Raw genomic sequence first — 56,570 nt, 5'->3', positions numbered from 1 at the left:
TGAAGGACAGTTGATTTTGTTCACTGTGACGTCCAGATACGCTTCATCAATTGAAACTGGTTCGATGATGTCGGTGTATCGGTGAAAAATTTCTCTGACTTGCTGGGACACTTCACGATACTTTTGATGATTCCCCGGTTTAAAAATCGCTTGCGGACAAAGCTCGTAGGCTTTTTGTGCGCTCATTGCCGAATGGATGCCATATTGTCGCGCCAGATAATTCGCTGTCGTGACCACTCCTCGGCCGCCGGTATCACTTGGGTGACGGGCAATGACAAGGGGATGCTTGGCCAGCTCAGGATCATCCCGTTCTTCCACCGAAGCAAAAAAAGCATCCATATCAATATGAATAATTTTGCGGCTCGTATCATTTTTTAAGGGAAATTGCAGTTCCGACATCGTTGCTCACCTCGCTTCTTATTATAAACGAACAGAAGTTCCCTATCAAGCAAGGAATCAAGACAAAGACGCAAAAAGGACCAATTTTCATTGGCCCTTCCCTATACGTTCGCTACTTTTGCTGCACGGTTCATGACCCAAGAAGTTCTGCTATAAGGCAGCTTCTCCTCGTTCATTGGTGCGAATCCGAATCGCTTCTTCCAAAGGGTAGACGAATATTTTGCCATCACCGACTTCATCTGTCCGACAGATCGATACAATCAGCTCAATCACGGCATCGACTTTTTCATCTGCCAAAACAAAGCGGACATTTACTTTCGGTAAAAGAGTCGTGATCACTTCTTGGCCACGAATAAACTCTTTTAACCCTTTTTGATTGCCACACCCGAGAACTTGACTGACCGTCATCCCACTGATCAGATCCGATTGATCCAAAGCGGCTTTTAGCTCCTCTAATTTTTCTTGGCGAATAGTCGCTTCAACTTTTTTCATGACTGCTCCTCCACTCTTAAGAATCTAACCCCATAAAGGTAGGATAGGCCGTTTCATCATGTTCGATCCGATCCATCCCCACCGCTTCTTCTTGCTGAGATACGCGAATCGGCATCACCCATTTGATCAAGGTAATTATGACAAAGGATAGGATACCAGCGAACAAAATCGTAAATACGATACTTTCGGCTTGTGCGATAAAAAGATCAACACCGCCATAAAGCAATCCTGAATGTCCGCCAACAGCGGGATCGGCAAAGATCCCGGTCATCAAACCACCGAAGATTCCGCCTACCCCGTGACAACCAAAGGCATCCAATGCATCATCTAACCCTAATCGATGTTTGATGACGGAAATAAAGAAGTAACAAAACGGACTGACTAAAGCGCCAATGATAAAGGAAGACCAAAGGGAGACAAACCCCGCCCCTGGTGTGATGGCAACTAAGCCCACCACTGCACCTGTACAAGCACCGACGATTGTCGGTTTTCCCACGACGATTTTTTCGATCAGCATCCAAGAAAGCATCGCACTGGCTGCTGCTGTATTCGTGGTCATTAGGGCGTGGATCGCTAGACCATCAGCTGCTAACGCAGAGCCAGCATTAAAGCCAAACCAGCCAAACCATAAAAGACCGGCACCTAGTACAACAAAGGGAATATTATGAGGACGATATTCGGTTTGATGAAATTCTCGTCGCTTACCGACAACGATCGCTAAGACTAGCCCACTGATTCCCGAACTGATGTGAACGACATTGCCTCCTGCAAAGTCGATCGAGCCGATCGCATCTAAGAAGCCACCGCCCCACACCATATGCGCCATTGGAAAATACACAAAAACCAGCCAGAAGCCAATAAATAGAAAAATAGCAGAGAACCGCATTCTTCCAACGACTGATCCAGTGATAATCGCCGTTGTGATCAAAGCAAACATCATTTGAAAGGCAGCAAACAACCCTTCTGGAATTCCCTCTCCTTCTGACATCGAAACATGATTGAAAAAGACTTTGTCTAAATTGCCAATAAATGATCCTGTCCCGCTAAAGGATAATGTATACCCTAGAGCGACCCAGAGGACGGACGCCAAGCCCATCGTACAAATCACCATCATCATGGTATTGAGGATGTTTTTGCGTCGTTCCAATCCTCCATAAAAAAATGCCAATGCTGGAGTCATTAGAAAAACCATACCGCTACAAATTAAAATAAATGCAATATTCCCTGTATCCATTTTACACGCCTCCCTTTCTATATGTTAGCTATCCTAACATCATATTTTCGAATAATCTAGATTTTTCTGAGAAAAACATGAATTTTCTGAAAATAGCTGACTTTATATGTTAGGTAATATCACATAAGTAAGCGTGTGAACAAAAAAAATACCGAGAGAAGTCTCGGTATGATTACTCTTCTATTTGGTGATACGCTTGATAGACAAGCTGTTTCTTTACTTGATTACGTTTAGCCACTTCTTTGATTGCTTCTTTTGAGGACATTTCGGCCTCTTCCATCAAGGCAGCTACTTGTTCTGCGTAACTTCCTTCATAAACAATTTCATGTATTTCAGAAGAGCCTTCCACCAACAGACAGCATTCTCCTTTGATTGGCTGCTGCTCTAAATAGTCGATCAATTCAGAAAAGGTCCCTCGCAAGTATTCTTCATGGATTTTTGTCAATTCTCGGCAAATGACTGCCTGACGTTCACCAAATACCTCTAGCATTGTTTCAATCGTCGCTGCGATTCGATAGGGTGACTCATAAAAAATCATCGTTGCTTTCTGGGTCGCTAATTCACTCAAGGCTTGTTTTTGTTCTTTTTTCTTACGAGGTAAAAAGCCATAAAAAAGATTTGGTTGCGGCGATAAGCCTGAAGCAATCAACGCTGTCAAACCTGCCGTAGGTCCCGGAAGCGCAATCACCGCGATTCCTTCAGCTAGACAGGCCTTGACTAATTCATGCCCCGGATCACTGATGGAGGGCATACCAGCATCGCTGCATTGGGCAATGGTCTTGCCCATCTGCAGCTGTTCTACCAAATGCGGAACTCGCTCTTTATAATTGTGTTCATGTAAGCTTTTTTGCGGTGTCGAGATCTCAAAATGATTCAACAATTTCTGGGTATTGCGAGTATCTTCACTTGCGATCAGGTCCGCTTCTTTTAAAATTTTGACACAACGGACCGTCATATCTTCCAAGTTCCCGATCGGTGTCGGAACAAGATACAGTTTTCCAGTGTCTTGTTTATAACTTTGTTGCTTTTGCATGTACTGCTCCTTTCGAAAAAAAGACCAGTGGAAACTGATCTTTTTTCTAACGAACCTATTAGACTGTCAGTCAGTTATTTGCCGCTTTCACGATAGATCACTTCTAGACAAAATGCACAAGGTTCATCATGTTCTCTGCGAGAACCGTATAAGTCATAACAAACATGAAATCCTTCTTCGTAAATCTTTTCTAAATTCATTCGTGATTTAGAAAGTTCTTGTTTGACCGATTCAGCGGGTGCATCTGCCACTTGGTTCAACTCACGAATGTGTTCACGTAAGCGTTGATTTTCCAATTCTAATGTCGTATTTTTTTCGACGATTTCTTGCAAAGACTGCTTCATTTCCGCTAGATTATTTAAGGAATTTTGCAACTCCGATTCTAACTGATTCAATCCGTCATATATTGATCGTTTGTCCATGCTCATTATGGTCACCTACTTATTTTGTCACTAGTTCTTCATAATCATATTCGATTGGTGTTTGCCGATCATGCAAACGGACTTTGATCACTCGGCTCAACAGATCCAGCCCAACCACACGTCCTTTGCCATCTGGCGTTTCAACTTCCTTGCCGCGATCCGGCAATTCTTTTTTCGCCCGCTCATATTCTTCACTTTCATACTTAAGACAGCACATCAAACGACCGCATAATCCTGAGATTTTCGCAGGATTCAAGGAAAGTCCTTGATCTTTAGCCATCTTGATGGATACAGGGATAAAATCCCCTAAAAACGTCGCACAGCATAGTTTGCGACCACAGGGCCCAACTCCGCCTAGCGCCTTCGCTTCATCCCTGACACCGATTTGGCGCAGTTCAATCCGGGTATGAAATTCACTTGCCAAGTCTTTGACTAATTCGCGAAAGTCAACACGGCTTTCTGCAGTAAACGAAAAAATCAGTTTTGTCCGCTCAAAGGTATAGGCTACTCGAATCAATTTCATTGGCAACTGATGTGCGCGGATTTTTTCTTTTCCAATTTTTAACGCTTCATCTGCCGCCTTTTGATTGGCTGCTGCCTGTTCCAAATCTTTCTTCGTCGCCCGACGTAAGATAGGTTTGACTACCTGAGGCAAATCGCTCTCATTCATTTCTCTGCTTTTGGTGACGACTGTGGCAAGACATTTAGCATCTTGTGATTCCACGATGACTTGGTCATTTATAGTATAGGTCTGTTTTTTCGGTGTGTAAAAATAAATCTGGCCTACGTCATGATAACGCACTCCGACAACTTCGATCATCTCTGGTCTCCTTTTCCGGCTGCTGCGTTTTATCCATAGATGATTTTCACGGAAAATTGTTCTGCCACACCTTGGAAAGACACATTGGCTTGCAACTTTTTTTGTGCTTGCAATGCGGCTTCAATGGCACGATTGATCTCTTTTCCCCATAAACCTTGCCCCAACAATCGATCCCGCTCCTCTTGAAAGTAAAATAACAAGAGCAAAAAGATTTCTGATTGCTGATTTTTTTCTTTTGCTAGACCCAATAATTTTTTCTGAACAAAAATAAATGCTTGCGGGTCTTTCTTCAAAAGGTAATTCACCCAACGCTTAACAGCATCCTTAGTTTCATTAAACCATTCATCTTGCGAGATTTCAACTGCTTTATGATAACTATTGGTCAAGTGGCTTAGAAGTCGGCTTGTCTCTTTAGAAAGTCCCTCTTCTTGTAACTTTTCTTGCAGTTTTTCTTTTGACAAAGGAGAGAAATGAATGATCTGACAGCGAGACTGGATGGTTGGCAAAATACGACCAAGGCTCTCCGTTTCTAAGATCGCCAGAAAGTTTCCCACTGGTTCTTCTAAAAACTTTAGTAAACTGTTGGCAGCGCTGTTGTTCATTTTGTCAGCTTGAGACAAAATAAAGATTTTCAAACGGCTTTCAAAGCCGCTTTTTGAGAACTCCTCTTGCAGCTGTCGAATCTGGTCGACTTTGATCATCTGCCCATCAGGTTCAATTTGGATAACGTCAGGATGCTCTCCTTGGGCGATCCGTAGACAATTGCTGCATGCACCACATGGCGCTTCTTCTTGTACATTGGCACAAAAAAGGCGTTTTGCGAGCCATAGACTTAGTTCATGCTTGCCAGTCCCCTTGTCCCCTTCAAAAAGATAAGCATGAGCAATGCGCCCATGCTTGATACTTTTTTTTAGTTGGGCAAAAACAAGAGGCTGGTATTCTTGTAGAAATAACTCCTCCATGAAATGCTCCTTTTTTAATATTGATGGAATCCGTCAACTGGCAGCACGAATACGGTGGCGCCACCGACTTCGACTTCGACCGGATAAGGAACTTGACCATCTAAGGATATATCTAGTGACATCGGTGTCGAGACATATTGCTTTCTTGATTGACAGGTTTTTTTAATCAATTCTAACGCATCTTGCACACGGTCATCTTCAATACCAATGATAAACGTACTATTACCAGCCTTTAAAAAACCACCCGTTGATGACAATTTTGTAGCACGGATATTGGCATCAATAAACTCATTTGCCAAACGATTACTGTCTTTGTCTTGTACGATTGCCATAATTAATTTCATGGGACCATCTCCTTTGTGTTATCCAACCTACCCTAGATTGATTTGAAGTAAGCAGGATACGATTCAACGATTGCTGAATAGCTGGATTCAACAACTTCTTGTAACCCCATTCTAGCATCAATCTTATGAATGCGTACAGGATTTTCTTCCGCTAGCTTTAGATACGCATGACGAACCCGTTGATGAAACTCCAATCCTTCCGAATCTAGTCGGTCATATTGATGTGCACGATTTTCTTGGATGCGACGCAAGCCAGTATCAGAGTCAACATCTAGATACAAGGTAAAATCAGGGGTCGTTCCTTCCGTCGCAAACTCGTTGATCCGTGCGATCTCAGGAATCCCGATGCGACGTCCAGCTCCTTGATAGGCAAGCGAACTGTCAACAAAGCGGTCACAGATCACGATGTGTCCGGCGTTCAATGCCGGCAGGACAACCTCAATCAAGTGTTGGCGGCGTGCCGCTGCATAAAGTAAAGCTTCGGTCCGCTCATCCATTTCTTCATTTCGCGGATCTAAAATAATTTTACGAATTTTTTCAGCGATTTTAACTCCGCCAGGTTCTCTTGTTTTAACGATTTTTCTTGTTGCTTCAAGCTGTAACCGAGGATACAATTCTTCGATCACACTGGTTTTTCCAGCACCATCCGGTCCTTCGATGGTTATAAACAATCCATTCACCCTAATTGCCTCCAATATCTTTATAATTCTCGGCGACCTTCTACTGCTTTTAGCAAGGTCACTTCATCCGCGTATTCAATATCGCTGCCCACAGATAAGCCATGAGCCAAACGCGTGACTTTAATACCGGCAGGCTTGATCAAACGCGACATATACATCGCCGTCGCTTCGCCTTCCGTGGTCGCATTGGTCGCAATGATCACTTCTTTGACCTGATCATCATGCAGCCGCTGTATCAGGGATGCAATGTTGATATCTTCTGGACCTGTCCCTTCCATCGGGGATAACACGCCATGCAGCACATGATAAAGTCCATGATACTCGCGGACTTTTTCTAATGCCATGACATCTTTAGGCTCTTCAACTACTAAAATCGTTTCTTTGTCTCTTGTGGGATCACTGCAGATTTCACAAGGATCTTCTTCCGTTATATTTCCGCAAATACTGCAAAAGTGCAAATCTCGTTTAACACTAAGCAACGATTTAGCAAACTCATTGACGACTTCTTCTTTCATATCAATCGTATAAAATGCCAAACGTGTTGCGGTTTTTTGTCCAATTCCCGGCAGTTTCATGTAACTGTCGATCAATCGGGCGATCGGTTCAGGATATTGCACCGTCATTTCTCCTTTTATAGACCCGGAATGTTTCTTGTATATTTGCCCATTGTTTGTTCCGATTCTTTTTCAATTTTCTTTAATCCGTCATTGATGGCTAAAATGATCATATCTTGCAGCATTTCCACATCGTCAGCATCAACGATTGCTTCATTGATAGCAATGTCTTGTAACGTCTTATCGCCAGTAAAGGTCGCTTTGACATAGCCATTTGTCGATTCGCCGATAAATTCTTTGCTGTTTAGTGCTTCTTGTTCTTTCATCATTTCTTTTTGCATTTTTTGCATTTGTTTCATCATGCCTTGCATATTTCCCATGCCTCGCATCATTATTCATCACTCCATATTCATTAATTTTCTTCAATGCTGGTTAATTCACCAAATAACTCTTGCGCTTTTGTTACTAAGTCGTCATTTTCTGGTTCGACAGGAGCGGCTTCGGTCTCTTCTTGCTCTACTTCAATTTCTGACTCTTCCGTTGCTTGACCGCCAGCCAAAAACTCTTGTCGTAGCGTCGGCCAACTTTCTTTTGTAATAAAGACAGCCTGTGGGGCGTAGTCTTTGATCATACGGGACAATTGATTATGGATCATCAATTGAAACTCTTGGTCGTTACTTGCTCGCTGACATAAGATCTCATAGTCAAAAGCGATCACGACGCCCGATTCGCTGGCAGCTTTTGCTTCACTGGAGTGCAGCATAGCTCTTTGCGTCACGGAAAGAGACATCAAAAGATCGTCCCAAACATTACGAACATTTGCCAAGTCTTTCTTCGTTGCACTTTTCAGCACTTGGAACACGCGTTCCTTTGGTAAACGGAACGTAGTGGTCGCCTTGGTTTTCTTCACTGGCGCGGTGGTTTCAGCAACGGCACCCGTCGGTCGATTCTCTTGCAGTCGTTGCACCTCTGCCTGAAGTTTTTGCAGTGCTTGACGTAACTGCGCCACTTCTTGACTATTGTCAGCTGAATTGCTGGCAACAGCAGCACTTTCTGGATCATTGGCTAATTTGACCACAGCCACTTCCAAATAGATCGTAGGATTGTTCGTAAATCGTACTTCATTTTGCGTATCGTTTAAGACCGTGATCCAGTGATAGATTTTTGCTGGCGGGGTAATCTTTGCCAGTGTTTGAAACGCTTCAGTCAACTGCAGAGACTTTTCAGATAGCAGCTGCGGCGCTTGTTGATACATCAGCAAGTCTCGACAATAAACCAACAAGTTTTCCAATAAACGGCGGGCTTCTTTACCAGAGGCTAATAACTCCCGCAAGGTCGCTAACGCATCGGCAACTTCTTTTTCCCCACAAGCCTGCATCAGACGGTCCATCATTTCATAGGACAAGCTGCCCGTCACTTCTAAAGCATCTTGGGTCGTTACGGTTCCATCACTAAAAGCGATCGCCTGGTCGGTGATACTCAAGGCATCCCGCATACCGCCTTCTGCGGCTCGCGCAATGATCTGTAAAGCTTCTGCTTCGTAATTGATCTCGCTAGTAGTAAGGACCGTTTCCAAATGACCCACGATGTCTTGCGTATTGATCCGTTTGAAATCAAATCGTTGGGTTCGGGAAATAATCGTTGCTGGAATCTTATGGGGCTCTGTTGTTGCCAAAATAAAGACAACATTTTTCCGTGGTTCTTCCAATGTTTTTAGTAATGCATTAAATGCGCCTGTTGACAGCATGTGCACTTCATCAATGATATAAACTTTGTATTCTGCTTGGGTCGGTGCATAGTTCGCACGATCACGAATAAAGCGAATTTCTTCTACACCGTTGTTACTTGCCGCATCGATTTCGATCACGTCTTCTTGCGTTCCTGCTGTGATTGAGCGACACATGTCACACTCATTGCAAGGCTCGCCATTGACTTGGTTCGGACAATTGATGGCTTTGGCAAAAATTTTCGCTGCACTTGTTTTCCCGGTTCCTCGAGGGCCCGTAAACAAGTAAGCATGCGAGATTTGATTTTGATCGATTGCATTTTTTAAGGTTTGGGTAATTGCTTTTTGTCCGACAACATCATCAAAACGCTGAGAACGCCAAACACGATATAATGCTTGATAGGCCATAGTTTTCCACACTCATTTCAAAATTCGCTACCTTCTATTATACGTAATATCAGCTAAAAAAACCACCGTTTGCGTGGTGGAATCTTAAAAGAAAAGGAAATTTAATTCGAAGAGCCATTCCGCGCGCTTTCACTCACTATATCCTTTTATTCTTCCCTATTTTCAAGAAAAAAGACCATTCCTCTTCTCCAACTTTAGACTGATAACGTAAATCTCACCTCCTATGGTATAATGAATCTACGTTCATCTATTGTGATGAAAACAATTTAAAGGAGGACTGAAAATGGGTATTATCAAAGCGGCAACAAGCGCAATTGGCGGCGGATTAGCAGATCAATGGCTAGAGGTGATCGAGCCTGACAATATGAGCGATTCGACAGTAATGACAAAAGGTGTCAAAGTGCGGCGTAATGACAAACGCGGTTCTAACAGAAAAGGCACGGAAGATGTCATCACTGATGGGTCAGTGATCCATGTCTATCCGAATATGATGATGTTATTGGTTGATGGCGGGCGAATCATCGATTATACCGCTGAAGAAGGCTACTATACCGTCAAAAATGAATTAGCGCCTTCGATGTTGAACGGTTCATTGAAAGATGCGATTTCTGAAACCTTCGACCGCTTTAAGTTTGGCGGCGTTACACCACAAAAACAACAAGTTTTTTATATCAATCTTCAAGAAATCAAAGGAATTCGCTTCGGTACTTCATCGCCTTTGAACTATTTTGACAACTTTTATAACGCAGAACTATTCTTACGGGCGCACGGAAACTATTCCTTACGAATTACCGATCCAATTTTGTTCTATACGAATGCGATCCCAAAAAACAAAAGTCAAGTCGATATCAACGACATCAATGAGCAGTACTTAGCTGAATTTTTGACCGCCCTACAAACAGCGATCAACAAAATGTCCGCTGATGGCGAACGAATTTCTTACGTTCCATCTAAGAGCATGGAATTAAGCAAATATATGGGAACGGTTCTTGATGACAGCTGGCGAGAACTCCGCGGCATGGAAATCGTTTCTGTTGCCGTCGCAAGCATCTCTTATACGGATGATTCCGTAAAACTGATCAACATGCGGAACCAAGGGGCAATGTTAGGCGACCCTTCGATTCGTGAAGGCTATGTTCAAGGTTCGGTTGCTCGTGGTATGGAATCTGCCGGTAGCAATGCCGCTGGGGCTACGACTGGGTTTGTTGGCATGGGCATGGGGATGAACGCTGGCGGCGGTTATTTGAACCAAGCGTCTCAAAACAACCAGCAGCAGATGCAGCAGCAACAGGCTTCCGCACAAAACAGCGCAGATCATTGGGACTGTCCACAATGCGGCACCTCTAATACTGGTAAATTCTGCAGCAATTGCGGGACGCCAAAACCAACGAGCGATGGACCAAGCCTGAAAATGAAATGCAGCGATTGTGGTGAAGTGATCGATTTAGCCAACGGCATTCCAAAATTCTGTCCGAATTGCGGCAAACCTTTCAAAGGTGTCCCAGTAGACTAATTGAGGAGGATTGCTGATGGATGTTATCACACATAAGTGCCCCAATTGTGGTGGCGCTTTAACCTTTGATCCTGGCGATCAAAAATTTCATTGTCCATTTTGTCTGAGTATTTTTACTGAAGACGAAGTCACTGCCTTTGAAGAAAAGCAAAAAGAAGCGCAGATGGCCGATACTCCTGTCTCAGATCCTTCTGCAGCGACCGAGACCGAACCGTCCCTTCAAGAAGAAGTTAGAGAGCAAGCCGATGCACAAGCGGGGCAGATGGACCTTTTCACCTGCCCCAGCTGCGGTGCTGAAATCGTGACGGATGCGACTACAGCCGCAACCTATTGCTACTTTTGCCATAATCCGGTCGTTTTGTCGGGACGGCTTTCAGGAGAATTTTTACCTAACAAAGTCCTCCCTTTTGCCATCGAAAAGGAAGAAGCAACTGCGAAATTCTTAGAATGGGCGCAAAAGAAAAAATTTGTGCCACGGGATTTCTTCGATCAAGCACAAGTAGAGAAATTGACTGGTGTGTACTTCCCTTATTGGGTCGTCGATGCTGAGATGAATGGCTTGCTTTCAGGTATGGGTACCTCTTTGCGTATTTGGCGCGTTGGTGATATTGAATATACTGAGCACAAACAATACGATGTCTTGCGACGAGGAAAAATCAAGGTGAATGAATTGCTCAAGCATGCGCTGTCAAAAAACGTTCAGCAAAAAATGGTGACTGGCGTTCAGCCGTTTCCCCTTGAAAAAGCTGTTAATTTTCGCAGTCAGTATTTAGCCGGCTTCCAAGCAGAAAAAAGAGACATTGAATACATTGATCTTTCTGACGAAGTCAAAAACGAATTATCGGGTTATGCTGAAAATCTGCTAGCAGGTACCGTCAATGGCTATACTAGTTTTAAACGCAACAATCGTTCCATCAATCTAACAAAAGAAGAAAACAACTACGTTTTGCTTCCTGTATGGCTAGTGACCTATCGAGCCGATGATGAAAACAAGAGTGCCTTTTATTATGCGATGAATGGGCAAACCGGAAAAGTCAGCGGTGTTTTACCGATTAGTTACAAGCGCTTGGGAATCGTCAGTGGCGCAATTTTCGCGGCAACGACCATCCTCGCATTGATTGGAGCGTATTTCTTATGAAAAAACTATCTTATTTGTTGTTACTGCTGGTTGGCTTTTTCTTAACCGCCCTGCCCGCCTTCGCAGCCGAAGAGACAGTCGCAGACCACGCTGGACTCTTTACCGAACAAGAGATCCAGAAGTTGAACGAAGAAGCAGAAGCGCTGAATGCAAAGATCAAAGGCGAAGTTTTTATTCAAACAACAAACAGCAATACGGGAGATATCGAGTTGTACACTGATCGATATCTTTCAAGACGGATCGGCAACGACAACAACGGTTCGGCATTGGTGATCGATATGGCGCAACGGAAATTTCACGTTTCGACTTCCGGAAATATGATCGATTATCTTACCGATTCACGTCTAGATAAGCTACTTGATGCGGTATTTGACCAGATGGCAGAGGGAAATTATTATCAAGCTGCATTGGTCTATCTGCAAAAAGCAGAGGGTTTTGTGGAAGCAGGTGTTCCTGCCGATCATTATCGTATCGATCGTGATACCGGAAAAATTACTTATTACAAAGTGATAACGCCACTAGAAATTGCTATTTGCTTAGCGATCGCGGCAGTGATCAGTATCGCTTTTTTCATCATTGTTAAATCCCGTTACCAATTAAAAATGGGCGGCTACAAATTTAACTATCTAGAAAAATCAAGTATTGATCTGACCCAAAAAGAAGATCGCTTAGTCAATTCCTTTGTCACAACCAGACGCATCCCCCGTCCTTCGAATAATGGTGGAGGCGGTGGTGGCGGTTTTTCTGGCGGCGGCGGTGGCAGTACGACCCACTCTTCTGGTGGCGGAACATTCGGCGGCGGCGGACGCAGCTTTTAATTTTTCAAGAGTTCCTTTAATCAGGAACTCTTTTTTTGTTGACAATTTTCATAAAAACATCTACTATTTAGGAAAATATAGGAAATGAGTTGATTTTATGTTTGAAATTATTAGAAACAATAAACTTTTTATCAGTTTGAGTAGTTTGCTAGTTTTTTTGACTGTCCTGACAAACCTCGCTTTCCCTTTGCTTCTACAAGAAGATCACGCACTGCGCTTTGATCATCTCGTCGGCTTATTAGCGTTCATATTAAGTATCACTTATTGCGCGCAATTCTTATTGATTGTGATGAAAGAGCGCTATGCAGCTTCGATGAATGTTCGCCATCTCTTAGAATTGTTAAAAAAAATGAAAAGGAAGAGTTATGTAGAACTCTCTGAAAAGGAGCCCACTTATCTATTAAACCGCATCTTTGGCGTTGTTGATTCCTTATACTTGTTTATTTGCGGTAGTTTTAGCGAATCCATTCGCTGCTTTTTCTTATTGCTGATCCCACTTTTTTTGTGTTTCCAATTGCATTATTTACTGGGTTTCATTTTACTATCGCTATTTCCCATCAATGTTTTTGGGTTTCGATGGATCAATCAACAGTTGAGTATTAAGATGAAAAATATGCAAGAAGCATTTGCTCTTAGCAATAAGGAAATGTTAACAACATTGTCCCATATTGATACAATGAAGCAATGGAGTGACGCTGTTCCTGAGCAGCTGTTTTCCTCTCAATTGACATCGATGTATCAAACATTAGCAAACACCAATACTTTTGCCCAAACGACTAGTTTAGTCCTTAATGCGATCAATCAGATCGCCCAGATCGGCGTCTATTTGTTTATGATTCAAGGAATATTACAAGATGAACTGCCAACCTCTGCGTTGATTTTGATTGGCGTGCTATTACCCATTTACTTTTCTGCATTAAGTGGTTTAACGAAAATCAATCTTGATACAGCTACTCTGAGGACCAATCAACGTTTTGTTAACGAAGAATTGGCTGCTCCCGATGACCGCTGGAACCAAACGCGTGAAGCTACTCTGAGTCTTACTTTCGACCACCCTGTCGTATCCATTGGCAACCACAGCTTTTCCTTTCCCATTGAAGAAACCTTGAAACCTGGTGAACATATTTACTTGGCTGGCGCTTCAGGAAAAGGAAAATCAACGTTTTTAAAGGCAATTGCTGGCCTTTATCCATCAGAAGGAATTTCGCTTTCAACGAAGAGTAAACGCATCAAGCCAAGAAACCCTGAAACAGATAAAACCCTCTACCTTGCTCAAGACCCTACGATTCTCTCTCGGACAATTGAAGAAAATCTTGTATGGGGAAGAAAAATGACGAGAGAAGAAAAAATAATTATCGAAACCTCTGGTATTTTAGCGCCCATTTTTCAACAGCGCTCATGGACTAGCAGGCTTACGGAAAATGGTGCCGACTTGTCTGGAGGAGAAAAGCAAAGAATCGCTCTAGCTCGCATATTATTAAGTGATGCCGAAATCATTCTTTTAGACGAAGCTACCAGCAGCCTTGATGATGAAGCTGCCGAAAAGATTATGAAGTATTTAAAAAAACATGCAGAAAAACGCATGATCATCTATACTAGTCATAAGAAAGAGGAGCAACGCTTTTGTGATCGTACAATCGCTTTGTAGGAGGAACCGATGAAAGATTATTATACCGTTGAAGAAGTCGCTGAAAAACTGGGCGTAACGACTCGAACCATCCGAAATTATCAAAAGACCAACCAACTTAAAGGGACAAAAATTGGCGGGCAGTGGCGCTTTTCTTACAAAGATGTGGCTTCGTTGATGGGCGAACCATTTGAAGATCCCCTGCTTTCTTTTGCTTCAATACGTTCAGAAAAACAGATACCCGAAAGCTTACTTGCCATTGATTTCTTTATTGAATCAGAGGAATTGCTACAACAGCAAAAAAAAATCGTTATTGATGAGTTCAATGCACTTTACTCAGGGGAAAGTCGGCGTTTTTACTTTGAAAAAATCAACCCAACGATGGCACGATTTACATTGATCGGACCGTTGAAATATGTAACAACCTTTGGACAGTGGATCGAAACAATACTTTCTCTCCCAAAGTAATCATCTGAGCGCCTGCTTTGAATTTAAAAGAAGAGACCCAATTAGGAGAATGTCTAATCAGGTCTCTTCTTTCTTTTTTGGAAGGCTTGTTGCACTCAGATGATTTCCTTAAACACAGAGAAATCAATATTGCCGCCGGAGACCAATGCCACAGTTTTCTTTCCTCGAAGCAAATGATCGATCTGTCCGCTTAAAATCGCCGCCGTACTTAATGCACCAGCCCCTTCTGCGATGACTTTTTCCCTCAATGCTAAGTAATGGATCGCTTGTTCGATATCGGATTCTTCAACTAAGACCGTTTCATCGATACGGGTCTTTAAAACATCATAGGTCAGTTCCCCTGCCAAAGCAACATCACAGCCATCGGCGATCGTTCTACTGCGGCGATTGGCTACTAGCTTTTGCTGCCAAAGTGAGGCGATCATGCCATAAACGCCATAGGATTGAACGCCGATGATTTTGACTTCTGGACGAAGTTCTTTTAAGGCTAAAGCAATCCCAGCAATCAACCCACCACCGCCGATGGGAATAATGACATTATCAACATCTGGAAGATCCTCCAACAGTTCGATCGCAATCGTTCCTTGCCCCTCCATTACTGCACGATCATCAAAGGGAGAGACAAATACTTCGCCACTATCTTTCATGGCGTCTAGTGTCAGTTGTTTGGTTTCATCAAACGTCTCTCCTGCTAAAACGACTTGTGCGCCATAACTTCTTGTCGCCTCTATTTTTGTTTTGGCAGCCGTTAATGGCATAAAGATTCGGACATTGATCCCCAGTAACGATCCGGCGAGAGCAACACCTTGGGCATGATTTCCTGCAGAACAGGCAATGACACCGCGAAGTTTTTCTGCATCAGTCAATGAAGCGAGTTTGTTATACGCCCCCCGCGCTTTAAAGGAGCCGGTGCGCTGTAGATTTTCTAATTTCAAAAATATCGTGCCCTCTTTTTCTTTGCCTAAAATATTACTTGGTGCAAGTGGTGTATGGATCATGATTGGTTTCAATCGTCGATACGCAGCAGCGATCCCCAGACTGTCCGTCAACACTTCCTCAATCACAAACGTTCCCCCTTTTTTGTTTTTTTATACTCTCATTGAAGCACAGAACTTGTAGAAAAACAATCTGGGGAACTCGTACAAGCAAAGATCGGTTCCCCTTTCTTTACACGTCACTGTCACCAAATATTCTTACAGAAGAATTTTCAGAAAATAATGACATTTCTTTTCTGAAGTGCTATACTTAGAAAAATTAAAAAAGGGTGTGAACGAATGACAATCGATTGGTCAAATTTAGGGTTTTCTTATATCAAAACGCCATGGCGTTTTTTGGCAACATGGAAAGACGGTTCTTGGAATGAAGGCGAACTTACCGAGGATAATTATCTGCATATCCACGAGGGATCAACCGCTCTTCATTATGGACAGCAATGTTTTGAAGGACTAAAAGCCTACCGAAGAAAAGATGGCGGCATCAATTTGTTCCGTCCAGACGAAAATAGCAAACGGATGAACCGCAGTGCCTATCGCCTGCGTATGCCAGAGGTTCCTGAGGCCTTTTTCTTAGATGCGGTAAAACAAGTAGTAAAAGCAAATCAGGAATATGTTCCGCCTTATGGCAGCGGCGCCACCTTGTATATTCGTCCTCTATTGATTGGCGTCGGAGAAAATATCGGTGTAAGCCCAGCACCAGAGTATATTTTTACGGTTTTTTGTATGCCGGTCGGACCTTACTTTAAGGGCGGATTGACACCAACCAATTTCATTGTTTCTGATTATGATCGCGCGGCACCAAATGGTACTGGCGCAGCCAAAGTTGGTGGAAATTATGCGGCGAGTTTGTTACCTGGATACGAAGCCCATCAACGGAAATTTTCCGATTGCATCTACCTTGATCCAGAAACGCATACCAAAATCGAAGAAGTCGGTTCTGCCAACTTTTTCGGGATCACGGCTGCTAATGAATTTGTGACACCAAAATCTCCTTCTATTTTACCAAGTATCACAAAATATTCATTGCTGCATCTAGCGCAACATTCATTAGGATTGACCCCTGTGGAAGGTGATGTTTATCTCAATGAGCTGGATCGTTTTGTCGAAGCGGGTGCCTGCGGAACAGCTGCTGTTATTTCCCCGATCGGCGGGATCCAAAACGGCGAGGATTTCCATGTGTTCTATAGCGAAACGGAAGTTGGTCCACAAACAAAAGCATTGTATGACCAATTGACCGGCATTCAATTCGGCGATATTTCGGCACCAACCGGTTGGATCTTTGATGTTCCATTGGATTAAGCGAACCGGGCTACATCCTCTTCAACCGAACGATCACTACGGACCGTTCGGTTTTTCTCTTACTATCGATCAATTTATCATCACTGCATCAGAATTGATTGCCACAACTCTTTTGACTTGTTACAATCATAGCAAAGGGAGGCGTAATGATGGGCAAACGATTCGGCTATTCTTTGCTAGCAACAGCCTTGTATTTGGTGGTTTCCAATATTGGTAATCTCGTTTTTGGTATTAACCGCAGCTTTAGTTGGACCACAACGTTGTGGGAAGCATTTTTCTTTTTTATTTTCGTGTTCTTATTCCAACAATTTCGAAAAAAATAAGCAGCGATCCTCGCTCATAAAAAAACGAGGATCGCTGCTTATTACTTTTTAGGAATCTCAGCCTCTAACAAAAAAAGCGCCAAACCCCTTCATACGAAACGATTTGACACTAAGAAAAATTATTTAACTGTGTCAATAATTTAGATGTCTAGTAGCCCCTGTTGCTTATTAGAATAAGATTTCTAGTATTTTTGAAACAGATAAAAACTCTGATATCCTCTTATAACATCTACAAAGTATGGTCAAAAAGATAGTCAAAAAAATCGCCAGTATATCGAAATTTTTCTGAACAAGGTTAAGTAATTAAAAGGAAGAAGAAGAACTTTTCGAGATTAATTGAACTATATTTTAGTTAATCACAATACTACTTGCTTATTATATTTTTTTTGATATTGTGGACAACGAAGTTTGGTCTCATTATTTGAATAGTAATGGCATGAACCACAGAAATTACATGGGCTCTCAATCGCTCTTCTTTGCTTGTTTCCATCATCAAATAAAAGTAAAAACTCTGGATCAGCAATTAATGCCCTTCCGATAGATAAACTTAAATTATCATGAGTTGATAGTTGTCTAATTTTATCAATATCATTTACGTTTCCAGAAAAATTCCACGCCATGTTTGGATACTTAATAAGGAAAAACTTTGCTAATTCATACATAGGTAAAAACCCATCTTTTTGAGAAGGATATATCAGTTGTTTATCATAATCATACAATCCATTTGAGAAACTAATCATGTCTAAATCCATTTCAACTAGCTTACTAATCAAACTCTTTCTCTCTAGAAATTCACGCTCTTTAGAATTTATCCCTTCTAGTAAAGATATCCTAATATCAATTTTTATTTCTTTAAAACAAGTTCTTATACCTTTGACAATTTTATCTATAACATGCAAATCATCATAATTATATTTATCTTCTCTCTTATTTATTTCAGGTGATAACAATAGCGATAGAAAATAACCATGCGCCGCATGTATTTGAATCCAGTCAAAATTTAGTTGGGCGGCAATTAGTGAACTAGCTACAAATTCATCGATAATTTTTTCAATTTCAGTAACATCAAGATTTTTTATAAAGGTTATCATTTTTTCTACATAAGTACCTTGTGCTTGAACTGTATTTTTTCTTAAAGCTGGATTTGTATAGTATCTGCAACCTAATTGCACACCTGCTTGACTACCATTATAGTGAATTTTTTCAACTAATTTTCCCCATTCTAATAAATTAGTATCTACAAAGAAAGGGGTATTGAAATTTGTAGAGTATTCTTCATTTATCGCAACATTTCCAACATAGGTTAAATCAATTTTTTTTCCAGATCTTTCACTGTAAAAATCGATAAAGTGTTTATCAATAATTCCGTGCTTCGCAATACCTATATTTATTGGTGCAAATACAAACTTTATGTTACTATTACTATTCAAATTTTTTGAATCTCCTTTCATTAAATTCAAGTTTTTTTAGATACTCTTTTTCTAAGTCAATATCTAAAGTTATCATGATTCTTAGCAAATAGATAAAAACATCAACTATTTCTTCATTCATATTTTCTATGTTGTTTTCAAAAAAAATGTCCATTTCATCAGATGGTTCTCTACTAATTTTCTTTACAATATTTGAGAATTCTCCCATTTCTCCAGTGAATCCTACTATATCATCTTTCAATTGATCAATCTTCTTAGCTATTGTCTTGGCTTCAGAATTAGACCATCCATGTTTTTTATCAAATTCATTTTGAATTTCCATAAAATCCTTTATATTCATTTTTTATACCTACCAATTATATTAATAACTACTTGTCCTAGCAACCACACACAATTCGTAATGACTCCTACCCAGATTCCATTAACCGTTTCAATTAAATTATTTTGAAGAAGTCCTAGTAAAATTAATGTTACTATCACATAAATTACCATCGAAAAAATAAATCCTTTTTCAAACCACAATATCCTTTTTAAAATCGCACCTAATTTTTCACCAAACATTTCAGAAATTTCAACAATTTGGCTAGAAGAAATTCGTTTATCCTTTCTTATTTCTCTTTTGGAAAGAATCATGTCAACAGGTATTGGCCATATCTCGCTCTCATAACCATGTTGACCAGAATATGGTTGTGAAACTTTTTCTATTAATTTTGAAAACTCTATTTTTGCAATAGCCTCATCAGGATATATCTTAATATAGTTATTGGAAATATTGGAAAACACAATCCCCATATTTCCACGAAAACCAGGATCAGCATAAGTATTTACTGGTAGCAAACCAATCGAAAATAATTTCCCCTTTGTTAATATTTTCCCAACAATATTGTTAGGGATGTTCAATTTTTCCTTACTTATTATAACAACAAGTTGGTTTGGCTTAATCAATATATAGTCATTTTCTCCAACAACAACTTTTCTAGAACTTTCATTTTCATAAGGTTTATAGTATATGTTACTAGCTCTTAACTCATAACAGCATTGCTTAACATAGTCCGAAGAAAATTCCTTCTCAATCAATATTTTATATCCTTCACTAAGTTCTTTGATCATAGAATCGTTTAGTGTACCCGTTTTTCCCTCCCCAGTAATTTTCTCAATTATTTCAGTATTTGGCATTTTTTATTCCTCCTTGTACATTTTAAACTGTAATTACATTTTTATACTATCCTCTGAACAATTCATCAATCTCATCCACCGGTTTCTCCGCATACAACCTCATCAACGCTGGTCGCATAGCCTGAAATATCTCGACTAACTCTTTTCCACCTAAAAAAGTAGAAAATGGCTTGTCTGTTAACATTTGCGACAAGTCAGAAATCATCTTTTCTGTTGCTTTATCGTCATCTAACACATTAATCAATTTTCCAATCATATATTCTTCTGAAAATTCAATACTTCCTTTTCTTTCAAGATTATCAATTGCATCCTCTACCATCTTGCCGATCTTTTCTTTTTCTCCGTACTTTATCTCACCGCTCATTTCAATATAAGCGTTGGTATCCGAAGTAATAATAGCTGCCGCCTCTTCTTTTTCTTTCTCAGTCAAATCACTTAGCTTGTCTGAATTTGCAACCTGTTCGTTCACTATATTAGACACATAGCGATTCATAATATCTGGTAAAATATCGGCAAAGCAATCATCAATAAATTCCTCAACTGGATATCCTACCCCATTCTCCCAGTCAGGGTTTTTAAAGTCTCCAGTAAAAAACTCTTCTTTAATTTGACTGATTACTTCTGGATACGTCTTAATTAGATCAGCTTGTCCTTTCAATTTAAGGTAGTCTGCAATATATTCCTCTATATTACCAAAATAAAACCAGCCAACCGACCTGTCACTTATTTTCGCAACTTTCTTTATCACTTCGATGGGTGCTAGATTATATCCTTGAACATACGAACTGATTGTTGACTTCTTTAAACCTAGGCGGTTACCAAATTCAGTAAATGAAATATTCAACTCGTCTTTGACCTGCTTTAACCTCCCACCAACTTTTACTTTATCGGGTTGTAGTAATCCAAACATTTTTGATTCCTCCTATATGCTTTCATATACAGCATAACACACGTATATTAATTCGTATATATTTTTTGTAAAAACTATTGACGCCGTATCTAAAAACGTATATGATACAAGTTGTAGAGGTACCCTACATTTTTTTAAACGAATCGTATATGAAATCGGATATTAGAAGGGATAAAGATTATGCCAGTAAAAATTAGTGATTTAACCTTACCAAAGGACAAACTAGAAAAAGAATATCAAGTCGTCAACGTTTCAAGATGGCAAAGAGATGGGGAAATTTTAGGATGGAGCTATGAATGTGTACTTCCAAAACTACGTTTCGAAAAAATTAGTGTCAAGGTTCGAAGTGAGTTGCCTGCCATCACGAAAGAGGAGTTGGATGAGCACGGAATCGCAACTATCACATTCGCTAACCTACTTGTTTCACCATGGGGGCGAGCCAATGGGCAACTTGTTAGCTATGGACTTTCAGCAACTGCCGATTCAGCTACACTAATGAACAAAAAACTAACAAATCCTCAATCCAACAACTCAAATAACTAAAATTCCTACTTGTTTGTTGGGTGGTTTCGAAATGGGCGGCTGGCCTCAGCCAAAGCCGCTCATTGAAAACTGAATAACATGGTCAACTATGTAAGGGGTGCTGATGATTGTTAAAAGCTTACAATAAAAAAATCATTGAAACTCCTACGTATATCGAAATTTGGGAATATGAAAAAACTATTTTTTATAAGACTAATGAAAAGAAAAATGATGAATTCACACATAAGACTCCTGAATGGATTAAAAACTTAAAAGAGCCCAACAAAAAATTTGATGAGTTATCTGCTGAAAAACAATACAACAGTCTAAAACGAAAATCAAAACATTATCGTAATATGCGATTTGAAATCGCACGATTAGTTGATGAAAATTTTAATCATAATACAAAATTCTTAACACTTACCTTTAAAGAGAATATGCAGAACATTGATGCTACGAATGATGAATTCAAGAAATTTATTAAACGACTAAACTACCAATTATTTAAAACGAAGAAATCCCGAATTAAGTATCTTGCAACGTGGGAAAAACAAAAACGTGGTGCGATCCATTATCATATTATCTTATTTTCATTCCCTTACGTTCCACATGAACGATTGATGGATATTTGGGGGCATGGCCTTATCTGGATTAACAAGATTGATGTGGACGCTGCCGAAAATCGAGGTAGATATGTCAGTAAGTATTTTGATAAAGATTTGGATATCAAGGAACACAAAAAGAAAGCCTTCTTCAAATCTCAAAACCTCAAACGTCCTAGAGAAACAAAAAAACTGACTGAGAATAAAGTGAATAAGGAAGGTATCGGTGTATTATTTTCTAGCAATTATATCCGCAAAACACCAAAATTTCTAAACGTGCTAAATGAACATGGGCATTATGAACAAATCATCGAATTTGAAGAATCTAATGTGACCTATACAAAAATAAAGAAAGACAAGAACACATCTGTTGATTGAATTCATCATTCGTGGCAACAATGTTCTTGTGTACGAGGTATTAGTATTATGAAAATAGAAATCCCAATTGAATTTGACGATGTTCTTATCGAGATCGTCACACAAAATGTTATCCAAGCATTACAAGAATCGAAGAAAGTTGATTATAAAATAGAAGAGCTACCACAGTATCCTAACCGCAAACAAGTTAAACGAATATTAAAAATCGGAGACGGAAGATTAAATCAATGGATTGCTAGTGGATTGAAAATAATCCCATTTGGCAAAGAAATGCGCTTTGATCGTGAAGATATCCAGAAATTCTTGAATCAACTAAAACTTTAAACCTTGATTAGTCTTAAAAAGCTGTCTATGATTATCGTAGGAAGGAGAAAAGTTATCCTTTGGTATACTGGCGAATTACAAAGGAGAAAAACATGATAAAAAAATATCAAAAGAAAAATGGCAATACCGCTTACATGTTTAAAGCGTATTTGGGAGTTGATCCCCTGACTGGTAAGAAAATGTACACTACACGTCGAGGATTCAAAACCCAAAAAGAGGCAAAAATTGCACTAGCTCGACTAAATGTTGACGTAAAAGACAACAAATATACACCAGAAAAAAATTATACATTCACCCAAATTAAAGATTTATGGATTAGGCAGTATAAAGATACTGTGAAAGAAAGTACGTATCAACGTGTAAAATTTCTCTTTGATAAAAACATTTCTAAAAAATTTGGTAACAAGCGAATTTCTAAATACACCGTTCCCTATTGTCAAAATGTCATCAATGAATGGAAAGAAAAATATGCAACTCATCGAGCTTTGAAATCTTATGTATCTAGAATATTTGATTTTGCTATCAGGATGAATGTTTTGGTAGATAATCCGATGTCCCATGTCTCTTTTTCAAAAGGAAAAAATCGAGCTCATGAAAAAAAGGAAGTTTACTTAGAGGCAGATGAACTGAAACAGTTTCTTATCTACTGTGAAAATGACTCTTTTCCGCTAACGTTTCCATTTTTCAGACTACTTGTATTTACTGGAATAAGAAAAGGTGAAGCATTAGCACTGACATGGAATGATGTGGATTTCAAAAACAAGCAGCTCACTATCAATAAAACTGCTTCGTTAAATGAAAGAAACAAAGTTGTTGCCACGACTCCCAAGACACCAAGTTCAAACCGCACGATTTCACTTGATACAAAAACAATTGAAATACTGGAACAATGGCGAAAAAATCAACGAGAGTATTTATTAGCATGTGGACAGAATGCCTTACAGCCAAATCAATTAGTTTTCGCTTCAAAGAATAATAACTATATCGTATTAACAAGATTCAATAATATCTTAGCGAGAATATGCGAACTTCATGATTTACCACATTTAACTATTCACGGGTTTAGACATACTCATTGTAGTCTACTTTTTGAAGCTGGCTTATCAGTCAAAGAAGTTCAAGAACGGTTAGGTCATTCGGATGTGCAAACCACATTGAATATCTACACTCACGTAACTAAAAAGCAAAAAGATATAGTAGCAGAAAAGTTTTCAAATTACGTTAATTTTTGAGGGATGGTCAAAGGGATGGTCAAAAAACAAAAAAAGAGCTAGAACCCTTATCTAACAAGGTTTCTAGCTCATAATAATCAAAAATAATTATTTAACAGTTACTGAAGCGCCAACTTCTTCTAAAGCTGCTTTCAATGCTTCAGCTTCGTCTTTAGAGATGCCTTCTTTAACTGCTGAAGGAGCTCCGTCAACGACTGCTTTCGCTTCTTTCAAGCCTAAGCCAGTTGCTTCACGAACTGCTTTGATAACTTTAACTTTTTGATCGCCAGCTGCAGTCAATTCTACAGTGAATTCAGTTTGTTCTTCAGCAGCACCAGCATCGCCAGCTCCACCAGCTACAGCTACAGGAGCTGCAGCAGATACGCCAAATTCTTCTTCGATAGCTTTAATTAAATCGTTTAATTCTAAGATTGTCGCGCCTTTTAGCTCTTCGACAATGTTTTCAATGTTCAATGCCATTTTGTTTTCCTCCATTTAAGTAAGTAGTTTAGTTTTTAATACTGAAAAATTATGCGGCAATTATGCTGCATCTTCTTCTTTTTCTGCCACTGCTTTGACAGCGTAAGCCACGTTGCGGATAGGTGCTTGTAGCACAGATAGCAACATAGAAAGAAGTCCTTCGCGGTTTGGCAATTTCGCCAATGCAGTAATTTCTTCCAATGAAGAAACTTTGCCTTCGATGATACCGCCTTTGATTTCTAAAGCTTTTGCGTCTTTTGCGAAATCGTTAATGATTTTTGCAGGTGCAACAACGTCTTCGTTACTGAATGCTACGGCAGTAGGGCCAGTGAATACTTCACCTAAACCTTCTAGACCAGCTTTTTCAGCAGCACGAGAAAGAATTGAGTTTTTGATAACTTTCATCTCAACGTTTGCATCACGCAATTGTTTACGTAAGCGAGTTACTTCATCAACAGTTAGTCCACGGTAGTCAACAACGACTACAGATGCGGCTGCAGAGAATTTTGCACTCACTTCATCAACGATCGCGGATTTTTTAGCGATAGCTGCTTCACTCATTTATATTTCACCTCCTGATTTTGATGGAAGAGTTTCTTCGAAACAAACTGTTCCTTTGTCCTATAAAGGACAATAAAAAAACTCTATGCCACCGTAGACATAGAGGGACTATTGAAGATTCTCAATAAACGTCCTCGGTAGGAAATTAAGGCAAATGCCACCTACTGTCTTCGGTACAGTTAAACTTTTAACCTTGACTACCTTACCACAGATAAGGTAGTCAAGTCAATAAAAGTTTTGAATTTTTGTATTAAATTAGAAAGAAGCTTGTTCTACATGGATCCCAGGACCAAATGTTGTTGTAACTGAGATATTTTTCATGTATTGCCCTTTTGCTGCTGAAGGCTTAGCTTTCAACAATGTTTCATGGATCGTTTTGAAGTTTTCAATCAATTTGTCATCTTCAAAAGAAACTTTTCCGATTGGTACGTGGATGTTCCCAGCTTTGTCAACACGGTAAGTAACTTTACCAGCTTTTACTTCGTTAACTGCTTTTGTTACGTCCATTGTTACTGTACCAGTTTTAGGGTTAGGCATCAAACCTTTAGGGCCTAATACACGACCTAATTTACCAACAGTAGCCATCATGTCAGGCGTTGCAACAACAACGTCAAAATCGAACCAGCCACCTTGGATTTTTTGAACCATATCGTCGTCACCAACGAAATCAGCACCAGCTGCTTCTGCTTCTTTGGCTTTATCGCCTTTAGCAAAAACTAAAACTGTTTGTGTTTTACCAGTACCGTTTGGTAATACAACCGCGCCACGGATTTGTTGATCCGCTTTTTTAGGGTCTACGTTTAATTTGTAAGCAACTTCAACCGTTGCGTCGAATTTTGCAATATTTGTTTCTTTTGCCAAAGCTACTGCTTCTTCAACTGAATAAGCTTTTGTAGCATCAACTTTTTTCAATGCTTCTTGCATTTTTTTGCTTTTTTTAGCCATTTTGTTTCCTCCTTGATGTGGTTATAACGGTAGAACCTCCCACGTGTCCCATATTTTTCAATATGAAGCCGACTGAGAAGCTACTTCCTTAGGGCTGTAATTATTCTACAGTGATCCCCATGCTTCGTGCAGTTCCTTCAACCATGCGCATTGCTGCTTCAACGTCAGCTGCGTTTAGGTCTTCCATTTTCAATTCAGCGATTTCTTTTACTTGATCGCGTGAAACTTTTGCAACTTTTGTTTTGTTTGGTTCGCCTGAACCTTTTTCAACGTTTGCTGCTTTTTTCAACAATACTGCTGCTGGTGGTGTTTTTGTAACGAAAGTAAATGAACGGTCTTCGTATACAGAGATCACTACTGGAATGATCAAACCTGCTTGATCAGCTGTACGAGCATTGAATTCTTTAGTGAATCCCATGATGTTGATACCCGCTTGACCTAGCGCAGGACCTACCGGCGGAGCTGGTGTTGCTTTACCTGCAGGAATTTGCAATTTAACGATTTTTTCTACTTTTTTTGCCACGAGACATACCTCCTTGAGTCCGTGATGTGGTTAATTGGAGATCCAAATTTCTCCTCCCACTTTGGTGATTCATGTGCACACACAAAAAACGTGTGACGAAAGCACACTGGAATATTATAGCATCTTTATGGAATAATTCAAGGTTTTTCAGCTGATTTTTTTGAAAAAATGCTCACCAGCGCTTTTCGTTAGTCCATCGCTAAAAAAAGAAATAAAAATCACTTGCTTTTGGTCTGCTTTTTTCATTCTCTCATTTTTTTATGCTACACTACTACTGGAATTCTTCCCTATTCGTTTACTACTATCGAGGTGAAAAAAATGGAACAATTAAAATACCGCAGTGTATTTGACATAATCGGACCCATCATGGTGGGTCCCAGCAGTTCTCATACCGCCGGTGCTGCCCGGATCGGAAAAATCGTTCGCAGTATTTTTGGCGAACAGCCAGACAGTGTAGATATCCTGTTGTATGAATCGTTTGCTAAAACCTATCGCGGTCATGGAACCGATATTGCGTTAGTTGGCGGTCTCTTAGGCATGGAGCCAGATGATGCTCGCCTAGCGGACTCTTTAAAAATCGCTTATGAGAAAGGGATCGAAGTCTTATTCGTCCCTAAAAAAGAAAAAGCGGAACATCCGAATATGGTCAAGATGATTTTGACAAAAGGTAGCCACAAACTATCTGTCACTGGCATCTCGATCGGTGGTGGCAACATTCAAATCTCAGAGCTTAACGGCTTCAAAATTTCTCTGACACTGGGTACCCCTACTTATGTGATCGTCCATCAAGATGTTCCGGGAATGATTGCGAAAGTAACCAATTTACTATCAGAGGCTCAAATCAATATCGGTACGATGACCGTTACGAGAGAAGCTGTCGGTGATAAAGCAATCATGATCATCGAAGTCGATCAGCGCAATGATCAGCTGGCGCAACAAATCAAAGTTTTGCCGCACGTTTACAGCGCTGCGTATTTTGATTAAAGGAGATAAGCACATGTTCTATACAATAGAAGAGTTAGTAATAGAAAGTAAAAATTATCCTTCCGTTGCAGAGATGATGATTGCGATCGAAGCAGAAAATACTGGTCGTAGTCGCGAACAGATCCTTGCAATCATGGAAAAGAATTTAGTTGTTATGGAACAATCAGTCGCTGAAGGTGTCGCTGGTGTAAAATCGGTGACGGGATTGACCGGCGGCGATGCGACTCGCATGAACGACTACCTTGCTGCCGGTGATTTTTTAAGCGGAGAAACCATTCTACAAGCGGTCCAAAATGCCATTGCAGTCAACGAAGTCAATGCGAAAATGGGCTTGATCTGTGCAACACCGACTGCCGGTAGTGCGGGTGTTGTTTCTGGTGTATTAATGGCCGTACGTGAGCGTTTGGCACTGACTCGAGCGCAACAAGTCGACTTTTTGTTTACAGCCGGCGCCTTTGGTCTGGTGATTGCCAACAATGCCTCGATTTCCGGTGCCGAAGGCGGTTGTCAAGCAGAGATCGGTTCTGCTAGCGCAATGGCAGCGGCGGCTTTGGTTTGTGCAAAAGGTGGCACCCCCCACCAAGCGGCTCAAGCGGTGGCGATCACCCTCAAGAATATGATGGGCTTGATTTGTGACCCTGTCGCGGGCTTAGTCGAGGTCCCCTGCGTGAAGCGCAATGCCCTGGGATCTTCCCAGGCCTTTATCTCTGCCGACATGGCATTAGCAGGAATCGAAAGTGTCATCCCACCTGATGAAGTGGTCTTAGCGATGTATCAAGTAGGACGACAAATGCCTAGCATTTTCAAGGAAACGGCTGAAGGTGGTCTAGCCATGACACCGACTGCCCAACGCCTACAGGCAGAAATCTTAGAAGCCAATCGTTGATGTTTTTTTAGAAATGAACACGAATAAAAACCAACCAAGAACAACCAATCTTTGCTTGTTCTTGGTTGGTTTTCATTTTCCCATTATTTCCAACGACGAAAAGGCAAGCACTCCCTACTTGTTAAACAAGTAACAAATGACATTGGCGGTTTTTCTACTCCCACTCGCCTACCCTATAGTGTTTCTTTTGGGCAACGGGTTTTAATACCTTCACAGGCTCGGAAAATTTAGGTTTTCCTTCTGTTTGATCCAATGGGACCAATGGCTGCTCGCTTTCTTGTGCTTTCAAGTCCATTTGTGGTTTTTCATCCTTGGTAGCTTGCGCCTGATCGGCTGATTTTTGCCAAAGCTGTTTGCTGAGATCCAATAAGGGAATGATCATCATGGCGACTAGCCCGCCAGAAAAACCATTGTTATACAGATTCAAACCTCCATGTAAGAAATCAATATTCAGTACCATTGAGGCGTGCACAAAACCGACCACCAAGCCGCCTTTCCAGCCATAGGCATTTGTTACTGCACAGAGCATCATCGCAAAAATCGCTGACGTGACTGTAACCGTCTCGTTGATGGTGTATACGCTCAATAGATTGGCAATCGTCACCCCTGCCAATAAAGGCAGCGAGTTAAAGACATGAGAGCCACAAGCAGAAAAGCCGATGACGCAAAAGATCGCACCGATAACTGGTCCATTTAAAACCGCACCAATACTGACGACATATGCCACAAGCAAAAACGTCATCAATCCCATGTTGATCATCGTATTATAAACGCCGGTATCACGTAAGATATCTCGTTCGATTTTGCCACTATGAGACCAAATCGCTCGCATATTCAATCGTTTTTTCTTGATTGCCATCAGCGACCCATAGCCTACGAACACACTTCCTAAAACCAGCATCATGAGAATCAAACGCGGCTGCTGTTCTTGCGACACCAATGTTCTTAGCTCAATCGTTAGGCCAAACATCCGACAGATAGCGGCGACTAATGTACACAACATTCCTGAAGTGAATCCAGCACTGTATAAACTGACGCTTTGAAAAAGTCCTTGAAAATATAAGGCCATGGGAACCATCAAAAAACCGGTAAAAATTCCAATACCGTACCCCATCACCAAGCTAAAATAAGGCGGTAGTGAGTCATTGAATGCAAAATAGCTGACGATTGGAGAAACCGACGATCCATACAAGGCAATCAACAGAAATTTTTTCAATGGTTCATTCATAAAATACGAATACAGACGGACGCCTAAAAATATCGGGATAAAATTTAGTAGATTTTTCCCAAAAAAACCATACCCAGTCACCATAAAGATAGCAGACACCGCGCCTCCTGTGATCGGCACCCGATAATGATAGCAAATCGAGATCGCTACAAACGTCATCAAACTGCTGTTTAATAAAGCCGACCCTACAGAAGTCATAGCAATATAATCTGTCACAAGATGACTTTCCGAAAATAAAATCAACTTGAGCTCTTCGACTGCCACCCTTGGATCGAAAAACAACATGGCAAAGAAAAACAGCAGCAAATTAAAAAGAAACAACAAGCTATACCCATTATGTACAGAGATCATCCCTTTAGTATGGGGATGAAAATCATTGTGAAACTTTACTCTAAAAAAAGCAAATAATTTTGACATAAGACCCCTTCCTCTTATAAAGCGCTTACTCATTTTGAGAAAAAAAGTGGGCCAACGAATTGGTCCACTTTATTCTCATTACTGTTATTTTACCGTAAATGAGCCGTTCATGCTAGTCTATCCAGCAGTTAAATTTTATCTACTTGCTCAAAATCAAGTTCTGTACTGGTTTCACGACCGAACATATCGATGTTCACTTTTAGTTTTTGTTTTTCTTCATCGATTTCTGCTACTTGTCCTTCTAGACCAGAAAACGCACCTTCGATGATTTTGACGGTTTCGCCAATTTCGACTTCCAGTTCAACTGTCCGAGTACTCATACCGATCGAACGTAAAATTGAATTGATTTCTTCTTGTAATAAAGGCGCTGGCTTGCTTCCTGCACCATGAGAGCCAACGAAACCTGTTACCCCAGGAGTATTACGTACAACGTACCAAGATTCATCCGTCATGACCATTTCAACTAATACATAGCCAGGAAATGTTTTATGAACGATTTCTTTGGTTTTGCCGTTTTTTTCTTCTGTTTCTACTTCTTCGGGAACGACGACACGGAAAATATAATCACCCATCCCCATGCTTTGTGCACGTGACTCTAGGTTCGCTTTTACTTTGTTTTCATAGCCAGAATACGTATGCAGTACATACCAATTTTTTTCAAAAGATTCCATTTTTTTCGGACTCCCCATCTTTTTTGTAAAATAAAAAAACCTCAGCTGCACCGAAGTTTTTCCTCAAAGCGATTATAGCACGATTTGTGATAAATGACTAGCGCTATCAGTAAGAAGTGTTACTTTAGGATCCAATTGAAGACCGTTTGAATCAGTGTGTCCATCACAAAGAACATCAATGCAAAAATAATGGTTGTTTGAATCACCACAAATGTATCTTTGCGTAATTGTTTTTTTGATGGCCAAGAAACGTTTTTCATTTCTTCAACAACATTTTTCAAAAATTTCATTCGATTCCCTCCTTACTTCGTTTCACGATGCAAAGTATATTGATTGCAATACTTGCAAAATTTGTTGATTTCAAGGCGTTCGCCTTTTTTACCTTCACTGACTGATTTTGAATAGTTGCGGGATCCGCAGACAGAACAAGCCAAAGCAGCTTTTTTCGTTGCCATCTTAGTGTCCTCCCCCTTTTTATAAAGTTTTCCAACACTAAAAATACCATTTATTTAAGATTGTGTCAATTTTTGATTTTCTGTCGTATAAATATAGTTTCTGCTGATTTTGTGGTATGATAATGGTGTTAAATGGGTATTTGGGAGGGAAAATTATGTTATTAAAAACAATGGTTTACAAAAAACGCGATTTAACAACGGTAAAGGAAACAGCTACCTTAGAAGAAGCGCTGGCAATTTTAGAAGAGTCTGGTTATCGTTGTGTGCCTATCCTAGATGAATCAGGAAAGATTTTTAGAGGAAATATTTATAAAATGCACATCTATCGCCATAAAGCAAATGGCGGTGACATGACTTTACCCGTCACCTATCTGCTAAAAAATGCGACGAAGTTCATTTATGTCAACTCTTCATTTTTTAAGGTTTTCTTTACAATCAAAGAATTGCCTTATATTGCGGTACTAGATGAAAACAATCAATTTTACGGCATCTTGACTCATAGTTCCTTATTGAATATGTTGTCACAATCATGGAGCGTCGAACAAGGAAGCTATGTGTTGACGATCGCATCAACAGGTCAACAAGGCGACTTAGCGGTTATCTCAAAAATAATCGCAAAATACAGCAGTATCGCTAGCTGTATCACTCTCGACATCGGTAAAGACGAATTTATTCGTCGTACGATGATCACTTTACCAGCAAACACATCAAAAGAATTATGCGACAAGATCGTTGCGCAACTAGAAGCGAAAAACTTCAAAGTTGTGGAGATCGAAGACTTAAAAGCAGAATAAAATAAAAGATCATTCCTTCATTTCTTAGGAATGATCTTTTTTCTTGTTTTTTGAGAACCATCAAAGCAAAAAACAAGCTTTTTTTACACGCGCTTATCGAAGCGAACGGCACGATTGATGATATACATCACCGGTGCCGTAATCGTCATTACAATAAATTCACTCAATGCCGTTGTTGCAAATGTTGGCCAGAAAGGCAATGCTAAGGTGATATTTAGCATAATCGCAATCAGGAACATACTTAATGAAAAAACAATGGTATTAAATGCCAGTCTTACGAAAACATTTGGAATCTTCTTATATACCAATGCAGTTGCTCCTAAAGCCAAGAAGCTTCCGAAACCGCCGAATACGACATCCAAGATCCCCATTCCAAAGAACATGTTATACACTACAACCCCGCCAACGACACCCCACATCAATTTTCTGTTGAAAACGACCAAGTGATTCAATCCTTCAGATATCCTAAATTGAATCGCTCCTGAGGCAACGGGTGAGACTAGAACCGTTACAGCAACATAAAGTGCCATAATGATCCCATTGGCTGCGACGACACGCAAACGTTGATTGGTTAGATTTGTTGATTTTTCCATTTGATCCCTACTTTCTCCGAGTTTTGATTACGCGGGATGGTTGATGAACCGCGGTGCGCTTCGCACAAGTACTTATTATACACATTAATAGCCATATATCAATGTTAAACCGGCCATTTAATCATCAAATCATCTAGAATTCACCTGACAAAACTTTATGCAGATGGAATTGCTTCCTCTATTCCTTCATCCGTTGATTCAAAGAAACACTTCGCAGCTTTCATTTTCTAGCCCTATTCGACTATCAATGAAGCATCCATCGTCAGATTTCCTAATGGCTTGTGATTCAATCTTTACCCTTGAAAGAGATGGGAAAAATATTATTTTTACGCCTACCGAAGAAATGAACGATGAAGATGGTGGCTTTGTGTTGAAACCTCGCTAAATCAAGGCGCATCTCGTGATGAAAGGTTAAGTGCTGAATTACTTTAAGATTCGTCGGATCTACGCACAGAAATCATCTTGAATACGTAAAACATCCCTTTTCGCTAACGGAAAGGGATGTTTAGAATGAATCAGACGATTCAGTTACTTTTTGATCAAAAATAGCTCTCTTCTCGTTGCCTCGTTACCTTTTTGGTAAAGCAATTTCTCATAGATGTTTACTCAGCGAATGCCTGCCACACCTCTATTTAGCTGGTCGAAAGCCCGCTTTGTAGGCTTCCACCTCTGTCTTGAACATCCGAATTGGACTGGTCGTTTTATTATAATATTGACTCCCCGGTATATGATAAATCTTTTGTTTGGAGCCTTTGATCAGCCCTTTGCCCCGTTTGTCTACATATTTTTTCAGTCCATCTCTAAATGCATCATTCGTCGTTCCAGGTGCTTTCCCACCTTTTTTCACCAGTTTGACCTGGATTGCTTCCAGTTGAAAACCAAAGCCAGACGTTCCTGAAGACTGTCCGTTTTTCGCCCACCCCATCCAGCCAAATTGTTGTGCATTGACTCGATAATAGACATCGTAATACTTAGCGATCTCACCGGTGAGTTTGATTTGGATCGCCTCCAACCGTTGTCCTTTTCCACTTGTACCAGACAGAGTCCCATTTTTTCTAAACGATTTTTCCCAGCCTTGTTTCTGAATGGAGGTTTTATATTCAATATTCCCTTTGTATTTTTCGTTAGTAATTTTTATCTTGATTGCTTCAAGTCGCTTGGCTTTCCCTGTGGTCCCTGACGTCTGACCGTTTGTTTTCCATGATTGCCACCCTTGAGACTGGATATTTGTTTGATAGCTCACACTTGGTGAAGATGCAGCAAAAACTGTCATCGGAAAAACAACAAAGCCAAGTAAAAGAACAAATAGTATTGACACTTTTTTCATTTTAAACCCTCCTTATTTTGATTATCTCAATATAATATCTAAAAAACAAACTTTTTATGAACAATAAATATTTTTTTATCAAAACACTTATTTAAACGTTGAACAGACTGAGAAATAAAAAAAGGAGTCTTAAGCGATGGCAACGAAAGTCAATTCATTTAGGGTTGGGGTCACTTATTGTATTCCTTTCAACACTCAAAGTTGAAAATTGCATGGTATCAAGCTAGCTTCTCGACGACTGATAAAATTTGCCTGTCAACGTACGATGAAAGAATCGTTGTTCATTTTTCTGAAAATCTAAGCAATTGACCGTCTGCAATGTGGTATAATCGACTTCGTTGAAATTTGTTTTGAGAGGATGGCATGATTGAACTTATTTGGATTGACCTTTGGCTTAAGAAATGTAAAAACTGGAATCAGTGTATTCCTCTGTATTTTGATTAGTGTTCTTTTGAATCGTGAAACCTACGTCGTATCAACGATCACAGCTGTTTTCACATTAAGAGAAGATCATGAGAATACCGTCAAATACGGGAAACATCGGATTGCCGGTAACAGCTTCGGCGCAATCGCTTCTGTATTTTGTATTGCGATATTTAACTTTTTCGGACATTCGTCCTTTATTCAAATGATTGCAATCCCTTTAGTGATCATGTTAATGATCGCTTTATTGGTCAAATTTGATTACTCCGAGGGAACAGTTGGTGCTTGTGCCACACTATTGACGATTTTATTTATGATTCCTCAAACTGAATCTTACTTGTATGCTTTTAATCGAATTGTTGATAGTTTTATCGGCATGACGATTGCAATATTGGTGAACCGCTTTTTTCCATTTCCGAATAAAAGTACCGCAGGGACGAAGACGACAACAAATGAGAGTGATTCATTTTAAAAATGAAAAAGAAAAAAACCATCTCAAAACAGCTTTGAGATGGTTTTTTAAGAATGGATCAGTTACTGAAAAGAACTTGTTGGTCTTCAATTAATGGATAAGAAATCGGTACATTACCTTCCAAATCTTCTTTATTCATATCAACTGCAACGATTTGACTATTTTCATACGTACGATAGTAATAGATTCCTTTATCTGTATTGCAGCAAGAAGAATAAATCGTGTACTCATAGCGCTCATTGCCTATGTCACAAAGTCCTTTTTGTTGCTCAACCGAACCTAAAATATGGAAGAACTGACTAATGCTTTCGGATTCAGATTCTCCAGAAACGGAATTCAATCGGGTAAAAGCTACTTTGACAAAGCGAGACATCGAAGAAAGATCTCCTGGCAGACCTAAGCCTCCCATTCCACGACTATATTCATCAAAATCCACCTTGTCAGAAAAATGAGTTTCCGGAGTTTTCGATGATAACACACGGTAATTATTCAAATTGAACAATTGATAGTCAAATGGTGGATTATTTGTCAAAACTCCCACCGGATTTTCATGAATATGAAGGCCATCACTCATACTTTCCACAACGATGGCACTTTTTTTATCAGCAATCATCCAATGCAAAGGCGATAGAGGCAAATCTTCACTAAAATTGATCCGAACGAGATTGACATTGGCTAATAGCCCTTTTACTTCTTCGACAGTAGCGCATTGTCCTAAGAGCCATGGGATGAACTCAAAAGGCGTAACATTCTCTTTTCCTTCTTGAAATTCATTGTAGACAGCATTTTCTGGAAAATTCAATCCAGCGATACCTAAACCTTTTTCATTGACCGCATCATAATACAGTGGATACTCAGCGACACCAGCAGCAATCCCAATCATTGCGTAATGGTGATCTATTTCACTTACTTTGCGAAATTTGAATGGATAATTTCTCGGAGTAATGGTCACTACTTCTTTATAAGAAACATCATAATCAAAATTTCTGCCAAAATAATGATCTTTCGTTACATAAGTTAACGCAGTACACATAATACTTCCTCCTAAAATAAGTTTTTTACACTTCTAATTTACTCCTATCGCTTTTTTTTAACAAGGAAAAAGCAATAAATAATAATAAAAAAATAATTAGATATATTATAGTTATTTTAATATCTTTTCTCCATAAAATGCAAACCTTTCGAATTTTTACACAAAATAAAAAAACGATTTTTTTATCACTATTTATAACAATACGCATAAACATAGTTAAATAATGATTAAAATAACCAGATATTTCTTTATTCGTGAGACTCTTCAAGGTAAAATAAATAAAGTATCTAAAAAAGAAAGGATATGTTCTTTTTTAGATACAAAAAAATATTTCTTCATAAATTATAATATAAGCAAAGTATTACAATTTATTTTGAAAAAAAGGGGTTTAAAAATGAAAAAGATTTTATTTGGTTTTGTATTAGTATCCACTTTATTCCTGACTGGTTGCTCTAGTGAAGATGTGGAAAGTGATACTATCGAATCGTCACAACAAACAACTGAAACAACAATGGAAAGCTCTGAAGAATCTGAGGATGTCGCTGCTTCTGAAGAAGAAGAGATTGAAACTAATGAGAGCTCAGAAGAAGAAATTAACAGTCAAGCGAATGAGCAAGCTTCTGATGAATTGGAAGCACAACTTGAAAAATTATCTGATACGTACGCTGATCTGATCGCAGAAGTTGAAGGGTATATTGCCAATCCTGAAACTTATGATTTGTCCGCTTACACTTCTGTTATGCGTAGCTACACTGATTTGATGAGAGAATTTCAAACAACCACTGAGACAATTGAAGCGGCTGATCTAGGTGACGGCTGGGCTTACTACGATATCTATATGGATATTTTAGAAGAATCTGTGAAACTAACTGAAGCCTTCGCCAATCTACCAGAAATGCAGCAATAACTAAAGGAGCTCTCCTATGAAAAAAGTACTAATTAAGCTAGTACGGATTTTATGTGTGATCACAATAATCCTTAACATACTAGGCACCTCTGCTTTATTTTATCTTGCCCATACTCAAAATTTACTGGGATTTATGTTTCAAACATGGCAAAATAATCCGTTTAATTTTAGTAATTACGATGTGCTGATAATCAATAATGCGATTATATTTTTAGTGGTTCCAATTTTGATTTTAATTTTTGTGAAAAATCCAAAAAAAGAATGACTGCTACTTTCTAAAAGACATAAAAGCAAAATCGAATGAAAACTCGGTTTTGCTTTTCCTTTATCTTTTATTTAAACTATTTAAATTTATCTAAAAGACAACTACCAAATCATGTAAGCGATTGCTAAAAGAGAAAAATGTGCTATACTATAAGTGTAAGGAGCAAGGATTCCCAGTAAAGCAGACGAAGCAGGTTCTGCAAGAAAAGAATTGTTGTCAACTTAGAATAAAAGACAAAGGATGTGGGAATTTGAGTTACTCCTTACTAATTGAATAGGATTCGGCGATGGGCATCATTACCTGAGGATCAAAGTGGACATAAGAACCTTTGAAAACCCAGAAAGCACAATCGTCGAATCTATTTTTTTGCTCTTTTTTCAGGCATCGTCTCCCCGCCTTCTGTCGAAACATGCTATAATTAACCGCATTGAACGAAAAAACGATATGGAGCTATTCATAAAATGAACTATTATTATCACTTCCTCGTAAACCCTGCTTCAGGTAGTGGACGAGGAAAAAAAGCGGCGGAACGTGTGCAAAGAATCGTAAAAAAACATCGTTTCCCCCATCAAATCTACCTAACCAAATCACCCGGCGACGAACGGTACATCACCAGAAAACTCTTAAAAGAACGCCTTTTGCCTTGGGATGATGTCTATTTAGAAAATGGCGAGATGCTTTATCCATTATTGGTGGTTATCGGCGGTGATGGAACGCTGCACCAAGTAGTATCAGAGTTACAACTTGAACAACAACAAATTCCCGTTGCTTACATCCCCGCTGGCTCGGGAAACGATTTTGCGCGAAGTATCGATCTGCCACGAGAGCCGGAAAAAGCGTTTTGGAAAATTGCCGGTACTACTAAGCCCCAAGAATTGGCCATTATCCGCTATGAAGAGCAGATCCAAGAGGAAAACGGCATCGCTCTTAATAATGTGGGTATTGGTCTTGATGCGGCAATCGTCTATACCACTAATCACTCTGTGGCAAAAAGCAGTCTTAATAAGTTCAACCTCGGCTCCTTTTCCTATATCGCTGCAATTATCCGCGTTTTGTTTCTTCAAAGAGGTTTTCCGATCTTAGTCGAGTGTAATGGGCAACAATTCAGTTATAAAAAAGCTTTTTTGTGCACCACGACCAATCATCCTTACTTTGGCGGCGGTGTTGCAATCGCCCCAACCGCTTCAGTCAGAGAGAAAAAGTTTGATTTCGTACTCGTTGAGCGTGTGTCGATTTTCAAGATTTTCTGGCTGATCGGTTTACTGATGCGTAAGAAACACATGAATTCACGCTACTTTCATCATCTCTCCACGTCGAAGCTGAGAATTATCTCTACCGTGCCCCAACATGGACAAGAAGATGGCGAAGAAATGGGCCAACGTCCCTTTGATATTACCTTTACTACTGCCAATCAATTATTTTGGTGCCCATAAAGAAAACGATACAAATCAGCAACGATTTGTATCGTTTTTTTCTGTGTACCTGTTAGTTTTTCGCTGAGTTGTACTGCCAACGAGGACAGCCTTCTTTTCCCAAAACAAAATGAATCATTGAAAATACTGCTGCAAATGCAACCAAGACAAAGCCATTGAACCAAAACGATCCAGTAAACCCTTGATTGTACGTGAGGGTCTCGCTAATCAAGGTATTGTTTTGAACAAACCAATACGTTGGTGTAAACGCCGCGATTTTATTGACGATATCTGGCAGGAAATTAGCTGATACAAAGACACCACCGATAAAACAGCTGCCGGTTATAAAGATATTGCTGATCCCGCCGATTGCTTCTGAATTTTTCACCAGGGAAGTGACACACGCCGAGAAGCTGATGACTGGTAATAAAAACAAGAACGTGTTCAAAATGTGGTACCAAGCTGCTGTATCCCAAGACGTGCGGATCACTAATAACACCATCAGTAATAAAAAGCCGAAAGTTAAGAGCAGCGAATAACTGATCAAGCTTAACAGGATTTTCCGCTGTAAGACACGTTTAGCAAGAGGGGCGCTCTGGTTTCGCTTGCTGATTGCTTTGCGATTAAAGGCCATATTGATCACGCCAAACCCGCTAAATATTGATAGAAAGAGACCATATGACAATAAGTTAAAGGTCATGCCTGTTAACATTTTTTTCATTCGTTGACTATATTCTGTACTGAGTTCAACTTGCCCAGTGACGGCTAGCGCTGTTTGTGCTTGTTCTATCGCCTCACTAACTGTTTTACCTTCTTCTTTAAAAAGCAAAAGCGTCTGTAAGTACGTGTTCACTTGCTGGGTGACAATGGTTTTAGAGAAAGCATCTGGCCGGCTTTGAATCTCGATTGCTGGCATCTGGCCGGCCTCCACCTGTTCCGTGAAATCTACTGGTAAATGCAAGACGATGTTTATGCGATTAAAATAAAGGGCATCATCAATTTCTTTTTGTGAGGTACCCTCCAAAGTGACCAAGGTCTGCTTCTCCTTCAAGTAGTCCCGAAGACCGTCAACGACTGGCGACTCCTCTTCACTGATCAAAGCAATGTTGGCTTCTTGTAAAGAGGTGTTTTCGACGTCGATGCTTTGTGCATAAAAGAATGTAACTCCCACAGTGATCAGTACTCCAATTAGTAAGTTCGACTTATTGGCCTTCAGTAAAGTCCAAATCGTTTTATAAAGCGTCATAGCGCACCCCTCTTTCGATCCAAGTATTTCCAATTGCGAAAAGGACGATAAAGCCAGTCAACCATAAAAGATTGGTATAAAAGCTAGCCAGATCTGTATAGTAGTATAATTGATAGAGACTTTCACTGATCAAATTGACGAGATTTATTTGCCCCAGTATCGGCACATGTAGATCAAGCCAATACTTGATTTGTTCCGAGCCCATCATCCCGGCAAAAAAGCTCATCGCCATCGTCACGGAAATCAAAATGCCATCCTTTTGCACCAGATTCATTTTTGGCGTCAGATTTCCAATCAATGTTCCTAGCAAAATCGCACACAATGATCCCAACGCGGCAACCAGTAGTAGCCACTGCCATCGTTCACCAAAGTCTACTTGATAGACAAAACGAAAAACCGCTAAAATAATGTAGACTTCTACTAACACAATCGTAAAACTCGCCGCTAAATTCGCACTTGAAACCAATGTGCGTTTTCTTGGTATCAAGGAAAGCCGAATCCCATTCGCGGATTGATTGGCTTGCTGATCCTGAACATTGCGAACACCCCACATCGTCCCATAGAGGATCGCCATCCCAATCAAAGTAAAGAAATAAAAACTTTTAACACTCATGTCACGATCAGCATTCACTTCTTGAAAAGTCGCTTCCTGTTCAAACGCGGCCATAATTGGTGCAAGATCAAGCGTTTCAAGTTCTGCTGCTTTACTAGAAATAATCGCTGTACGTTGTAAAAATTGATCCATTACATTTTTCATCAACGTCTGACTCATGCCCGCTTGCCCCACATGGAGTGAAATCGTTTCGTCAGCTATCAGATAAAACCCAGCTAAATCACCCGCATTCAGCTCTTCAACTGCCTCTGCTTCTGATAGTTCCTTAAGGTCAAATAATGGTTTTTCATTGATTTCCACTTGTTCAAGGACCGCGGAAAAATTTTCCGAAAGCGCTGATTGATCCCCGTTTTTTACGATTCCCGTCGTGATTGTCTCTAAATTTCCTGCTTGATCGATCTCCCCAAAGGCCGCCATAAACATTAGGCCTAAGAGAATGGGAAACGCCAACGTCCAAAACAGCATGGATTTATTTCGCAACAGCACTTTTGTGCGATATTTGTAAAAATGCCAAAACATGTTTTCCCCTCCTTTAGTCTCTCAATTCCTTGCCCGTGATCTCTAAAAAGACATCATTTAAGGTCGCTTCTTTGGTTGCAATTTTTCCGTAACTGATTTTCTCTGCTTGTAAGAGCGTCAAAATGGGGAGCAAGACCGTATTGAGTTCCGTCGTTGTTACTTGGAGCTGTCCCTCTTTATAAACGATCCCGTCAGCAGTAATGGTGGTTTGAATTGTAGCCAACACATGGTCTGGCAGTAAGGGGATGTCGATGGTCAAACGATCTGCCGTGCGTACCATGTCTTTCAGAGATTCCTTGGTCCCTTTGGCAATCACCTGTCCCTGATCCATAATCACGATCTGGTCACAAAGAATTTCCACTTCTTCCATGTAATGGGTCGTATAAACGATCGTTGCTCCTTGGCGATTCAGCTCTTTGATGCTTTCCAAAATTTTATTACGACTTTGGGGATCGACGGCGACTGTTGGTTCATCTAAAAAAATCAAGCGTGGCTTATGAGCGATCCCACAGGCAATATTCAACCGTCGTTTCAAGCCACCACTCAGCTCACCTGGATGGAAAGCCACGAAATTTTCCAATCCCACTAATTGTATGACTTCTTCGATCAATGCTTGCCGTTTCTCTTTGTCAGCAACATATAAACCACAAAAATAATCGATATTTTCTTGTACACTTAGTTCTTCAAAGACGGCAACATCTTGAGGAACGACGCCGATCATTGCTTTAACGGCATAGTTTTCAGGGGTCATGGTTGATCCAAACAGTTTAATGGTGCCTTTGTCATAATTTAGCAAAGAGAGCATACAATTGATAGCAGTCGATTTCCCACTACCGTTTGGTCCCAATAATCCTAAAACTTCCCCTTCTTGTACTTGCAGATCAAAATGATTCAATGCCACAAAATCACCATAGCGTTTAACTAATTTATCAATTTCAATAATCATGATGAAAAACTCCTTCCAAATTTCTTGTTAATCTGACTATAATAAAGTTTAAGAAAAGAAACTAGTGACGATTGACCAAATCAACTATGACATTTGTCACAATGAAGGAGTCTGCCATGTCCAAATCTCGACTACTCAGCGAAGCTGGCTTTCTACTCGCAATCTCGTTGCTTCTATTGGTAAATCAAGGATTTGTTGCCGTACAAGTCATTTTTTTGCTGATCGCTATTTTCTTCACTGGTGTCAGTTATTTATTGCCTAGGAAAGCAAGCTGGTTTTTTCAAGTTATTCTATTGCTTCTATGTACTTTTTGGCCAGAGCTTGCCCTCTTTCTGCCTGCAATGATGCGGGTGATCGCTCCTGAAGAAAGAAAAGATGACATTCTATCTTTATTAGGATTTTTATTGATCGCAACAGTTGGCAATCAATCCCCCTCCAAGATCGCCTTTGTCATCCTTTTGTTGCTTTTTGCTTTTTACTTACGTAAAAAAGAACAGCGAATGTCTGCTCTTGAGAAAAAGTACATCGCTTCAAAAGATACTCATTGGGAAAAACAGCAGCAATTATCGCAGCAAAACAAAGTACTAGCCTTATCACAAGAAACAAAATTGGCCTTACAAATTGCCGAAGAACGAAATCGAATCGCGCGAGATATCCATGACAATGTTGGCCATCTGCTGTCGAGTGCCATTTTGCAGATTGGCGCACTTGAAATGATCAATCAAGAACCAAAACTGAATGAGCCCTTAGCAAATTTGAGTGCTACGGTTCACACTGGGATGGATCGTATCCGCCAAAGCGTTCATGATCTCCATGAGACATCGATTACTTTCCAACAGTCCTTAGAGTTTCTGATTGCTGATTTTCCATCTTCAGTCACGATTGAAGGAACCTTATTTGAAGGATTGAACGAAGCCCAGCAAAATTGTTTCTTAATGGTGATCAAAGAAGCCTTGACCAACAGCATCAAACACAGTCATGCCAAAACCGTTGTCTTGAATTTTCGGACACTGCCTGCTTTTTTCCGCTTGCAAATCACCAATGATGGGGTCCGCGGATCTCAAATTGCTAAAACTGGAATCGGTCTGAAAACGATGCGTCAACGGGTCCAAGAACAACAAGGACAAGTTCATATCTTACAAGAAAACCAACGCTTTCAGTTGACGATCATTTTACCAAAGGAGGAACACCAATGATTACTGTAGTTATTATTGACGATGATCCGTTTGTGACGACCTCGTTGCAAACCATTTTAGAAAGCACACAAGAAATTCGTGTATTAGGCATCGGTCATTGTGCCAAAGACGCCATTGACCTCTATGAAACTCATCGTCCTGACGTTTTGCTGACGGACATCCGCATGCCGGAACAAACTGGGATCGATGCTGCCAAAGAAATACTGGCTAAATTTCCCCACGCGATCCTTTTGCTATTGACTACCTTCAAAGATGAAGAATACATTCGAGAAGCCTTTTCCATCGGTGTGAAAGGTTATTTGATCAAACAGAATTTACAGGCAATCATCCCTTCTGTCAAAGCCTCTTATAATGGCCAAGTTGTCTTTGGGAATGAAATCGTTGAGACCTTCACGCAGCTAATGAAGAACGAACCATCAATTGACAATCAAGCTTCCTTTAGCGAACGTGAATTTGCGATCATCAAAGAAGTAGCAGCGGGTAAAAACAATAAAGAAATCGCCGATGCCTTGTATTTGAGTGATGGAACCGTTCGTAATTACATCAGCCAATTACTAGAAAAGCTGGGGTTACGGGATCGCACGCAATTAGCAATCTATTTTTATCAGCATTTACAGTGAGTCTCGTTAGACACAAAAAACCTGAAGAAATGCGCCTTTGCATTCTTCAGGTTTCTTTCTATTCGATTATTCAACAGTTGGTTTCTTCTTGGTAGAAAATCATGGATTTCCAGGACTGCCAGGATTCGTTGGGTTATTTGGTGTGTTAGGCGGGAAAATCGGCGCCTTATCTAACGTTTTTTCTAATCCTGATTCTTCCCGTTCGCCTCGTTCTGCATCAGGGCTTTCATCTAATTTAAATTCTTTTTCCATCTCATCCAATTTCTTAAAGTCGTTGCCAGATTCTTTTGCGAGTTTTGCTAATTTGTCTTCGGTTTCTTTCGCCATAATGTAACGCCTCCTTTTGATTTCAGCTTAGCATAAGAAGCTGAAAAACCAAAAGAAAGCGCTCACTAACAACCCATTTTTAGCATTTTCTCATCGTTATAATCCCTCGTTTTTTACGGGCATAAAGTCGTACGGAGAACAGTCCTTCATCCCAATCATTGGATCTACTAAATGCTTTTTGACCATCGTTAAGGTCAGCACACCATCGTTTTGCGTTTCTTCGATGAGTGCTTCTTCCCCCGTAGTCCCTTCACTTAGGACCTTATCCCCTGACAGAGGCTTGGCCGTTTCTGTCTGATTTGGTGCCGACGGCTCAGGCTCGGCAAAAGCAAACAAGTCCAACCCACTATCTGGTGACTTTTCTGTCGCTTGCTGGTTAGCAGCAGCTTCAGTGCTGGGATTTTCCTTTGGCTTCGAAGCTACCATTTTTGCCTTCGTGTTCTCAGAGGAATCATTATAAAACGGATCATCGGCTTCCTCAAACTGAGCCAATTTCGCCCGTTGCAGCGGCGTCATTTCTTCCGTGCCATTGATACGTTCTTTTAATGTCGTTAAGCGAGTGGCAGATTCGTGACTGACACAGGTTTGGTAGGCTTGCGGTTCACCAAGTAAAATCAGCATCTCTTTGCTGCGAGTCACAGCGGTATATAGCAAATTGCGCTGCAGCATACGCTGGTATTGATGAACCATCGGCAAAATAACCATTTGAAATTCACTACCTTGGGATTTATGGATCGAACAACAGTAGGATAATGTGATCTTGTTCCATTCATTACGCTTATAGGTCACTTCGTTGGCATCAAATTGAATGACCAGTTCGTCAACCTTGTCTTCCGACTGTTTGGCTAGAGTGATCCCAACGATTTGGCCCATATCGCCATTAAACACGTTATCTTCAGGAGAGTTTACCAACTGCAAGACCTTATCGCCGATACGATACACCGTATCATTGAAGGTGACCTCTTTTTTGGTTCCATCGTTGGGGTTAAAAATCTCTTGCATCATTTTATTCAGAGCATCGATCCCAGCTGCCCCACGATACATCGGCGCCAACACTTGAATATCTTGCGGCGTATAACCTTTGTCTTTCGCCCGTTTCACGATCTGAGCGATCAACGGTTCGATCTTGTACGCATCACACGCAAAGAAAGAACGATCTTTTTGGTTTTGTGTAAAATCAGCAGGCAGCTGCCCGTTTTTGATGGCGTGGGCCAGTGGAATAATACTTGATCCATCTCCTTGACGATAGATTTCCGTCAATTCTTGTTTCGGGATCGCATCGATCGCTAGCAAATCATGAAGGACTTGTCCTGGTCCCACAGAAGGAAGCTGATCTTTATCCCCCACAAAAATCACTTGCATGTTTGTAGGGATCGACTTAAAGAGCGTATTCGCCAACCACGTATCGACCATTGACATCTCATCGACGATCAGTAAACCGCCTTCTAACTCTTTCGGACTAATCGATGGTGCTTTTTCACGGCCATTCAATCCTAACAAACGATGGATCGTACCACTTGGCAAACCAGTCGTTTCGTTCATCCGTTTGGCGGCTCGACCAGTCGGTGCTGCCAAGAGAATCGGAAAGGTTTCGTCGCTGTATTTTGATGGTTCTAAGTCCAAATCGTTCAACTCAGCAAATAATTGTACGATCCCATTGATCACTGTTGTTTTCCCGGTACCTGGGCCACCTGTCAAAATAAACAATGGCGATCGGATTGCTTCTTTGATCGCTTCTTCTTGCGAGGAACCATAGGTGATGCCTAAGTGCTTTTCTATTTTACGTAACGTTTTGCTGATTTTTTTCTCAGGATAGACGATTTCTTTTTTGCGGGAAAGCAAGCGTTCGATGGAACTGGCAATTCCCCATTCAGAAAAGTACAAACTATTTTCATATAAACGGGTTTCTTCTTGTTGGATCTTTCCTTCTTCCACTAGATGAATGATCGTTGATGCCAAATCGTCAGGCGCAATCTCAATGGGGCGGCTCGTTTCTAATAGGCGCAGTGTCTGCTCTAACAAATCTTGGGCGTGGATAAAGGTATTGCCCGTCTGCAAGGACTGGGCGAAGATTTGATGCAAGACCGCCGCTCGAAACCGTTGCGGTGACGAAGCCTCGATCCCCAGCTGTTCAGCGATGCCATCTGCACGTTTAAAGCCAATGCCTTCAATGTCTTCCACCAGCTGATATGGATTCTCCTCAATAATGGATAGCGCCTCATTTTTGTAGGCTTGATAGATAGCAAAAGAAAGCTGACTACCAAAACCATAACGGCTCAAGCCAACGATCACTTGATCCATCCCATGATTTTGCCGAACGGTATCTAAAATCATTTTTTGCTTACTTTCATTCAATCCTGGAATCTGCTCCAACAATGTTGGTTCTTCCAGCATCCGGTCGATCGCTTCTTCTCCTAAAAGATCAACGATTTTTTCAGCGGTCTTCTTGCCGATCCCAGGAAATTTTTCTCCAGAAAGGTAGGCGATCAACCCTTGTTCAGAGGTCGGTTGTTCTTGTTGGTAGCTTTCGGCCTTCAACTGGACGCCATACTTGGGATGATTGACCAGCTCACCAAAAAACCGATACTTTTCCTCTTCTTGGATTTCGCCGAAACTACCAGTAACGACGATCTCCGAGTCTTTGTAGTCGGCATTATTCTCAGTGACTTTAACTAATAGTACTTTATAAAAATTGCTGGGATTCTGGAAAAAGATGGCGGCAACATGGCCGACAAAAAACGTTCTTTCTGGAATCATGGTGCCGCTCCTTTCATGGTTTACAATAAAGCGTCTAATCCTGCCTGATTGCTTAAAAAGCTTGCTTCATTCCAAAGTTTCAGCTCAAAAGGCAGTACTTTTTGGTCATTGGTCTCTAAAAGGCTTAAGCTGTTGTTGACTAGTCCACCTTGCTCTCTTAATTCGGCTAATGGTTTGCCTGCAAGCCACTGGATAGCAGCCGTAAAGGATGCCCCATGACCGACGAACAATAATGGGCCTTCATGCTGCATCACCGCACCCATGACGACGGTCTCGATCCGGCTCAATGTTTCTTGGATCGGCTCTCCCTTAAAGGCACTGGGATCGTAGCGATCAAGATGATTACGCAGATCAGTCAATTGTTGAGGATACTTCTCATGCATTTCATCGATAGAACGTCCTTCTAATTCACCAAGTCCGATCTCACGCAGGTTCTCATTATAAATAATTTCAACAGGGTGATGGAGCCTTGTTTGGATCTCTTGGGCAGTTACTTTTGCTCGTAAAGACGTGCTTGAATAAATCTTCTCAAAAGGAATAGCAGCCAGATGATCACCGAGCAGTTTGATCTCTTCATGACTTTCCGGCAATAACGGTGAATCCCCTAGCATCCCTTGAAAGCGGCGCGCTTGGTTCCACTCTGTTTTTCCGTGACGGGTAAAGTATAATTGCATCGAACAAGCCTCGTTTCTTAATCTAGTTTGTCGTTCTCATAATGGTGTGTCAATTCCAGCTGTGGGAAGCCTTGCTGCCGCAAAACTTCATAAATGATCAAAGCAGCCGTATTTGATAGATTTAGGGAACGAACATGCTCATCATTCATCGGAATGCGTAGGCATTTTTCGGCATGCTCACGCATAAAGCTTTCCGGAAGCCCCGTCGTTTCTTTCCCAAAAATAAAGAACTGATCATCATCTGCGGTATAATCGACGTCAGAATACACGCGATTGGCAAATTTCGAGATCAGGTACAACGGACGCTCTCCTAAAAAGTCCATAAAAGTAGCCAAATCTTTGTGATAGGTGATATTGACATCATGCCAATAATCAAGTCCTGCCCGCTTCAATTGCTTGTCATCCGTTGAAAAGCCTAGTGGCTCTATTAAGTGTAAATGAGTATTTGTTGCTGCACAAGTACGTGCAATGTTCCCCGTATTGGCCGGGATCTGAGGTTCAAAAAGAACGATGTGATTCATAGATAAAAACTCCTTTCGATCGGATATTGCCGATCGGTTCTCGCATTGATTTGTGTTTTTACACCTTACATTTTCCATTTCATTCTCAATAGCTTCTTCAATAACTTCTATAGTACCATATTTTGGCACACTTGTTTTTCTAGAAACAACATTTTTTGTGTGCTTTTTTGGGCATAAAAAAAAACGTACCAACTCGGTGTCGATCACTGCGAGTCGTTACGTTAGTGAAGCTCTTTTCACTAACTTTTATCAGAACAGGAACCTGATAAAAACCAATGAAAAATGACTTGAGAACAATATATCACTCCCATGGCATGATTGCAAGAGTAAATAACAAAAAAGTTCAAAATATTTTCAGGAAATTTTCGCAATCAACACCTCAACATCAACAGTTATCTGTGCCAAAGGGGTTTGACGCAGCTTTTCTTTCCTTTCCTCCGAAGCCCCCCACTCTAACGGCGACATGGCAAGTAAATCTTGCCGATTTTCTTCAGGAATCGCAAAAACATGCGTTACTCTTTGACGGGATGCGGTGGGATAGTGTTCAAAAAATTTGCTAACGACCCGTTCATTCGAATACTGCTGTTTTGTTTCGTCATCAGGATAAAAAGCGGCTCGTAGTTCTTTTAAATAATCCGCTGCTGGGACGACTTTGATCAACTGGCCACCCTTTTTTAGAATGCGGTTGAACTCCCCGTAATTTGACGGTGAAAACAGATTAAAAATCGTATCAAAGCTCGCTTCAGCAAACGGCAAGTTGGTCAGATCCGCCACACACCAAAAAGCGGGTACGTTTTGATTGGTTGCTAGATAGACTCCGTCCTTGGCAATATCAAAGCCGACAGCCGCCTGAGTCTTTTCATTGACCAGCTGAGCCAGAAAACTGCCTTCCCCGCAGCCAACATCTAAAAGATTCTTAGCATCTCCCAAAGCTGCTTTGATGGTCTCAAGGACTGGTGCATACATGCCGCTAGCGATCATTCGTTGACGCGGCAAAAACAGTGCTTGATCATAATCTGCTTTGACTTGATGATCCAAAAAGAAAAGTGTGCCTTTCTTTGATAAGTCAATTCGATGACGATTTGGACAAACCAAGCCATTTTCGGTCGGGAAAAATGCTTGGCGGCACAACGGACATTCAAATAAGTGATAATGGGCGTTTAAAAAAAGGCGCCCGCGATCGATTTTTTTTAACATTCAACTTCCCTCATCTCTGCTCTACTTTAGCATATTCTTGTGGTAGAATGCTAGTGGATAGAATAACAAATCAATTGAACACCCATCTATTGGAGGTAAATCATGTTAAAAGAATTTTGTGCAGAAAATTATACCAATATTCCCTTAGCAATCGCCCGAGGTGCCCAACGCATCGAACTCTGTGATAATTTAGCAGTCGGCGGAACAACACCAAGTACCGGCGTGCAAGAAGAAGTCCTGCAATATGCTGGCGAAAAAGGAATACCCGTTATGACGATCATTCGACCTCGAGGCGGTGATTTTGTTTACAATGACACTGAGTTGAAAATCATGCACACCGACTTGATCGAAGCAAAAAAGCTAGGAACAGACGGCGTTGTTCTAGGTTGCTTAACACCTAGCGGCTGGTTAGACGAAGAAGCATTGGAGCTATTGTTAGAAACCGCAGAAGGCTTACAGGTTACTTTTCACATGGCCTTCGACGCGATTCCTGCAGCGCGCCAATTCAAGGCGATCGATTGGTTAGCTGAGCATGGCGTACAGCGGATTTTGACCCATGGTGGTGCTGCAGGGACTCCGATTGAAGACAACTTCGATCATCTGAAAGAATTGATCGCCTATGCTGGTGAGCGTTTAACGATTTTACCTGGCGGTGGCATTTCCTTTGAAAATGGCCAACATGTTGCTGATATACTAGGTGTAAAAGAAGTTCATGGAACCAGAATCGTCGACCTTAATGATTGAGCTTGAGGGACACAAAAGAATCACGGAAAGAAATCCCCACAAACGATGCGTTTCAATCATTTGTGGGGATTCTTTTTATATGGCTTGCAGTAAGTCGTATTGTGATTGATACAAATGGTGGTACAAGCCTTTTTGTGCCATTAGCTGATCATGGTTACCAGATTCAGCGATCGTTCCCCCCGCCACGTAAAAGATTCGATCAGAATTTTTGATCGTGGACAGCCGGTGAGCAATGATAAAGGAGGTTCTGCCTTCTAACAGCTTCAACAATCCTTCTTGCAGCAATTCTTCTGTCTTCGTATCGATACTTGAGGTCGCTTCATCTAAGATCAAAATTTTTGGATCAGCCAACAACGCTCGGGCAAAGGAAATCAGTTGCCGTTGCCCTGCAGATAAAGTGCTTCCTCGTTCTTCGACGACGGTTTGATAGCCGTCTTTCAACTCCGTGATAAAGTCGTGAGCACGGACGATTTTCGCTGCTTCGATGATCTCTTCTTCTGTTGCATCTAATTTTCCATAGCGAATATTCTCTATGATCGTTCCTGAGAAAATAAAAGTATCTTGCAGCATGACCCCCATTTGTGAACGCAGCGATTCCAGCGTCACGTCACGAACGTCCATCCCATCTACTTTAACACTGCCTTCATTGACATCATAAAAGCGGCTCAGCAAATTGATGATCGTGGTCTTCCCTGCACCAGTAGGGCCAACCAAGGCAATGCTTTCCCCGGGTTCGATGTGAAAATTGACATCAGAAAGAATGTTTTTGCCTTCTTCGTATCGGAAGGTCACGTGTTCAAAATCAACGGTCCCTTTCATCGTCGGCAATACTTTTGCATCTGGTTTGTCTTCGATATCTGGGACTTCATCCATCGTTTCAAAAATCCGTTCAAGATAGGCTGTTGCTGTAATCAAAGAATTATAAAAATTCCCGATGTTGATGACTGGATTCCAGAAATTATTGATATAACTGATAAAAGCGATCAGAGTACCTGTGCTGACAGCGACACCGATTTGGCGAATGCCGACAAAATAAATCAAACAAGTCGTAATGACTGAAATGTTTTGCACCCCAGGCCACATGAGAAACTGAATTTTGACAGCTTTCATCCAGGAAGTCCGATAATCATTGCTGACTTCTTGGAAAATCTCTGCATTTTCTTCTTCCCGTGCGAAGGATTGGGTAATCTTGATGCCGGCAATACTTTCATGAATGTAAGCATTTAAATTGGACTGTTTATTACTCAACTCCTGATAGGCTTTGCGCTGGTTATTTTTGATTACCATCACCATGATGAACAAAATTGGCAGCAACGCAAGGGAATATAGGGTCAATTTGAAGTCGATTGCAAACATAAAGATCAAGGTGATGATGACGTTGAAAACATCGGAAATCAAATTGATCAGGCCATTACTCAACAGGTCACTCAGTGTATTGATATAGTTTACGATGCGGATCAAGATCTTGCCATGGGGCCTTGTATCAAAATAAGAAAACGGCAGCCGCTGCAGATGTTCAAAAATATCAAAGCGCATATCCTTCAAAACATCTTGCCCAATATTCGTGATATGGTAAATACGATAACGCATGCAGACGCCAATAACGATCAAGGTCACTAGAAAGGCAGCTCCTAAAAGCAGCAATTGATTGACATTTTTCTCAGGAATCGATGAGTCGATGGCGATCTTCGTGAAAACGGGCGCCAGCATTCCTGCTAAGTTTGCTAGGATGATCGTAAATAGTACTTTCCCAATGCTTTTTTTATACGGTACGACGTATTGGGACAAACGCTTGAAATCCTTCCAGCTAAATTCCTGGTCTAATTCCTCATCCACATCAAATTTATTTCTCGCCATCGTCTTCACCTCCTGACAAACCTAATTGTTTTTGATACACTTCATAGTATTTACCTCGCAGTTTGACAAGTTCTTCGTGGGTGCCTTGTTCAACGACCCGCCCTTTTTCCATCATCAAGATCTGATCGGCTTCTCGAACGGAGGAGATGCGATGCGCAATGATAAACGTTGTCTTCTCTCCAGTTAATTTCGTTAGTTCTTGTTGGATCTTCGATTCTGTTTCCATATCGACGGCAGATGTCGTATCATCCAAAATCAAGATCGATGGATCTTTCGCTAGAGCCCGTGCGAGGGAGATCCGTTGTTTTTGACCACCAGAAAGTCCGACGCCTCTTTCACCGACAATCGTCTCATAGCCTTGAGGCATTCGAGAAATAAAGGTATCTGCATCGGCGACTACCGCCATTTGCCGAATAAAGCCTTCATCTGCTAAAGGATTTCCAAAAGCGATATTGTCAGAGATGGTATTAGAAAACAAGAAGACATCTTGCATCACCATTGAAATGTTTTCCCGCATTTGTCGCACAGGATACTCTTTGGCATTTTTCCCATCAATGAATACTTCCCCTTCAGTCGGGTCATAAAAACGACCGACTAAATTCACTAAGGTCGTTTTCCCAGACCCAGTTTCGCCTAAAATCCCTAACGTTTGTCCTGGCCCGATGGTGAAGTTGATGTTTTCCAACACATTTTGATCCGGGTCATCTGAAAAGTGGAACGAGACATCTTTGAATTCCACAAACCCTTTGATCGGTTCTAATTTTTCTTGTTGGTGAATCGGTATTTTCGATTCTTGTGCTAGCATTTGTCGAATTTTGATACAAGCTGCAGAAAATCGCTGAACATCGTTGATCAACCAACCGCTCATACGCATAGGGTTATTCAACATCCATAGATAGCCATTAAATGCAACGAGATCACCTAATGTCATCTCCCCATTGATTACGAAAATTCCGCCTAAGACTAAGGCAATGACTGACAAACTTCCTGCTAAGCCATCAAGCCATGGCAGATAAGTGCGGGAAACTTTGGCAGATGCCATGTTGCGGGTCTTAAAATCTTCGTTGTAGGAGCGAAATTTTTCGATCTCAAAATTTTCACGAGCAAAAGCTTTCACCACCCGATTGCCACCAATATTTTCTTCTACCATTGAGTTCAAGCGCGAAAAGCTCTCACGAATATCAAAAAACAGTGGGTGTGCTTTTTTAGACATGCGATTCGTCAACAGAAAAATGATCGGTGTGACAGCCACCAATGCCAACATCAATTTCCAATCAATAAAGCTCATGACCACCACCGCAGAAAAGAACCACAAGATACATTCAGCGATATTATAGGTCACCCAAGAAACAAAGTGGCGTATGGCATCAGTATCCCCGGTCATTCGTGCCATAATATCTCCAACCCGTGTGTGATTAAAAAAGTCGAAATCCAATTCCTGCAGTTTCTGATACAAGTCTTCCCGTAAATCGTATAGCGTATTTTGTCCGACCCGTTCAAATAAAATTTGATAACTATAGCGGACAATGGTGCGAATGACGGTCGTTGCGATCATGATCAACAGTAATGGAATCAATAAGTGCGTTTTTTGCTGATTGATGACATCATCGATCACCATTCCTCCCAAGTACGGATTAACAATGATCAGCGCTGCATTGATCACTAAAAACAGGATCGCCAATATGATTTTTCCGCGGTTCTTTTTGGCATAGCGCCAGATCCATTGTGTATTACTCATCTAATTCCCCCTCTCGTTGTTAAGCTTAGCGTTTTGAAAAGCGATTTGAATGGTTTTTCTTACTCATTTTGATGTAAAATATTAGTAAGAAGCACCATTCCCTTTTTTTATCGGAGATGGGCACCCAATTGGAGTGAATCAGCCATGAATTTAGTTAACCCTCGAACCTTCAATCCCGAAATCATCTATCTCTTTGACCCATGGACGCAAGCAGAAAGTCATGGAGAAATGCACCATCATGACTTTTTAGAAATCAGCGTCTTGTTAGAAGGAGAAAGTACGTATTATTTTGAAAAAGAACCAGCGAAGAAAATTCGTGCTGGCAGTGTCATGCTTTTTAATCCTGGTGTCGACCACTGCGAGTTACAGCCTAAAGGCACTCGCTCCCACCAGTTGCATATTGGACTGAAGAATATTTCCTTGGAAGGATTCAAGCGAAATTTTTTCCCCAACAAGCACCCATTGTTAGAATTAGGCAAATACCATCATCAAGTTTTGGAAAAAGCGTGGCAGTTGGTGCGAGAAAGCAGTGAAGAGCGGGATGAGTTTCAGTTGATGCAAAAAGCTGTCTTGATGGAGATGCTCGTCTATATTTTACGCGGACTAAATGAAGACCACATCAATGTCGTTCCTTACCTTTCCAAAAGCCAAAGAAGACAACAACAAATCGTCAACTATACCGTCTATTATTTGGAAAATCATTATAAAGAAGAAATCACCTTGGAAAAACTGGCACAAGATCAATTTCTCAGTCCGACGTACCTTTCCAAGATTTTTAAAGAAGCGACAGGGGTCAGCCCCATTAACTATTTGATAGAAATCCGCCTAAAACGTGCCAAAGACATGCTAAAAAATGACAACCTCACGATCAAGGAAGTCGCCTCTGCAGTTGGCTATCAAGATGCCTATCACTTTAGCAAGTCTTTTAAAAAACTTTATGGCGTCTCTCCTTCTGGGGTGTTGCCAAAACCAAAAAATTAAAAAGCAAGCCAATGATTCTTCTCTCGAAGAAAAATCATCGGCTTGCTTTTATTTTTTATTCATTGAATAAAATAGTTCATAAAAAGACTGGCAATATTGAAATAGATCAAAACACTGGTCAAATCACTGAGGGTCGTAATAAACGGACCGCTCGCCACTGCCGGATCAAACCCAAGCTTATCCATTAGCATCGGAATCAAACTTCCCGCTAAGTTGGCTACTGTGATGGCACACATCATAGCCATCCCGATCACAAACCCTAGAATCGGATTTTGTTTCCAGACAGCCACAATAGCAAAAATCGTCAATCCGGTAATAGCTCCTGTGAAAAGTCCTGTAAGCACCTCACCGACCACTGTTTTCATAAAGCTATTTTCTTTATCATCATTGATCGCCAAGCGGCGTACGGCTACCGCTAAAGATTGAGTACCGGCATTGCCGGCAGTTCCGGTGATCAGTGAGATAAAGACGGCGAGAATACTTGCTTCACTAACTAACTCTTCATAATGGCTGATTAAACTGGCGGTTGCCATTCCGAGAAAGAGTAAGGTGATGAGCCAAGGTAACCTTCTCGAAGAAGCTTTGATCGGGTTTTCACTGACTTCTTCTACATTGACCCCTGCCAAACCCGAGTAATCACTGGCTGCTTCATCATCGATAACGTCGATGATATCATCGACGGTCACGATCCCTAATAGGTGATCGTCATAATCGGTGACTGGCAATGCGAGAAAGTCATAATCCCGGAAGGTCTGAGCGACATCCTCTTGGTCATCTCCAACATGAACCGACATCACCCGCTCGTTCAAAATATCAGCAATCATGGTATCTTCATCATTGATGATCAAGTCTCTTAAAGAAATAACGCCCACAAGTTTGTTGTCGGTATCCACGACGTAAATATAATAAATCGTCTCAGCAACATCTGCGGCATTTTTTAAGACATACATCGCTGAACGAACCGTTTGGTTGGCAACAATGGAAACAAACTCGGTTGTCATCAATGATCCAGCTGTTTCATCTTCATAATGCAATAGTTCTTTGATCTCGCTAGCGGCTTCAGCAGTCATCAGACTCAAATATTTGGCCGTTTGTTTCTTGTCCAATGTATTCAGTAGATCGACAGCATTATCGGTATACATCTCTGCTAACATCGTTGCAGCATATGCCGGCCGCATTTCTGAAAGATAGTCCACCATGTTTTCATCGTCTTCTTCAATGACGTCAAACATGTCTGCCAATTCTTTCGGCGATAGATACGTATAGACGATTTGTCGATCGTCTGCTTCTAGAGATTGGTAGAATTGACCCTGCTCGTAGATATGCAGATCCAAGAATGCCTCACGAAATCCCTGGATATCATTGTCTTTTAGTGCTTGATTCAGTTGATCAAATCGTTCGGTTAATTCTTGATTTTCATCCAATCTCTTCACCTCATTTGTTATTGCTTATCGATAGCTGAACAAACAGCGGCCATGTCTGCAGGTAAAGGCAGTTCAAAAGCCAACGATTCATTCGTAAAGGGATGCTGGAATTGCAGCTGACAGCAATGAAGTGCCTGTCGTCTGATCCCAAAAGCCATTGATCCCCCATACATCTCGTCTCCTAGTAAGGGACAACCGATCGCAGAAAAATGGACCCTTATTTGATGTGTCCGGCCTGTGTGTAGTTGAATGTCGACTAATGCGCAATCTGAATTGCGCTGTTTTAGCCAATACTCCGTACGTGCCTCTTTTCCTTCTTCACTGACCTTGCGTTTCAAAAGCGAGGTCAGGTCCCTAGCGATAGGCAAATCGATCTCGCTATGGGCGGATAATACGGAAAGATCTCCCGCAACGAGGGCTTGATATTTTTTAACAACTTGCTTCTTCCGTAACTGGCTATCCAGCTTCGCATGGGCAAAGCCGTGTTTTGCAAAAAGCATCAATCCTGATGTGTCACGGTCTAAGCGAGTCACTACATGGATCACTTGATCTTCATAGTGTTGCGCTTGATAGTAGGCCTTGACTCGATTGGCCATCGTACCAGTCGGATGATATTGCGCAGGAATCGATGAGATGCCAGCCGGCTTATTCACGATTAACAGATGGGCATCTTCATACACAATCTCAATCGGTGTCGGATCAGCCAGCATCGTTTCATGTTCCCCTTCAGGAGGAATTACAATAGTTACCCTATCATTTTGCGCCAAAGAAAACAAGACGTTTTGCTCGTGGTCGTTCACAAATATCTTTCCGCCTTGAAATTTTATTTTCGCTAGCAGACCTTTGGATACTCCTTGTTCCTTCAAAAAATATTTGACTTGCTGCCCTTGTCCGGTATATTGATACGTAAATTCCATGAGTTTATTCTTCTCCAATAAAGGAATCTTTGACACGATTCCAAAAATGCATATGCCGATAAGACGCAAAATGAATCCGTTCGTCGGCAATCCGGTAATAGATTGCATC

Annotated in this window: 63 protein-coding genes and 1 other annotated feature (2 of these 64 cut by a window edge); of the genes, 22 read left to right on the top strand and 41 right to left on the bottom strand. The window is 40.8% G+C overall.

Annotation, left to right across the window (positions count from 1 at the left end; translation table 11 throughout):
• From dinB to dnaX, 12 genes are all read right to left on the bottom strand, one after another.
• Positions 1-399 carry the beginning of a DNA polymerase IV gene (dinB, locus tag IGJ12_RS06890; RefSeq protein WP_430619502.1) on the bottom strand. 726 nt of this gene lie to the left of the window's left edge, so only the first 399 of its 1,125 coding nucleotides appear in the window; it begins with the start codon at positions 397-399; its stop codon lies off the left edge, out of view.
• 150 nt (positions 400-549) lie between these two features.
• Positions 550-891, bottom strand: a complete 342-nt coding sequence (locus IGJ12_RS06885) for a P-II family nitrogen regulator (protein ID WP_430619501.1) — start codon at positions 889-891, stop codon at positions 550-552.
• 16 nt (positions 892-907) lie between these two features.
• The gene (locus IGJ12_RS06880) at positions 908-2,125 is read right to left on the bottom strand and encodes an ammonium transporter (protein ID WP_005236611.1); all 1,218 of its coding nucleotides are present in this window, start codon (positions 2,123-2,125) and stop codon (positions 908-910) included.
• Between the two features lie 172 nt (positions 2,126-2,297).
• Positions 2,298-3,158 (bottom strand): 16S rRNA (cytidine(1402)-2'-O)-methyltransferase, encoded by an 861-nt coding sequence (gene rsmI / locus IGJ12_RS06875; protein ID WP_005236618.1) that lies wholly within the window; start codon positions 3,156-3,158, stop codon positions 2,298-2,300.
• A gap of 74 nt (positions 3,159-3,232) precedes the next feature.
• A complete protein-coding gene (locus IGJ12_RS06870; protein ID WP_077452675.1) occupies positions 3,233-3,580 on the bottom strand; it encodes a DNA replication initiation control protein YabA in 348 nt (115 codons plus the stop codon).
• 19 nt (positions 3,581-3,599) lie between these two features.
• A complete protein-coding gene (locus IGJ12_RS06865) occupies positions 3,600-4,400 on the bottom strand; it encodes a PSP1 domain-containing protein (protein WP_005236620.1) in 801 nt (266 codons plus the stop codon).
• Positions 4,401-4,429: 29 nt separating this feature from the next.
• Positions 4,430-5,362 carry a DNA polymerase III subunit delta' gene (holB, locus tag IGJ12_RS06860; protein WP_005236622.1) on the bottom strand — a complete coding sequence of 311 codons (933 nt, stop codon included), beginning with the start codon at positions 5,360-5,362 and terminating at the stop codon, positions 4,430-4,432.
• A 14-nt stretch (positions 5,363-5,376) separates the two neighbouring features.
• Entirely contained in the window at positions 5,377-5,706 is a 330-nt protein-coding gene (locus IGJ12_RS06855) for a cyclic-di-AMP receptor (protein WP_005229817.1), read from the bottom strand.
• 32 nt (positions 5,707-5,738) lie between these two features.
• On the bottom strand, positions 5,739-6,386 hold the full coding sequence (gene tmk, locus IGJ12_RS06850; RefSeq protein ID WP_005229815.1) for a dTMP kinase: 648 nt from the start codon (positions 6,384-6,386) through the stop codon (positions 5,739-5,741).
• A 20-nt stretch (positions 6,387-6,406) separates the two neighbouring features.
• A complete protein-coding gene (gene recR / locus IGJ12_RS06845; protein ID WP_005229813.1) occupies positions 6,407-7,003 on the bottom strand; it encodes a recombination mediator RecR in 597 nt (198 codons plus the stop codon).
• A 14-nt stretch (positions 7,004-7,017) separates the two neighbouring features.
• Complete coding sequence (locus tag IGJ12_RS06840; protein ID WP_005236633.1) at positions 7,018-7,332, bottom strand: YbaB/EbfC family nucleoid-associated protein; 315 nt, start codon at positions 7,330-7,332, stop codon at positions 7,018-7,020.
• Positions 7,333-7,352: 20 nt separating this feature from the next.
• Entirely contained in the window at positions 7,353-9,074 is a 1,722-nt protein-coding gene (gene dnaX, locus IGJ12_RS06835; protein ID WP_016621226.1) for a DNA polymerase III subunit gamma/tau, read from the bottom strand.
• A gap of 283 nt (positions 9,075-9,357) precedes the next feature.
• Between dnaX and IGJ12_RS06830 the strand changes: the two genes are divergently transcribed.
• From IGJ12_RS06830 to IGJ12_RS06810, 5 genes are all read left to right on the top strand, one after another.
• Complete coding sequence (locus IGJ12_RS06830; RefSeq protein ID WP_016621227.1) at positions 9,358-10,587, top strand: SPFH domain-containing protein; 1,230 nt, start codon at positions 9,358-9,360, stop codon at positions 10,585-10,587.
• A gap of 16 nt (positions 10,588-10,603) precedes the next feature.
• The gene (locus tag IGJ12_RS06825; RefSeq protein WP_086372798.1) at positions 10,604-11,725 is read left to right on the top strand and encodes an ATP-binding protein; all 1,122 of its coding nucleotides are present in this window, start codon (positions 10,604-10,606) and stop codon (positions 11,723-11,725) included.
• On the top strand, positions 11,722-12,543 hold the full coding sequence (locus IGJ12_RS06820) for a TPM domain-containing protein (RefSeq protein WP_005236637.1): 822 nt from the start codon (positions 11,722-11,724) through the stop codon (positions 12,541-12,543). The genes IGJ12_RS06825 and IGJ12_RS06820 overlap by 4 nt, the downstream gene beginning before the upstream one ends.
• A gap of 97 nt (positions 12,544-12,640) precedes the next feature.
• On the top strand, positions 12,641-14,191 hold the full coding sequence (locus IGJ12_RS06815) for an ATP-binding cassette domain-containing protein (protein WP_430619500.1): 1,551 nt from the start codon (positions 12,641-12,643) through the stop codon (positions 14,189-14,191).
• A 9-nt stretch (positions 14,192-14,200) separates the two neighbouring features.
• Entirely contained in the window at positions 14,201-14,638 is a 438-nt protein-coding gene (locus IGJ12_RS06810; protein WP_005236643.1) for a helix-turn-helix domain-containing protein, read from the top strand.
• Positions 14,639-14,733: 95 nt separating this feature from the next.
• Here the strand turns inward: IGJ12_RS06810 and IGJ12_RS06805 are convergent, their stop codons facing one another.
• Positions 14,734-15,702 (bottom strand): pyridoxal-phosphate dependent enzyme, encoded by a 969-nt coding sequence (locus IGJ12_RS06805; protein ID WP_005236650.1) that lies wholly within the window; start codon positions 15,700-15,702, stop codon positions 14,734-14,736.
• 210 nt (positions 15,703-15,912) lie between these two features.
• Here IGJ12_RS06805 and IGJ12_RS06800 point away from each other — a divergent pair, with 210 nt between their 5' ends.
• Together IGJ12_RS06800 and IGJ12_RS06795 are read left to right on the top strand one after the other, a co-directional pair.
• A complete protein-coding gene (locus IGJ12_RS06800) occupies positions 15,913-16,932 on the top strand; it encodes a branched-chain amino acid aminotransferase (protein WP_086299571.1) in 1,020 nt (339 codons plus the stop codon).
• A gap of 149 nt (positions 16,933-17,081) precedes the next feature.
• Complete coding sequence (locus IGJ12_RS06795) at positions 17,082-17,255, top strand: hypothetical protein (protein ID WP_005236653.1); 174 nt, start codon at positions 17,082-17,084, stop codon at positions 17,253-17,255.
• Between the two features lie 356 nt (positions 17,256-17,611).
• On the opposite strand, the gene IGJ12_RS06790 is transcribed toward IGJ12_RS06795, so the two are convergent.
• From IGJ12_RS06790 to IGJ12_RS06775, 4 genes are read right to left on the bottom strand one after another with little or no spacing between them, the layout of a single operon-like run.
• Positions 17,612-18,685 carry a hypothetical protein gene (locus IGJ12_RS06790; protein ID WP_207463024.1) on the bottom strand — a complete coding sequence of 358 codons (1,074 nt, stop codon included), beginning with the start codon at positions 18,683-18,685 and terminating at the stop codon, positions 17,612-17,614.
• A complete protein-coding gene (locus IGJ12_RS06785; protein ID WP_207463023.1) occupies positions 18,678-19,025 on the bottom strand; it encodes a hypothetical protein in 348 nt (115 codons plus the stop codon). The genes IGJ12_RS06790 and IGJ12_RS06785 overlap by 8 nt, the downstream gene beginning before the upstream one ends.
• Positions 19,022-19,861: a dCTP deaminase domain-containing protein gene (locus IGJ12_RS06780; protein ID WP_207463022.1), complete on the bottom strand. Its 840-nt coding sequence runs from the start codon at positions 19,859-19,861 to the stop codon at positions 19,022-19,024. The genes IGJ12_RS06785 and IGJ12_RS06780 overlap by 4 nt, the downstream gene beginning before the upstream one ends.
• A 46-nt stretch (positions 19,862-19,907) precedes the next feature.
• Entirely contained in the window at positions 19,908-20,771 is an 864-nt protein-coding gene (locus tag IGJ12_RS06775; protein WP_087664253.1) for a helix-turn-helix domain-containing protein, read from the bottom strand.
• 180 nt (positions 20,772-20,951) lie between these two features.
• Between IGJ12_RS06775 and IGJ12_RS06770 the strand changes: the two genes are divergently transcribed.
• The 4 genes from IGJ12_RS06770 to IGJ12_RS06755 all read left to right on the top strand — a co-directional run bounded on the left by IGJ12_RS06770 (position 20,952) and on the right by IGJ12_RS06755 (position 23,829).
• Positions 20,952-21,314 (top strand): hypothetical protein, encoded by a 363-nt coding sequence (locus IGJ12_RS06770; protein ID WP_087664254.1) that lies wholly within the window; start codon positions 20,952-20,954, stop codon positions 21,312-21,314.
• 107 nt (positions 21,315-21,421) lie between these two features.
• On the top strand, positions 21,422-22,273 hold the full coding sequence (locus tag IGJ12_RS06765) for a rolling circle replication-associated protein (protein WP_087664255.1): 852 nt from the start codon (positions 21,422-21,424) through the stop codon (positions 22,271-22,273).
• Between the two features lie 48 nt (positions 22,274-22,321).
• Positions 22,322-22,597 (top strand): DNA-binding protein, encoded by a 276-nt coding sequence (locus IGJ12_RS06760; protein WP_430619499.1) that lies wholly within the window; start codon positions 22,322-22,324, stop codon positions 22,595-22,597.
• A 92-nt stretch (positions 22,598-22,689) separates the two neighbouring features.
• Entirely contained in the window at positions 22,690-23,829 is a 1,140-nt protein-coding gene (locus IGJ12_RS06755) for a tyrosine-type recombinase/integrase (RefSeq protein WP_430619498.1), read from the top strand.
• Positions 23,830-23,916: 87 nt separating this feature from the next.
• Here IGJ12_RS06755 and rplL read toward each other — a convergent pair whose 3' ends face one another.
• The 4 genes from rplL to rplK form a co-directional block, all read right to left on the bottom strand.
• Entirely contained in the window at positions 23,917-24,288 is a 372-nt protein-coding gene (gene rplL, locus IGJ12_RS06750) for a 50S ribosomal protein L7/L12 (RefSeq protein WP_003127081.1), read from the bottom strand.
• 60 nt (positions 24,289-24,348) lie between these two features.
• Complete coding sequence (gene rplJ, locus IGJ12_RS06745; protein ID WP_005236672.1) at positions 24,349-24,849, bottom strand: 50S ribosomal protein L10; 501 nt, start codon at positions 24,847-24,849, stop codon at positions 24,349-24,351.
• Positions 24,850-24,914: 65 nt separating this feature from the next.
• Positions 24,915-25,041, bottom strand: a sequence feature (ribosomal protein L10 leader region).
• A gap of 63 nt (positions 25,042-25,104) precedes the next feature.
• A complete protein-coding gene (gene rplA / locus IGJ12_RS06740; protein ID WP_005229790.1) occupies positions 25,105-25,794 on the bottom strand; it encodes a 50S ribosomal protein L1 in 690 nt (229 codons plus the stop codon).
• Between the two features lie 100 nt (positions 25,795-25,894).
• Complete coding sequence (rplK, locus tag IGJ12_RS06735) at positions 25,895-26,317, bottom strand: 50S ribosomal protein L11 (protein ID WP_005229787.1); 423 nt, start codon at positions 26,315-26,317, stop codon at positions 25,895-25,897.
• A 318-nt stretch (positions 26,318-26,635) separates the two neighbouring features.
• On the opposite strand from rplK, the gene sdaAB reads away from it, so the two are divergent.
• Positions 26,636-27,301: an L-serine ammonia-lyase, iron-sulfur-dependent subunit beta gene (gene sdaAB / locus IGJ12_RS06730; protein WP_005229781.1), complete on the top strand. Its 666-nt coding sequence runs from the start codon at positions 26,636-26,638 to the stop codon at positions 27,299-27,301.
• Positions 27,302-27,314: 13 nt separating this feature from the next.
• Complete coding sequence (gene sdaAA / locus IGJ12_RS06725; protein WP_008381622.1) at positions 27,315-28,187, top strand: L-serine ammonia-lyase, iron-sulfur-dependent, subunit alpha; 873 nt, start codon at positions 27,315-27,317, stop codon at positions 28,185-28,187.
• 154 nt (positions 28,188-28,341) lie between these two features.
• Here the strand turns inward: sdaAA and IGJ12_RS06720 are convergent, their stop codons facing one another.
• The 4 genes from IGJ12_RS06720 to rpmG form a co-directional block, all read right to left on the bottom strand.
• A complete protein-coding gene (locus IGJ12_RS06720) occupies positions 28,342-29,832 on the bottom strand; it encodes a DUF1576 domain-containing protein (RefSeq protein ID WP_008379789.1) in 1,491 nt (496 codons plus the stop codon).
• Positions 29,833-29,960: 128 nt separating this feature from the next.
• Positions 29,961-30,503, bottom strand: a complete 543-nt coding sequence (nusG, locus tag IGJ12_RS06715; protein ID WP_005229769.1) for a transcription termination/antitermination protein NusG — start codon at positions 30,501-30,503, stop codon at positions 29,961-29,963.
• A gap of 119 nt (positions 30,504-30,622) precedes the next feature.
• Positions 30,623-30,793, bottom strand: coding sequence for a preprotein translocase subunit SecE (secE, locus tag IGJ12_RS06710; RefSeq protein WP_005229766.1), 171 nt, complete (start codon positions 30,791-30,793; stop codon positions 30,623-30,625).
• A gap of 12 nt (positions 30,794-30,805) precedes the next feature.
• Positions 30,806-30,958 (bottom strand): 50S ribosomal protein L33, encoded by a 153-nt coding sequence (gene rpmG, locus IGJ12_RS06705; RefSeq protein ID WP_005229764.1) that lies wholly within the window; start codon positions 30,956-30,958, stop codon positions 30,806-30,808.
• A gap of 155 nt (positions 30,959-31,113) precedes the next feature.
• Here rpmG and cbpA point away from each other — a divergent pair, with 155 nt between their 5' ends.
• Positions 31,114-31,752 (top strand): cyclic di-AMP binding protein CbpA, encoded by a 639-nt coding sequence (gene cbpA, locus IGJ12_RS06700; RefSeq protein ID WP_008379786.1) that lies wholly within the window; start codon positions 31,114-31,116, stop codon positions 31,750-31,752.
• A gap of 83 nt (positions 31,753-31,835) precedes the next feature.
• Here cbpA and IGJ12_RS06695 read toward each other — a convergent pair whose 3' ends face one another.
• Complete coding sequence (locus tag IGJ12_RS06695; RefSeq protein ID WP_008379785.1) at positions 31,836-32,345, bottom strand: QueT transporter family protein; 510 nt, start codon at positions 32,343-32,345, stop codon at positions 31,836-31,838.
• Between the two features lie 628 nt (positions 32,346-32,973).
• Complete coding sequence (locus IGJ12_RS06690; RefSeq protein WP_005236686.1) at positions 32,974-33,672, bottom strand: Ig domain-containing protein; 699 nt, start codon at positions 33,670-33,672, stop codon at positions 32,974-32,976.
• Between the two features lie 367 nt (positions 33,673-34,039).
• Between IGJ12_RS06690 and IGJ12_RS06685 the strand changes: the two genes are divergently transcribed.
• Entirely contained in the window at positions 34,040-34,567 is a 528-nt protein-coding gene (locus IGJ12_RS06685) for an FUSC family protein (RefSeq protein WP_005236688.1), read from the top strand.
• Positions 34,568-34,625: 58 nt separating this feature from the next.
• Here the strand turns inward: IGJ12_RS06685 and bsh are convergent, their stop codons facing one another.
• A complete protein-coding gene (gene bsh / locus IGJ12_RS06680; protein WP_005236690.1) occupies positions 34,626-35,600 on the bottom strand; it encodes a choloylglycine hydrolase in 975 nt (324 codons plus the stop codon).
• A gap of 394 nt (positions 35,601-35,994) precedes the next feature.
• On the opposite strand from bsh, the gene IGJ12_RS06675 reads away from it, so the two are divergent.
• From IGJ12_RS06675 to IGJ12_RS06665, 3 genes are all read left to right on the top strand, one after another.
• A complete protein-coding gene (locus tag IGJ12_RS06675) occupies positions 35,995-36,507 on the top strand; it encodes a membrane lipoprotein lipid attachment site-containing protein (protein WP_430619497.1) in 513 nt (170 codons plus the stop codon).
• A 16-nt stretch (positions 36,508-36,523) separates the two neighbouring features.
• The gene (locus IGJ12_RS06670; RefSeq protein ID WP_005236692.1) at positions 36,524-36,772 is read left to right on the top strand and encodes a hypothetical protein; all 249 of its coding nucleotides are present in this window, start codon (positions 36,524-36,526) and stop codon (positions 36,770-36,772) included.
• Between the two features lie 461 nt (positions 36,773-37,233).
• The gene (locus IGJ12_RS06665; RefSeq protein WP_005236695.1) at positions 37,234-38,205 is read left to right on the top strand and encodes a diacylglycerol/lipid kinase family protein; all 972 of its coding nucleotides are present in this window, start codon (positions 37,234-37,236) and stop codon (positions 38,203-38,205) included.
• 52 nt (positions 38,206-38,257) lie between these two features.
• Here the strand turns inward: IGJ12_RS06665 and IGJ12_RS06660 are convergent, their stop codons facing one another.
• The 3 genes from IGJ12_RS06660 to IGJ12_RS06650 are packed head-to-tail and all read right to left on the bottom strand — an operon-like array spanning position 38,258 to position 41,508.
• Complete coding sequence (locus tag IGJ12_RS06660) at positions 38,258-39,430, bottom strand: ABC transporter permease (protein ID WP_005236697.1); 1,173 nt, start codon at positions 39,428-39,430, stop codon at positions 38,258-38,260.
• Positions 39,417-40,562, bottom strand: a complete 1,146-nt coding sequence (locus tag IGJ12_RS06655) for an ABC transporter permease (RefSeq protein ID WP_034878640.1) — start codon at positions 40,560-40,562, stop codon at positions 39,417-39,419. The genes IGJ12_RS06660 and IGJ12_RS06655 overlap by 14 nt, the downstream gene beginning before the upstream one ends.
• 13 nt (positions 40,563-40,575) lie before the next feature.
• The gene (locus IGJ12_RS06650) at positions 40,576-41,508 is read right to left on the bottom strand and encodes an ABC transporter ATP-binding protein (protein ID WP_430619496.1); all 933 of its coding nucleotides are present in this window, start codon (positions 41,506-41,508) and stop codon (positions 40,576-40,578) included.
• An 86-nt stretch (positions 41,509-41,594) separates the two neighbouring features.
• Between IGJ12_RS06650 and IGJ12_RS06645 the strand changes: the two genes are divergently transcribed.
• Positions 41,595-42,704: a sensor histidine kinase gene (locus tag IGJ12_RS06645; protein ID WP_430619586.1), complete on the top strand. Its 1,110-nt coding sequence runs from the start codon at positions 41,595-41,597 to the stop codon at positions 42,702-42,704.
• Positions 42,701-43,324 carry a response regulator transcription factor gene (locus tag IGJ12_RS06640; protein ID WP_194199457.1) on the top strand — a complete coding sequence of 208 codons (624 nt, stop codon included), beginning with the start codon at positions 42,701-42,703 and terminating at the stop codon, positions 43,322-43,324. Before IGJ12_RS06645 ends, IGJ12_RS06640 begins: the two co-directional genes overlap by 4 nt.
• 99 nt (positions 43,325-43,423) lie before the next feature.
• On the opposite strand, the gene IGJ12_RS06635 is transcribed toward IGJ12_RS06640, so the two are convergent.
• The 5 genes from IGJ12_RS06635 to IGJ12_RS06615 all read right to left on the bottom strand — a co-directional run bounded on the left by IGJ12_RS06635 (position 43,424) and on the right by IGJ12_RS06615 (position 48,800).
• Positions 43,424-43,651 (bottom strand): hypothetical protein, encoded by a 228-nt coding sequence (locus IGJ12_RS06635; RefSeq protein ID WP_005236708.1) that lies wholly within the window; start codon positions 43,649-43,651, stop codon positions 43,424-43,426.
• 96 nt (positions 43,652-43,747) lie between these two features.
• Positions 43,748-46,408, bottom strand: a complete 2,661-nt coding sequence (recD2, locus tag IGJ12_RS06630) for an SF1B family DNA helicase RecD2 (RefSeq protein WP_196044537.1) — start codon at positions 46,406-46,408, stop codon at positions 43,748-43,750.
• A gap of 20 nt (positions 46,409-46,428) precedes the next feature.
• Positions 46,429-47,082: a histidine phosphatase family protein gene (locus IGJ12_RS06625; protein ID WP_005236712.1), complete on the bottom strand. Its 654-nt coding sequence runs from the start codon at positions 47,080-47,082 to the stop codon at positions 46,429-46,431.
• 17 nt (positions 47,083-47,099) lie between these two features.
• A complete protein-coding gene (gene trmL, locus IGJ12_RS06620; protein WP_008379765.1) occupies positions 47,100-47,603 on the bottom strand; it encodes a tRNA (uridine(34)/cytosine(34)/5-carboxymethylaminomethyluridine(34)-2'-O)-methyltransferase TrmL in 504 nt (167 codons plus the stop codon).
• Between the two features lie 354 nt (positions 47,604-47,957).
• A complete protein-coding gene (locus tag IGJ12_RS06615; protein ID WP_005236715.1) occupies positions 47,958-48,800 on the bottom strand; it encodes a methyltransferase domain-containing protein in 843 nt (280 codons plus the stop codon).
• Between the two features lie 102 nt (positions 48,801-48,902).
• On the opposite strand from IGJ12_RS06615, the gene IGJ12_RS06610 reads away from it, so the two are divergent.
• Positions 48,903-49,544 carry a copper homeostasis protein CutC gene (locus tag IGJ12_RS06610; RefSeq protein WP_005236717.1) on the top strand — a complete coding sequence of 214 codons (642 nt, stop codon included), beginning with the start codon at positions 48,903-48,905 and terminating at the stop codon, positions 49,542-49,544.
• 75 nt (positions 49,545-49,619) lie between these two features.
• On the opposite strand, the gene IGJ12_RS06605 is transcribed toward IGJ12_RS06610, so the two are convergent.
• Complete coding sequence (locus IGJ12_RS06605) at positions 49,620-51,401, bottom strand: ABC transporter ATP-binding protein (protein WP_005236718.1); 1,782 nt, start codon at positions 51,399-51,401, stop codon at positions 49,620-49,622.
• The gene (locus tag IGJ12_RS06600; protein ID WP_315037796.1) at positions 51,388-53,139 is read right to left on the bottom strand and encodes an ABC transporter ATP-binding protein; all 1,752 of its coding nucleotides are present in this window, start codon (positions 53,137-53,139) and stop codon (positions 51,388-51,390) included. The genes IGJ12_RS06605 and IGJ12_RS06600 overlap by 14 nt, the downstream gene beginning before the upstream one ends.
• A 144-nt stretch (positions 53,140-53,283) precedes the next feature.
• On the opposite strand from IGJ12_RS06600, the gene IGJ12_RS06595 reads away from it, so the two are divergent.
• A complete protein-coding gene (locus tag IGJ12_RS06595; protein WP_005236722.1) occupies positions 53,284-54,120 on the top strand; it encodes an AraC family transcriptional regulator in 837 nt (278 codons plus the stop codon).
• A gap of 59 nt (positions 54,121-54,179) precedes the next feature.
• Here IGJ12_RS06595 and mgtE read toward each other — a convergent pair whose 3' ends face one another.
• The 3 genes in view from mgtE to IGJ12_RS06580 are tightly spaced (at most 17 nt apart) and all read right to left on the bottom strand, a layout consistent with a single transcriptional unit that may run on beyond the window.
• Positions 54,180-55,544 (bottom strand): magnesium transporter, encoded by a 1,365-nt coding sequence (mgtE, locus tag IGJ12_RS06590; RefSeq protein WP_005229714.1) that lies wholly within the window; start codon positions 55,542-55,544, stop codon positions 54,180-54,182.
• Between the two features lie 17 nt (positions 55,545-55,561).
• Positions 55,562-56,461 (bottom strand): RluA family pseudouridine synthase, encoded by a 900-nt coding sequence (locus tag IGJ12_RS06585; RefSeq protein WP_430619495.1) that lies wholly within the window; start codon positions 56,459-56,461, stop codon positions 55,562-55,564.
• Between the two features lie 4 nt (positions 56,462-56,465).
• Positions 56,466-56,570: the end of an NAD kinase gene (locus IGJ12_RS06580; RefSeq protein WP_301280263.1), read on the bottom strand. Its footprint extends 693 nt past the window's final position; 105 of the gene's 798 nt are visible here — the last part of the coding sequence; its start codon lies off the right edge, out of view — the gene reads right to left on this strand; it ends in the stop codon at positions 56,466-56,468.

The sequence above is a fragment of the Enterococcus sp. DIV0802b genome (genome assembly GCF_050543535.1).
GTDB classification, from domain to species: domain Bacteria; phylum Bacillota; class Bacilli; order Lactobacillales; family Enterococcaceae; genus Enterococcus_D; species Enterococcus_D entomosocium.
This window is presented reverse-complemented; position numbering and strand designations above follow the sequence as displayed.

Excerpts from the sequence above, each read along its gene's own strand:
- nusG (WP_005229769.1), bottom strand. The coding sequence starts at position 30,503 with ATGGAATCTTTTGAAAAAAATTGGTATGTACTGCATACGTATTCTGGC.
- IGJ12_RS06660 (WP_005236697.1), bottom strand. The coding sequence starts at position 39,430 with ATGACGCTTTATAAAACGATTTGGACTTTACTGAAGGCCAATAAGTCG.
- sdaAA (WP_008381622.1), top strand. The coding sequence starts at position 27,315 with ATGTTCTATACAATAGAAGAGTTAGTAATAGAAAGTAAAAATTATCCT.
- IGJ12_RS06815 (WP_430619500.1), top strand. The coding sequence starts at position 12,641 with ATGTTTGAAATTATTAGAAACAATAAACTTTTTATCAGTTTGAGTAGT.
- IGJ12_RS06785 (WP_207463023.1), bottom strand. The coding sequence starts at position 19,025 with ATGAATATAAAGGATTTTATGGAAATTCAAAATGAATTTGATAAAAAA.
- IGJ12_RS06825 (WP_086372798.1), top strand. The coding sequence starts at position 10,604 with ATGGATGTTATCACACATAAGTGCCCCAATTGTGGTGGCGCTTTAACC.
- IGJ12_RS06720 (WP_008379789.1), bottom strand. The coding sequence starts at position 29,832 with ATGTCAAAATTATTTGCTTTTTTTAGAGTAAAGTTTCACAATGATTTT.
- IGJ12_RS06615 (WP_005236715.1), bottom strand. The coding sequence starts at position 48,800 with ATGTTAAAAAAAATCGATCGCGGGCGCCTTTTTTTAAACGCCCATTAT.
- IGJ12_RS06775 (WP_087664253.1), bottom strand. The coding sequence starts at position 20,771 with ATGTTTGGATTACTACAACCCGATAAAGTAAAAGTTGGTGGGAGGTTA.
- IGJ12_RS06840 (WP_005236633.1), bottom strand. The coding sequence starts at position 7,332 with ATGATGCGAGGCATGGGAAATATGCAAGGCATGATGAAACAAATGCAA.
- IGJ12_RS06635 (WP_005236708.1), bottom strand. The coding sequence starts at position 43,651 with ATGGCGAAAGAAACCGAAGACAAATTAGCAAAACTCGCAAAAGAATCT.
- rplL (WP_003127081.1), bottom strand. The coding sequence starts at position 24,288 with ATGGCATTGAACATTGAAAACATTGTCGAAGAGCTAAAAGGCGCGACA.
- IGJ12_RS06675 (WP_430619497.1), top strand. The coding sequence starts at position 35,995 with ATGAAAAAGATTTTATTTGGTTTTGTATTAGTATCCACTTTATTCCTG.
- IGJ12_RS06820 (WP_005236637.1), top strand. The coding sequence starts at position 11,722 with ATGAAAAAACTATCTTATTTGTTGTTACTGCTGGTTGGCTTTTTCTTA.
- IGJ12_RS06870 (WP_077452675.1), bottom strand. The coding sequence starts at position 3,580 with ATGGACAAACGATCAATATATGACGGATTGAATCAGTTAGAATCGGAG.
- IGJ12_RS06605 (WP_005236718.1), bottom strand. The coding sequence starts at position 51,401 with ATGGCGAGAAATAAATTTGATGTGGATGAGGAATTAGACCAGGAATTT.
- IGJ12_RS06665 (WP_005236695.1), top strand. The coding sequence starts at position 37,234 with ATGAACTATTATTATCACTTCCTCGTAAACCCTGCTTCAGGTAGTGGA.
- IGJ12_RS06810 (WP_005236643.1), top strand. The coding sequence starts at position 14,201 with ATGAAAGATTATTATACCGTTGAAGAAGTCGCTGAAAAACTGGGCGTA.
- IGJ12_RS06855 (WP_005229817.1), bottom strand. The coding sequence starts at position 5,706 with ATGAAATTAATTATGGCAATCGTACAAGACAAAGACAGTAATCGTTTG.
- secE (WP_005229766.1), bottom strand. The coding sequence starts at position 30,793 with ATGAAATTTTTGAAAAATGTTGTTGAAGAAATGAAAAACGTTTCTTGG.
- IGJ12_RS06690 (WP_005236686.1), bottom strand. The coding sequence starts at position 33,672 with ATGAAAAAAGTGTCAATACTATTTGTTCTTTTACTTGGCTTTGTTGTT.
- dnaX (WP_016621226.1), bottom strand. The coding sequence starts at position 9,074 with ATGGCCTATCAAGCATTATATCGTGTTTGGCGTTCTCAGCGTTTTGAT.
- holB (WP_005236622.1), bottom strand. The coding sequence starts at position 5,362 with ATGGAGGAGTTATTTCTACAAGAATACCAGCCTCTTGTTTTTGCCCAA.
- sdaAB (WP_005229781.1), top strand. The coding sequence starts at position 26,636 with ATGGAACAATTAAAATACCGCAGTGTATTTGACATAATCGGACCCATC.
- IGJ12_RS06795 (WP_005236653.1), top strand. The coding sequence starts at position 17,082 with ATGGGCAAACGATTCGGCTATTCTTTGCTAGCAACAGCCTTGTATTTG.
- rplJ (WP_005236672.1), bottom strand. The coding sequence starts at position 24,849 with ATGAGTGAAGCAGCTATCGCTAAAAAATCCGCGATCGTTGATGAAGTG.
- bsh (WP_005236690.1), bottom strand. The coding sequence starts at position 35,600 with ATGTGTACTGCGTTAACTTATGTAACGAAAGATCATTATTTTGGCAGA.
- IGJ12_RS06640 (WP_194199457.1), top strand. The coding sequence starts at position 42,701 with ATGATTACTGTAGTTATTATTGACGATGATCCGTTTGTGACGACCTCG.
- IGJ12_RS06865 (WP_005236620.1), bottom strand. The coding sequence starts at position 4,400 with ATGATCGAAGTTGTCGGAGTGCGTTATCATGACGTAGGCCAGATTTAT.
- IGJ12_RS06885 (WP_430619501.1), bottom strand. The coding sequence starts at position 891 with ATGAAAAAAGTTGAAGCGACTATTCGCCAAGAAAAATTAGAGGAGCTA.
- IGJ12_RS06645 (WP_430619586.1), top strand. The coding sequence starts at position 41,595 with ATGACATTTGTCACAATGAAGGAGTCTGCCATGTCCAAATCTCGACTA.
- IGJ12_RS06800 (WP_086299571.1), top strand. The coding sequence starts at position 15,913 with ATGACAATCGATTGGTCAAATTTAGGGTTTTCTTATATCAAAACGCCA.
- IGJ12_RS06880 (WP_005236611.1), bottom strand. The coding sequence starts at position 2,125 with ATGGATACAGGGAATATTGCATTTATTTTAATTTGTAGCGGTATGGTT.
- rpmG (WP_005229764.1), bottom strand. The coding sequence starts at position 30,958 with ATGGCAACGAAAAAAGCTGCTTTGGCTTGTTCTGTCTGCGGATCCCGC.
- IGJ12_RS06650 (WP_430619496.1), bottom strand. The coding sequence starts at position 41,508 with ATGATTATTGAAATTGATAAATTAGTTAAACGCTATGGTGATTTTGTG.
- IGJ12_RS06600 (WP_315037796.1), bottom strand. The coding sequence starts at position 53,139 with ATGAGTAATACACAATGGATCTGGCGCTATGCCAAAAAGAACCGCGGA.
- IGJ12_RS06655 (WP_034878640.1), bottom strand. The coding sequence starts at position 40,562 with ATGTTTTGGCATTTTTACAAATATCGCACAAAAGTGCTGTTGCGAAAT.
- rplA (WP_005229790.1), bottom strand. The coding sequence starts at position 25,794 with ATGGCTAAAAAAAGCAAAAAAATGCAAGAAGCATTGAAAAAAGTTGAT.
- recD2 (WP_196044537.1), bottom strand. The coding sequence starts at position 46,408 with ATGATTCCAGAAAGAACGTTTTTTGTCGGCCATGTTGCCGCCATCTTT.
- IGJ12_RS06585 (WP_430619495.1), bottom strand. The coding sequence starts at position 56,461 with ATGGAATTTACGTATCAATATACCGGACAAGGGCAGCAAGTCAAATAT.
- IGJ12_RS06695 (WP_008379785.1), bottom strand. The coding sequence starts at position 32,345 with ATGGAAAAATCAACAAATCTAACCAATCAACGTTTGCGTGTCGTCGCA.
- IGJ12_RS06625 (WP_005236712.1), bottom strand. The coding sequence starts at position 47,082 with ATGCAATTATACTTTACCCGTCACGGAAAAACAGAGTGGAACCAAGCG.
- IGJ12_RS06610 (WP_005236717.1), top strand. The coding sequence starts at position 48,903 with ATGTTAAAAGAATTTTGTGCAGAAAATTATACCAATATTCCCTTAGCA.
- IGJ12_RS06755 (WP_430619498.1), top strand. The coding sequence starts at position 22,690 with ATGATAAAAAAATATCAAAAGAAAAATGGCAATACCGCTTACATGTTT.
- IGJ12_RS06780 (WP_207463022.1), bottom strand. The coding sequence starts at position 19,861 with ATGCCAAATACTGAAATAATTGAGAAAATTACTGGGGAGGGAAAAACG.
- IGJ12_RS06670 (WP_005236692.1), top strand. The coding sequence starts at position 36,524 with ATGAAAAAAGTACTAATTAAGCTAGTACGGATTTTATGTGTGATCACA.
- IGJ12_RS06595 (WP_005236722.1), top strand. The coding sequence starts at position 53,284 with ATGAATTTAGTTAACCCTCGAACCTTCAATCCCGAAATCATCTATCTC.
- trmL (WP_008379765.1), bottom strand. The coding sequence starts at position 47,603 with ATGAATCACATCGTTCTTTTTGAACCTCAGATCCCGGCCAATACGGGG.
- IGJ12_RS06760 (WP_430619499.1), top strand. The coding sequence starts at position 22,322 with ATGAAAATAGAAATCCCAATTGAATTTGACGATGTTCTTATCGAGATC.
- rsmI (WP_005236618.1), bottom strand. The coding sequence starts at position 3,158 with ATGCAAAAGCAACAAAGTTATAAACAAGACACTGGAAAACTGTATCTT.
- IGJ12_RS06770 (WP_087664254.1), top strand. The coding sequence starts at position 20,952 with ATGCCAGTAAAAATTAGTGATTTAACCTTACCAAAGGACAAACTAGAA.
- cbpA (WP_008379786.1), top strand. The coding sequence starts at position 31,114 with ATGTTATTAAAAACAATGGTTTACAAAAAACGCGATTTAACAACGGTA.
- IGJ12_RS06830 (WP_016621227.1), top strand. The coding sequence starts at position 9,358 with ATGGGTATTATCAAAGCGGCAACAAGCGCAATTGGCGGCGGATTAGCA.